This window comes from Bellilinea caldifistulae (genome assembly GCF_001306055.1).
In the GTDB taxonomy this organism is placed as follows: domain Bacteria; phylum Chloroflexota; class Anaerolineae; order Anaerolineales; family Anaerolineaceae; genus Bellilinea; species Bellilinea caldifistulae.
In genome coordinates this window covers 1-43,584 of sequence record NZ_LGHJ01000022.1, presented here as the reverse complement: position 1 = coordinate 43,584, position 43,584 = coordinate 1, and the positions used below count along the sequence as shown (strand labels likewise).

Below are 43,584 nucleotides of genomic sequence, written 5' to 3'. Positions count from 1 at the left end.
GAGACCTATGCGGCGGATAAAGGCTATGATGACGGCAACAATCACTTCTATTTAGAACTGCACGGCTTACACTCGGCAATTCGCTTGAAAAAGACGCGCACGCAGAAGAAAGACGCCAACAAAGACAGCTGGCTGGCCTTGGAGCAGACCCAACCGTACCGTCAAGGCTTGAAACAGCGCTACAAAATCGAACGCAAATTTGGGGAAGCCAAACAGTGGCATGGGTTGGGACGCTGCCGGTATTTGGGAAAAATGGGCTTTGCGGTGCAAGCCTTTTTGACGGCGATAGCGCTCAACTTGAAACGAATGGTCAAGCTCCTGTTTGGCGTCGGGTTCAAAACCCCGGCTGGGGCCGCCATCCAAGGGTGAACTCCCATGCGGAGGGTGAAGTGTCGCTGGTGGTCAAAAATCCAGAAAAAATGGAAGTGAAGAGGTCAAATCAAGATACACAGCCCCTTTATTTTAGGGTGGATACCCCATCGGGTGCGGCTTTTCCACCCCTCAAACAGCCTGCTCGGCGTATTACGCTTGATTTTTCAACTCTCTCCGCTTAATGTATCGCGGTAATTATCCAGCGTTAACCGAGCCGAAAAGCCCACCCACCGTTTTTCTTCCACAATCACCAACCGGGAACGTTTATTTCCAATCCAGGTGATTTTACGGCCATCCGGTGTTACGATCCCCTGACGCAGCGTACTAAAATCGGCGGTTACCCCTGCAACCTCAAACGGCTGATCCACATCTATCGATTCAGGGACGCGAATTTCTTCGACTTTCACCCAGCCACGATGCGGAAAGACCGTCCACCAGCCGCTGCTATATATGTCCTCGCTGTTTCGAAAAGAGGTAATGAACACCCCAATAGTAGGGATCAACCAAACAAGACAGATCAAAACCAGCACACCATTTACAAAAACGCTACCCAGCCGTTTTTGACCCTTCTGACTGGTCTTTGTGCCGCTCATCAGAATGCCCTCCTTTTGCGGAACTGGCGGAGATTGTAGATCATCACCGGAATGACCGCAATTAAAAGCACAATAGCAATTGCCGAAGCTCTGCCAGAGTGATTATAAGTAAATTGCTGAAGGTAAAATTCATTTGCAATCACATTAGTGCCGTAATTCCCCCCTGTCATGACCCGAACAATATCAAACAGCTTCAAACTGAAAATGACGATGGTCGTAGTAACGGTCAAAAGTGTACTTTGAATTGTGGGTACCATGATTTGGAAGAACACCTGAAATTCGTTGGCGCCATCCACCCGGGCAGCCTCCAGTAATTCCGAAGGTATGCCCTTAATGGCAGAGGATAAAATCACCATGGCGTAACCGGTTTGCAGCCAAACCATAATCACGATCAGGAAGAGATTGTTTATTGGGGGTAGCAACAACCATGGCTGAGCCTTACCACCTAACCCAATCACAATCGCATTCAGCAGCCCAATCTCCTGAATACCAACTCCTTCCCCTCGATAGGCATAGACAAATTTCCAAATCACACCAGCACCGACGAATGAAATCGCCATCGGCATAAATATGATGGCTTTATAGACCTTTTCAAACGGGGTACGGTCAGCGAGTACGGCTATCAAAAGCCCCAAACCAACACTGAAACCGGTTCCCAGTACCATCCACAGCAAATTATTCCGGAAAGCCTCCAACATGACCCTGTCTGTAAAGGCGAAAATATAATTTTCAATCCCCACAAAATTTCTCCCCAAACCATCCTGAAAGCTTAAAATGAGCGTACGAATAGTGGGCAGAAATAGGTACCAGAATAAAATTGCAATGGCCGGGCCAATGAAAATAAAGGGTTGAAGCCGGCGAACCCACTCGCCGGATAGTTTTTCCACCAGCCAGTTGGATACCCCATACAGGAGCGCTACCCCTCCAACTCCCCAGACAATCGCAACCACAACAATGATGAATTGAGGGGCATTGCTGTCTCTAAGAAAGATAAAACCACGCCACAGCACCAGAAAGGTGACTAATGGGACAAAAATAGAAGCCAGTAATCTCCCCACCCCTGTGGTCAACCAATTGAGGATTTGGTCTCCCGCACTTAATCTTGGCTGGTTTTGCATTTTGCGCTCCTTTCTCTAAAAAGGAAGTCCCTTAAGATTATATAATTTTTCTGGGGAGAAGAGGGGCAGGTTATCCCCTTACAAAAGACCTGCCCCTCCAACTTACACAGGGTGTTTACCCTTCTGAGATGGATGCGTTGATGGACTTATTTCGGCCAGGAAGCGTCAATGTCTCTCAATGCAGTATCCAGATCAATAGCACCGGATACATAAGAGGTCATACTCTTCCAGAAGGAACCTGCACCCACTGCACCGGGCATCAGATCCGAGCCGTCAAACCGGACCGAGGTTGCGTTCAAGATAATCTCAGCAACGCCGCGGTCAACTTCATTGGAGTACCAGTCGAGGCTGGAGTCGAGATGAGGTGAAATCGCGCCACCGGCACGCACCCAACCTTCCACCGAAGCGCCCGTCGTGAAGTACTCCATAACCGCACGTACTTCTGGACGATCATTGAACATGGCATAGATATCGCCTGCCACCAACACGGGCTTTCCGTAAGCAGGATCAATTGGCGGGAAGTAGAAGAAGTCATAATCCACACCCGCGGTCAAACCTTCGGGGAAGAAGGTGGTGATGAAATTACCCTGTTTGTGCAGCCAGCACTTGGGCGGATTGTCAAACATGGGCTTCGGAGCATCTCCAAAGAAGGTGGTCGCAATTGCCTGCCGGCCGCCGTACACATATCCATCCGTGAACCAGATTTCGGTCACCTTTTCAATCGCCCGGCGCACTTCGGGTGAGTCGAATTTCAATTCACCTTTCACCCACTTGTCATAGTTTTCAAGCGAGGTGGTGCGCAACATGGTTTCCTCGATCCAGTCGGTCATCGGCCAACCGGTAGCAGCGCCGGATTCGATACCCACACACCAAGGGGCATCGCCGTCATTTTTGATTTCTTCACTCAATGCCAGCAATTCATCCCAGGTGGTCGGGATTTTGTAACCGGCTTCATCAAAGGCTTTCTTGGGGTACCACACCAATGACTTACCGTTTACACGCCCCCACACGCCGGCCATGATCTTGCCATTCGGGCTGTCCATCATAGCCATATCCAACCAGGATTGATTGTAATTCTTCTTCAGCTTTTCCATGTCCAGGAAGGTGCTCACGTCAATGGCTTTACCTTTAGCCGCAAAGGTCGCCAGTAAACCCGGTTGGGGGAAGTCTACGATATCGGGGGGATTACCGCCATCAATACGAATGGAAATGGAGGCTTCAAATTCCTTCGAACCTTCGTATTGAATGTCAATGCCGGTTTGGTCCTCAAAATTCTTGATGGATTGTTCGAATTTGACCGCATCATTGTCGGTGAAAGGTCCGGCCATGGTAACCACCGTACCTTTGAATTCACCCGCAAAAGCGCGATCAAGGTAAGAACCACCAGAAGCAGCCGGCGGTTGAGTCGGTGCAGCAGTCGGTTGAGCACAGGCAGCCAGCACCAGCGCAGCAACCATCAAAATTGCCAAAACTTGCCAGAAACGGTTTTTCATTTTCTCCTCCAAAAACTCAAAATTTGGACAGAACAGCATGCCAATTTGGCCATCGTTACAAACTTTCCTTATCTGTCGTCTGGATTCATCACCTCCTCTCAAAGATTTGACCGTTCCACATCAAGTTGTCCCACGTTCGATCAAAGACAACGGTAAACGAATGTGTTGAATCGGACGGTTTGAATCAAGCATGCGCGAAAAGAGCAGCTCAGCCGCTACCCGTCCGGATTCATCCAGCGGTTGGCGCACGGTAGAGAGTTCCATGTAATCCGCAATATCCAAATCATCAAAACCCAAAATGGATACATCCTCAGGAATCCGTAACCCCAATTGCCTCACGGCTTTGATCACTCCAATTGCTTGAAGATCGGTTGCCGAGAAGATTGCAAGGGGCATTTTTGCTGTTTTCAATCTTTCCAAAGCAACAAAGCGGGTTGCATCCACATGGTATGGAGTTTCCCAAATGTGGGCGTCTGAAAAGGCGACATTTGATTCGGATAATACCTGCTGAAAACCTTTCAACCGTGAACTAATCGGGTTAATCCCATATTTCGGAAAATTCGTTTCGCCCACAAATGCAAAATTCGAATGTCCCTTCCCTAAAAGGTAGCGGGCGGCCATTTTTCCGCCCTCTTCATCATCAATTTCTACACTACTGAAAACATTCAACGGATACTCAATCAAAACCGTTTCCAGTTTATGTTGGATGATTCGCCCGGCCGTCTTTTCATCCACCCGCACCGAGATAAGAATCAACCCGTCCAGATTATGAGTCAATGGGATGGTATCCAGGTAGTGCTGTAAGCGATCCAGGGTATCAACAGTAAAAATCACCAACTCATAATTGGATTCCGTCAGGACCGATGCCACTCCCCGTAACCGTTGAACGAAAGAAGGCGCAGTAAAAAAGGGGGTGATGACCCCTACTCTTCCGGAAGAGCGCAATGCCCTTGCCCGCGCTTCCGCTTTTGGAATAAAACCCAATTCGTCTATGGTTGCCAGCACATGCAAGCGGGTAGATTCGTTCACCCTTTCCGGGTTGTTCAACACGCGTGAAACCGTAGAAATGCTCACCCCCGCCGAGCGGGCAACATCATAAATCGTGGGGGGATTTTTTCGTGAAAGCATTTCTACAAGGAAATAACGTCATACTGAAAGTACTTTTATGAAAGCACTTTCAGTATAGCAAAAATCAATTCCCCTTGTCAATACAAGGGGAAAATTTTTAAGATATCTTAAGTTTTATTCGTTAACCGGCTCTACCAGAATCCCCTCTGCGACACTTTTTTCGAAAGCCAGTTCCATTTGCTCTACCTGGATGATGGTCACTGGTTGTTGTGTAATAACCCGGATGCAACGGCCGGGCAGCAGACCGTAGGCATGTAAATGCCGGCGAAAGGGAGGGTGCAGTCTTTCCATTTCGCGAATTTTTACTTCACGCCCCGGCGCTACCTGACACAGCGCCAGGCAATGGTCATTGGCTTCGTAACCGCGCGCACAACGTTGTCTTTTCCTATGATGAAACACGGTTACCTCCCCAAAACAGTCTTTTTGCAAACCCAACCGCCCGGGATTGATGAATATTGATATTCGTCGTTCCACATCGCGGACAGCAGGTCATCGTGCAGCCCCGATGAAGCGGACATGTTCCGCAAGCCGGGTTTTCCGACGGGTCATATTCCAAACCACACATAGAGCACTTAATCAAGTCGGACGAACGAACCACAGGATTGCCTTGAATTTTTTGTGTCATTTTATGAACCCCAGCCCAATCCACTCAACAATCGCATTAAAAAACCGCCCACCAACACCGAGAACGGCAAAATAAACGCTACCATGCCCAAACCGATTTTCCAACCCCGTTCTTTGATCATCATAAAGACCGAAGCAATACAGGGGATGAAAAGAGTAATGGTTGTAATCGAAACCAGAGCCTGCAAATCACTCAGATGACCCTGTGATTGCATCACAAAAAAGCCAGTAGCAGCAAAATCACGTCGCAGAAAACCCATCATCAGAGCAGAAGCCGCTTCGGGGGGTAAGCCAAGCCAACCGGTGACAATCGGCTTGAGGGTTTCAATCAGGGCCGGCAACAGGTGAAGCGTATCCAGCACGAATAAAATTACCGTACCCAACAAGAATAATGGCACAGCCTCCTTGATGTACCATTCCAGTCTGGCCAGGGTCTTGAAAATCACATTGGTAAAAACCGGCATCCTTAAAGGAGGCAATTCCACAATCAAGGGCGTTCTTTCTCCGGGTAACACTTTCGAAGCCAACCATCCAACCAGCATCAAGACCAGAAAAATCACCCCACCCCAAATTAAAGTTGCACTGAAAGAGATTGCCGCGAGCATTCCCATTACAACTCCCAATTGGGCCGAACAGGGTACGGCCAGCGCTAAAAGCAAGGTGACCAGAATCCGATCTCTTGGGCGATTCAAAATTCGAGTGGTCATGGTTGCCATGGTCACACAACCCAGCCCCAACACCATTGGCAAAACCGCCTGACCGTTTAACCCAATTGCCGAAAACAAACGGTTACTCAAAACCGCCACCCGCGGTAAATACCCCGAATCTTCCAAAATTCCAAACGCGATGAAGAATGTCAGCACGATTGGCAACAGGAGAGCCAGCGCGTAGGTCATTCCCATGGTCCAAAAACCATATTCACCGACCAGAAAATTACGCACCATTTCCCACGGGATAAATTTTTCACTCAGGCCAATCAGCCATGGGTTGATGATCTCGCCAAACAACCGCTCTTCCAGCAGGCCTACCAGTGTACCTGCCCCAAAGACACCTACAAACCAGTACATGGCATATAAAACCATCAACAAGATGGGTACACCCCAAACAGGGTGAATGGTCAGATGGCTCAAATGAATCCTGCTTGAGGTTGAGCTTTTTGTTTCTTGCAACGATTCTTGAACCAGATGCGCGATAAAATCCTCCCGGCTTTTTTGGATGACCAGATCCACCCCTTCGGGATATTTCTCCATCAGACCGCTGCGTATTTCAATCATTTTTTCCCGAATGCTATTGGCTGTATTTTCTTCCACCCATATTTCACAAACCGGATCTTGCACCAACCATAAAAGAGATAGTGAACGGATGGAGATGGGCGATTCAAACGCCATCTGCTCAATGGCTTGCAGGGCTTGCTCAATATCCGGGGGATATTGAATTTTCAGGGTTACAGGGCGGGCAGATTGAATTGCCCGTTCAACTTCCTCAATTCCGTTTCCTCGGGTCGCAACGGTCTGGATGATGGGTATTCCAAAAGCCCGCTCCATCACCTCCGTACGAATCTCTAGCCCCCGCATTCGCGCTTCATCCATCATATTTAAAGCCAGCACCAATGGAAGTCCCATTTCTGCCAGTTGTATGGTGAGATGCAGGGTACGACGTAAGTTTTTAGCATCGCCCACCTGAATCACCGTGCGAAGATCGTTATTGAACAAGACCCGTTCGGTTACCTGTTCGTCCTCGCTGCGAGAAGGGAAACTGACAACTCCCGGCGTGTCAATCAGGGTTACCCCTTCCATTTTTCGCAATCTGCCCTGTGAAACTTCCACTGTTGTACCGGGATAATTTGAAACCATCACATATTGACCAGTAAGTCGGTGGAACAAAACCGATTTACCAACATTTGGATTTCCAACCAAAGCGATATAATGACCATTGAGATAGGGATGGGTTTGTTGGACTACGTGACAGGCCGCCATATACACCTCAAAACCGGATTAAGTCGTTTTTGAACATTCTGAACATAAACCGTAAAAAACCAGCGTGGCATTTTCAACTTTCCCGCCAAAACAATCCACAAACTGGGCTTTCACCACTTCGATGAGCGGTGTATCAAATTCGGTAATTTGGTTGCATTTCCTGCACCGAAAATGAAAGTGGTCTTCTCCTTCCTCGACAACCGGGTCGAATCGTTCCAGGCGCGGATCATCATCAAAACGGCGAGTGTTAACCAGCCCATGCTGCTCAAGCCAACGTAAAGTCCGGTAAACGGTAGAAAGGTTCAACCCCGGATTTTTTTCCCGAACCTTTTGGTAAATTTCCTCTGCTGTGGGATGATCCGCACATTCGATCAATGCCTGCAAAATCATTCGTCTTTGGGTGGTCATTCTGCCGCCCAACGCATGAATTTGCGACTCCGCAGCATTTACGAGGTCAAATTCCATTAAACAATCCTCTTTCTGTTTTATTGCAAATTATTTGCAATAACCATGTGTATTGTATCGAAACAGCATGGTTTGGATTAGTGTTATTAATCACTAACCCAAAGGTTGATTGTCATGAGTTCGAAAATCAATCAAACAATAGACTTTTTTCCAACTTTAACAGGTACAGCTTCTTCTCTATTCCGCCCCCATAACCAATCAAGCCGCCATTTGTTCCGATGACCCGATGGCAAGGCACAATAATTGGGATGGGGTTTTGTCCATTGGCTCTACCCACCGCTCGAATTGATTTCACATCCCCCACCCGTTCGGCTAATTGTTTGTAGGATATGGTTACTCCGTATGGAATTTTCAGCAGTTCCCGCCAAACCTTCAATTGAAACGGCCTGCCTTCCAGGTGAATCGGCAAATCAAACGATCTCAATTCCCCTGCGAAGTAGGCTGCCAGTTGTTGCCGGGTTTCTTTGAAGATGGGTAAATCCTGATTGCTTTCAAAGGGCAAATCAAACGGATAAAAGGACAGTCCCCGCAGGAAATCGCCATCTGACGACAACAAGATTGCCCCAATTGGGCTTTCGATGGCATAAAAATACATTAAGACCGCTCCAAACGACAGGATACCCGTTAAGTATACATTCAATTTACTGGAACGGCATAAATAAACAGCCGTCCCCAACTCGGATCACCGTCTTTCGAAATACAGGTTTGAAGGGTAAGATGAGCGTCTCCCATGTAAAACTTTGCAAACAACTGGCCGGTATCAATGATCTCCGCAGTTGAGAGATCCTGATATTTGGAGCCCCCCACAGATTTGAGCACTTGATAGGAATGGACTTCAACAACTTCAAATTCCGTCACCTCTCCCACGCCATTTACCAGAAAAAGCCGCGCTCCCGGCTGAATCTCAAAAAAGAACTTACCCGCCAGGTGATTGTGCGCCAATAGACCCACAACCTCCGGTGTAGTTAGCATAAATTGCGTAATGGTGTCTGGATCGTTCGAGATATATTCATAATTCCCTTGTGGCTGCTGAACGACCGGTTTTGCCAGCAGTTTTTCAACATATAAACCCGCAATTTGATTTGCACCATTCTTCACCGTATCTGCAAATTGAGTCAAAGTTGGAAAGCCAACCTCTTGCTCGGAGTTTGAATTATTCGTACCTCCGTTTGTCAAAAGAGGCAGGAACACCTGAAAACCGCCAGAATCAGCAGATACTGTTTGGGGATGAGATAAACCCGCTGCCCCCATCCACAACAACCCCGTCAACAGCAGAATATAAACAACCGAGCGCCTCATGTCCAACCCTTTCTGACAAAGGCGCCCGGTAAAAACCGACTACAGCCAATTTAAATAAATACAGCAGGATTCCCCTGCCTGTAATTGGATGCATGGAATCGCGTTTTCGGCGGCCTGGCAGTCATAGGCATACAGCCCTTAGACCCATAGCTTTGCGTCGCCGGCTTTCGCCGGGTTTGCCTTTGTCGTTACGGATTTAAATACGGTTCAAAATGGTTACCTGAATTGATAAGCCTGAAACCGCTGTTACCCTAATCCAGGTGCTCTATTTTATATATAGGTCGAATTGATTAAATCTTTATAGGAAAAACCTTTCAAACACTTTACAATTCAATTCTGTTCGGTTTATTCCTCAACTGCCCGCAGCGTAAACCAGAAACGACTTCCCTCACCGGGACGACCGCGGCTGTCGACCCCAACTTTCCCCCCCATTTTTTCAACAATTCGGGCTACAATGGATAGCCCCAAACCATGACCTTCGGCGCGCCCTTGACCAACCCGGCTAAAATCTTGAAACAGTCGCCCCTGATTCTCCGGGCTGATCCCATCCCCATTATCCTGAATCCAGAACCGGACAAAACCGTCTTCCTCCTTGTAAGCCCCTAACTGTACCAGCGGCGGTGTTCCTCCATATTTGATTGCGTTAGTAATGTAATTTGCCCACACTTCTTCAACCCAGGGGGCATGTCCCAACGCCACTGGCCATTGGTTGGGGATACTGATTTGTGCTCCGTGATCCTCGATCACGAAATTCAAACGATTCAAAACTTCTTCGATTACTTTCTTCATATCCAAAGGGACCAGTACAATTTCCTGACTGCGTAAACTCGCCAGCGTCAGCAGTTCTTGAATGATCTCGGCTTGTTTCTGCACAATTCGCTGCAACTGTCCATTGAGTTGTAAAATTTCTTCCGGGGCATTAATCGCTTTGAGTTTCAATTCCAGAATGTGAGTCAAAATCGCCTGATTTTGCAGAGGGGCTTTTAAGTCATGGGCGACCATCCGGGCAAACGCATTCAAGTCACCGATCAATTGCTCGCGAATGGCAATTTCTTTCTGCAATTGTTCATTGGCGGCTTGCAATGCGCGCTGAGCCTGAATACGTTCCTGAATTTCTTGCTCAAGAGCAATATTTTTTAATTGTTCTCTTTCAGCCTCTCGTCGAGCTTCTTCAACCTGATAGACAACTTCCAGGTTCTTTAACTTGGTTTCTGATTCGTCGTTGAAGACCTGTTCTTTGATTTCGTGGAAGCGCTCATAGTGAGCCAGCGCCCGTTGGAACTGGACGGCTTGACGGTACACTGAAGAAAGCAGCTGGTGACATTGTACCTGCTGTCCTCGCGATTGAATCTTCTCGCTGACTTGCAACGCTTCGTGCAGCGGTTCCAGCGCCTGACCGGGAAGCTCTTGTTCGGCGTAGACCTGCCCAATTCGAATTAGGGATACTACGCTTTCAAAAGGCGAGGATATTTTCCGGCTGAGATTGAGCGCATCCTCAAAACACTCCAGCGCCTTCGGATAATCTTTCATAATCTGATATGCCCGCCCTAAAGAATTGAGCGTTCTGGCTTCTCCCCATTTCTCCTGAATGTCTACAAATAAATTGAGACTCTTAATCCCGGCACTCAGTGCCATCCCGGCATTTCCAAGACCACTGTAAACCAGGCAGGACTTTTCTAAAGCCTCTGCCTGTATGTACAGATCCTGACTGATCTCGGCATCTTTTGAAGCACGAAGAATATAAGGGAGAGCACGAGTGAACTCTTCTCTTTGAATGTATACGCTGCCTAAATTAATCAACAACTGACCTTCAACGGCGCGATCACCAATTTCCTGAGCCAGTTCCAGACCGCTTAATGTGTACTGGAGCGCATTTACAAAACTGGATAAATGTAGATATACCTGTCCCAGTACTGCATAAATCCAGGCCAGTTGTTTTTTGTGATCAACTTTTTCGTAGATAGATTGTGCCTGTTGCAGAATGGAAATTGCCTGGTCAAAATGCCCCATCTGCCAGTACAGTTTTCCCAGTTCGTGCTGACAATCAGCAATTTGTTTGAGCTCATCATCCGTTGCCGCCGGGAATTTTTCCAGCCGCCGATGAGTGGTTTCCAGAATTTCCAGGGCTTGTGAAGGATTTTGATAGCGCAATGTTAAAGCCCGCTGCAACGCAGAGGAAATCATCTCCTCTACATTACCCGGCTCACGAAGCAGAATATCCCGGTCAACAGAGTCGGACATGATCGAATGCACAGCAAGAAATTTGCTTTCTTACAATGTTAGCACAGAATATTTTTAATTATTGGTGCTTTGGATAACCAATATAATCCTGAATCCCACCTCTAAAGTGCAGGATTCAATCCATTTCCAGCCTTAATATTCTTACTCTATTTTTCGGCCAATACAATGATTTTATCCTTTTCGGTGAAAACCACTTCTTCACGCTTATCGGGATTAATCTTCACTCCAAAAGATCTTTTCACATCTTCGGAAAGCGAAGACAACCGATAACCAATTGCGGTTTCTCCCTTTCGTGAAGCCGCTTCCAGAATTGTATAAAAGTTGACAGCAACCCCGGTCTTAACATATTGACATGCCGGTTTCAGATAGATTTCCGAGCCCTGAGGATTGAACAGGTCTTCATAAACGGCATTTCTGCGCCGATCTGCTACAATTTGAGCCATCATCAAGCTAATTAACCGATCGCTCACGATAAAATCATCCGCTTTTGCCACCTCGGCAAGTCGGCTGTTTCGGCTGTCTAAAATTTCGGTCGCAATGGAGGGTTTGGCCTGTGTGGCTTCGATGATGTGACGCACATGTAGCAACGTAAACAAGGTGTTGGAATCAATCTGCTGAATGCTCAAAGTTTGATCATCGTTACTCAGTAAAATGATATGATTGTATTTATGCAGTTTCAGCATCTCCAGTTCATTCCGGTCAAGAATTGATTTTCTTTCAAAACTGATTTTCAGATTTTTCAATTCGGAAGAAATTTCTTCAAGTTCCGGACGTAAATCGAATTTATCGGTAACGATACAGACCTTCGATTTTGGTTGAAAATAATTATTTAACTCGCGTAATAATTCATTTCCTCTTTCGCTCCACCCTAAAATGATCACATTTTCGCTGTTTTTTGGAGGGGTGTGATTCGAGATTATCCACTCATCGCGCGTTGCGGCACGTTCACCCCGGATCAAACCATGCTCATCCGAGGCAATGACAATCAATTGATCTGCAGGGCGGATAATTGATTCCATTGCGGGGTTCAGAGTGACATTCTCGCCTTTTTGTAAACCTATTACCACCCCTTTTTGATAGGTGCTTAATGCCTCCCGGTATGTCCTTCCAATCAAAATGGCATCTTCGACAAAATAAATCTCATCGCCAGTAAAATCCAGCAATTCCGAGTAAACCACCGACAGACCAGGTTGATTGCAACTCTGCGCCAGCAGCCGGGCGATTACCTGACCGGAAAATATCCACTCAACTTCTTCCCCTCCAACAATCTTACCCAATGCCCGGTTCTGTTTTTCTTTCAGAGAAGCAATAATTTTATACGGTCGGCCTTTTCGATCGTGACCTTTGGTAATTGCAAGTACCGACTTGATTACTTCTGCGTCGGGGTTTTCGCCCTCTGGTGTAAGGATCAGAATACCACTCGCCTCGTTAAGATTGGTCAATTCGAGATCACTCATTTCGATTGGACTACCGCTCCGGCAAACTACCTTTTCAATAGCCTCCGATCCAATTCGATTGCGAAGTTGATCTTCCATTTCAACTTTATCCTGATTACCCAACAGGACAATTTTCCGGTTTTTCTTCCCCTCCTGAGCAATAAATAATTGTGGAATTATCGTAAAAACCTGTTCAGACCAACCCAGAACCACGGTATGATCACTTTCAATCACGGCAGATTTTCCTCGCCGTAAATTTTCAATTTTCTGGCTTATGGCATTGGAGATGATGCCAATTAAGTTTGATACAATGAAAATACTTGCCAGAGTTAATCCTAATGTTATAAACCGGAATGTCCAAACTGATTCTCTCCCCGCCACTGAACCCTCACCTAAATTGGCGAGAAAAGTGAACCACAGTCCTTCAATGAAATCGAATGGCGGCTCACCCCCTGGCGATAATCGGCTTACCACCAGAATCAGCGTAGCGATCAGCGATAGTACGACTGTGAACAAGGCTAGGGCTGCGATCAGCACCCCCGGGCCAAGAGAAAATAAATAATCAAAATAATACTGAAATTTTTTACCCCAACTGTTTTTCATTAAGAATCTCCAAATTATAATGATTTTCATTTATATTACTATATTTGTAAAATTTATCAATAAGTAAGATCAGGCAAGTTATAATTTTCTTATACAATAGTTTGACAGGAACTTAATCGGACTTAAAATTGAAATGAAATTTAGAAAAAAAAAAAAAAAAAAAAAAATGAACCAAAATAATCAATTTCATCTCAAACCCGAATCGGTATGGGACTATCCCCGTCCGCCATTAGTAGAACCAACCGACCTTCATTTGCTAATCTACTTTGACGGGATCAAACTGGCAGAAACCAGACGAGCGTTCCGAGTTCTGGAAACAAGTCATCCGCCGGTTTATTACTTCCCTCCAGAAGACGTATTAATGGAGTGCCTGATTCCCTCAACACGTCGCTCTTTTTGCGAATGGAAAGGACAGGCAGCATATTACAGCATCAAAACCCCCGGAAAAATTGCCAGCAACGCAGCCTGGTACTATCCCAATCCAACCCCGCCTTATTCCTCCATAGCCCGCCATATTGCTTTTTATCCGCAATGGATGGATCAATGTTTTGTTGAAGGAGAACTGGTAAAACCGCAGCCCGGAAATTTTTATGGCGGTTGGATTACTTCGAACCTGATTGGCCCTTTCAAAGGTGAGGCAGGCAGCGAACTTTGGTAGATACGCTCATCCACACTCTGTGGCAAAGTTATCTCTACTTTCTCAACCGCCAAACCGAATTTTGGGGTGCAGTAGTAGATCACCTCATTTTGGCTGGGATTGCCATTGGGCTTGCCATCTTAGTTTGCGTTCCCTTAGGAATCTGGACCTCTAAATCGCGTTTTGCCTCTCTTACCCTGATGAATCTGGTAAATGGTTTACGGGTAATCCCCAGTCTGGCGGTGTTGTTTCTGATCATCCCCTATCTGGGATTGACCTCTACCTCGGCCATTGTCGCTTTGACGATTCTGGCAATGCCGCCGGTACTGATCAACACCGATGCCGCCTTCCGCACCCTTGAACCAGCCATTATCGAAGCAGCCCGCGGCATGGGAATGTCGGCTTTCCAGAGATTGATTAAGGTTGAATTTCCCCTTGCAATTCCTGTGATTCTGACCGGCGTTCGCATTTCGGCAGTAGATGTGATTGCCAGCGCAACTCTGGCAGCCTTCGTAGGTAGCGGTGGATTAGGGATCTACATCACCCGCGGATTTGCACTGTATGATTACAGCATACTTTTCGTAGGGGCTATCCCGGTAGCTCTGATCACATTAGCAGTCGAAGGGTTGCTTGCCCTGCTTCAAAAAACGCTCCAACCCATAAAAACCTGAAAGGAAAATAAAACGAGGTGTCACATGAAACAACCGAACTTCTTAAAAACCCTGTTAGGTGCTTTCCTGATACTGGCAGTACTGGTATCCTGCTCGCCAGGCGCAAACACCCCCTCACAAACCATAATCCGCGTTGCATCGAAAGATTTCACCGAACAATTTATTCTGGGTGAAATGTACGCCCAACTTCTGGAATACAACGGCTTTAAGGTCGAACGGAAGTTGAACCTCGGCGGCACCCCCATCGCTCAAAAAGCTCTCGAATCCAACGAGATTGATTTATATCCAGAGTACACCGGCACAGGATTACTGACCGTTCTAAAACTGCCCGTCAACACCGACCCTGTCGCAGTGTATAACACTGTCAAAAACGAATATGCCAGCCGCTTCAATCTGGTGTGGTTGGATCCCGCCCCAATGAACAACACGCAGGCCGTCGCCATGAAACGCACCCGTGCCCAAGATTTGGGAATTGAAACCGTATCCGATCTGGTTGCCCAGGCTTCAAACCTTGTCATGGTTGGACCGCCCGAATTTCAAGAACGCGAGGACGGTTTGCCTGGCATGCGTAAAGTGTATGGTGATTTTAATTTCAAAGAATACAAATCAGTTGATCCCGGACTTCGCTATCAGGCAATCAATGAAGGACAGGCGGATGTGACGGTTGCCTTCGGAACCGACGGTGAAATTGCTGCCTTCGATCTGGTCATCCTGAAAGACGATAAGGGCCTTTGGCCCCCTTATCAGGTTGCGCCGGTCATACGCAAAGAGGTGTTGGACTCCAATCCCAAAATTGCCGAAATTTTAAATGGCTTGGCGCCCTTGTTGACGGATGAAGTGATGCAGCAATTAAACTTTGAGGTTTCTGGTAAACAGCGCGAGCCGGCAGATGTTGCCAAAGAATTTTTACAACAGCAAGGATTGATTAAATAAACAAAAATGGCAGCCATTCAATTTGTCAATGTCAGCAAACAATACCCCGGCACAACAGCACCTGCCGTTGACAATATCACACTGGAAATCCCGGAAGGATCCATCGTAGTTTTGTTGGGTCCTTCCGGCTGCGGAAAAACCACCTTGCTGAAGATGGTCAACCGGCTACACGAACCCACCAGCGGAAAAATTCTGCTGGATGGAGTGGATATACAATCCATACCGGTTAACCAGTTGCGCCGTAATATTGGCTATGTGATTCAACAGGTCGGCCTTTTTCCCCATTTAAGCATTGCCAAAAATATCGCTGTTGTACCGGACCTGTTGGGCTGGGACAGGCAGCGCATTAATCAGCGGGTTAACGAACTGCTCGACCTGGTTCATCTTCCATTGGATTTCCGCAACCGTTATCCGGCACAACTTTCCGGTGGACAGCAGCAAAGGGTAGGGTTGGCACGCGCTCTTGCCGCTGACCCCGAAGTAATGCTGATGGATGAGCCTTTTGGCGCTATTGACGCCATCACACGCGAAAGTTTACAAGATCAACTGCTTGAGCTGCAACGCCGGTTGAAAAAAACGATTTTATTTGTAACTCACGATGTTGAAGAAGCATTGAAATTGGCCGATGAAATCATCGTGCTGGACAAAGGCCGCCTGGTACAGAAAGATACACCCTGTAACCTGCTGGCTAACCCCGCCGGTGATTTCGTCCGGCAATTACTTAATACCGATGACCGCATCCGTCAGTTGTCGCTGGTGCGGGTTGAAACCGTCATGAAACCCCTGGATTCGACCATACATTCCAACCGGCTACCCCGGGTACCGCTCGGCACGGACCTGAAACGAGTTCTCTCTTTGATGCTTTCACCCGCCTCAGATACAGTATTGGTATGCCAGGAAGGGAATCCAATTGGCTACATCACTTTTGAAGAATTAAGAAAAGTCGGTTGCCTTTCCGCATAGGATATGAACTACCTGCTAAACAATTTTGAATACATCCTGCAACTGACATTCCGTCACTTTCAGCTGGCAATTCTACCGGTAGGAATTGCTTTTCTGATTGCTCTGCCTTTGGGATGGTTGATTAATCGCTATCAGCGCCTGGCAAGTATTGTTATTCCACTCAACAACATCCTCTATACCATTCCCAGCATCGCCATGATGATTTTTTTGATCCCGTTTTTGGGGTTGAATGCTCGCTCCGTAATGGCTGCACTGGTGATTTACAGCCAGATTATTCTTTTGAGAAATATCCTTGCCGGTTTTAAAACCATTGACCCCGCCATCATAGAGGCTGCCCGTGGCATGGGCATGAATCGCCTTCAAATAGCGGTCAAAATTCAAATTCCAATTGCTCTGCCGGTCATTTTAGCCGGTGTGCGGCTGGCAAGCGTCATTTCCGTTGCCATTGCCACAATTGGTGCAAAATTTGGCGCGGGCGGTCTTGGTGTTTTATTGTTCGAGGGAATTGCTCAGGCCGGCAGAATGGATAAAATCTGGGTCGGCGCAATTTTTGTTGGCTTGCTGGCGCTTTTTTTCAATCGTGGGATATTCGCAATCGAAAAGATGATCAGCGGCCGATGGATGCAGGCCCGTTAGTCTTGAAGTAAGAAAATTTCACGAATTCATTGCTTGTTACAGCAAATAAATTACCCGATCCTGAGCGCTCAAGTGAGCATAAATGGCATCCAGTTGCTCGCGCGATTCAGCCACAAAGGACACCTTGACGGCCAGATACTTACCGCCGTTGCTGGGTCTCGCTTCAATGCCATCCTCCGTCAAATCAGGGACATGTTTGCGCACCTCTACCATGACGAATGTGGCAAAATCATCTTGATTGGCACCAATCACTCTTAAGCGAAAAATGGTTGGAAAATCCATGTGGGGGCGTTCGTATTCCATGTCGTGATTATAACGGCAGAAGAAACCTCATACAAGGACTGGCAACGATTCTTAATTGGCTTTAAAGTTAGAGGAGAAATTAATCAATCCTTATGCGCGAACTTTGCTTATTTCCTCTACACACGGTCTTATTCCCGGGCATGCCGCTGCCGCTTCATATCTTTGAAGCAAGGTATCGCCTGATGATTCAACGTTGCATCTCCGAAAAACAACCATTTGGGGTGGTTCTGATCAGACAGGGATTGGAGGCTTTAGGCCCTCTGGCTAAACCGTACACTGTTGGCTGCACAGCCAATATCATACAAGCCGAAAGGCTGGAAGATGGGCGCATGAACATCCTCTCCATTGGCGAAGAGCGTTTCAAAATCCATTCCCTGAATTACGATCTTCCCTACCTCACCGGTATGGTGGAAATTTTCCCAATGGAAGAACCCCATACACTTGCGGTTGCCCGGGGAGTTCGGGCTTTTCAGCCGTGGATCTTCCGCTACTTAAAGACACTTAACTCACTATCCGATGAAGAATTGCATGTAGAAATTAGTCATCTCGAGCTGCCTGAAGATCCGCTGGTCAAATTGTATATGGCTGCCTCACTGCTTCAAATTCCCCTGCATGAAAAACAGGATTTGCTCGAATCTGAGACAACCGCTCATCTGCTCTATAAACTTACCCGCCTTTACCGGCGGGAAATTTCGGTGATCAAACACCTGATGAAATCCACCCCCAATCAGGCTAACCTTTCAGCCTGGTTGAATTAAGAAATCACTCGGTTATCACCTGAAAATCACTACCGTTGTGCGAGTGACATCAACAGCCGGTAAGGTATAATGATTTTACAATGTCTATCTTCATTACCCAAAATTCCCTTCTCTGTGAGGTTGATCCATGAGTGAAAGAACCTTTGATATAGCAATCATCGGCGGTGGGATTGTTGGTATGGCAACTGCCCTGGCGCTTTCCAGACAAACTTCAGCCAAAATTGTGGTGCTGGAAGCGGAAAAGAAACTGGCTGCCCATCAAACCGGAAACAACAGCGGTGTCATTCACTCTGGAATTTACTACAAGCCCGGATCACTCAAAGCCCGGAACTGCGTTGAGGGAAGACAAGCCCTTTATCAATTCTGTCAGGAACACAACATCCGCCATGAAAACTGCGGTAAAGTGATTGTAGCCACCACGCCGGATGAGTTGCCCCGACTGGATGCCCTGCTCGAGCGCGGACAGGCAAACGGATTAACCGGCTTACGCCGCCTGTCCTCCGCTGAAATCAGAGAATATGAACCCCATGCGACTGGATTGGCCGGAATTTATGTACCTCAAACCGGAATTGTAGATTATGTGCAGGTTGTTGAAAAATACGCTGAAATATTCCGTTCCGAAGGCGGTCAAATTTTGACCAACAGCGCTTTCCAATCTCTAACCCTTAAAGGCGATGAGCTTATTCTCCATACCAGCAGCGGTGAAGTTAAGAGCCGTTATCTGATCAATTGTGGTGGTTTGTACTCAGATCGAATTGCCAAAAAGTGCGGAGTCAATCCCGGTTTGCAGATCATCCCCTTCCGTGGGGAATATTACGATATCATTCCCGAAAAACACTATCTGGTTAAGAATTTGATTTACCCTGTCCCTGATCCTCGTTTCCCCTTCCTCGGGGTACACTTCACCCGCCGGGTGACCGGGGGCATCGAAGCCGGCCCGAATGCAGTTCTGGCTTTTAAGCGGGAAGGGTATAAGATTAGCGATATTTCTATCCCCGATATGTTGACTTATGCCACCTTCATCGGATTTTGGCGGATGGGATTGAAATACTGGCGGATGGGTTTCGACGAATTTTACCGATCGCTTTCCAAACGCGCTTTTGTTTCTGCTTTGCAGAAATTAATCCCGGATCTTGGGATGGAAGATGTTCATCGTAGCGGAGCCGGTGTTCGTGCTCAGGCTCTTGAACCCAGTGGCGCTCTCGTGGATGACTTCCGAATTGTCGAAGCCGCCGGAATGATTCATGTGCTGAACGCTCCGTCACCAGCCGCGACTGCTTCGCTCAGCATTGGAAAAACCATTGCCTCAATGGCTATCCGAAATTTCGACCTAAACGAGAAGCGGGTTCCAATTCAAGCTGGCGGATGAAGAGAATCTACTCCTCGAAGGCGTATTAAGTGACCATTTTCGGAGTATTCATAAATTGGAAAGACGAAAATTCGATCCTCCAAATGTTGTTCTGCACACAACCTGAAGACTTCAAGGGCATTCTTTATTAAAATCCCCCGGTCGATCCCGAAACGATAGGTGAAGAAACCGGGGTTTTCCCGTTCCAGATAATCGAGAATAGCGCCTATTGCCTCATGCACCTCTTGAACCAAGATGGGCTCACCAATTTGTTGTAAACATCCCACCGGAAGGCCCAAGTTGCGTTTGAAGGTATCCAGCAGAACCGGATAGTGGAATAAAACACCCAATCCAAGCCTTGTTTGTTCATCCAGCATCAATTTTACTTCTGAATAATCGCCGTTCTTTCGAACGAAAACCTCTACATCAAAATTTTCCTGCACTTTTCGGGTTGATTTTTGTTCTTCAGGCGGCAACAACTCGACTATTCGTTCCATCACCAGGGAAGAAAACCGGTCGAGGTCATTCTTAGAGATGGATTTGTTATGCTCACCCGTTGTCATTTGGAGAGGATCGCCCACCCGCAGGGTCAAACGCGGCCTCTTGAAATGCATCATCTTGCTCAGCGCACCCTTCAACCCGCCAAAACCAATCGGGTATACTGGCGCTCCAGATAGATAGCTCAAGACTGCCACACCGCTCCTTCCGCTCTTCATATCAGCGCCCCAGATACCCCCTTGTGGAAAAATTCCAACAACGCCATTGGCCTTCAACACCTCCAGCGCAGCATAAATTGCCGTTCGATCGATATTACCCCGCTTGACCGGAATAAACTGATACAGATCAGCCAGCCATCTAAATCGCGGATCAATCGGCACATCACCTGTACCTAAAAATTCGACAATGGCCGGAGAATAGACTGCCATCAAGACCACTTCTACAATATTCTCGTGATTACCTGCCAGAATAGCTGGCCCTTTACGGGGCAACCGGTGAAGGCCGCTGGTCTTAATCTCTGCCAGTAAAGGAAGAATTAACCGCCCAAAAGCGGTCAGTGCTTTACGCCGGAAAATGTTTCTGGGGTACTGCATCGGTTTCATCACGCAAAAATGAGCAGAGCCAGTCGGACTGGCTCTGCTCTACTGTGGATAATTCTGTATACCAAAACTTCGTCTGGTACCCGCATGACCTCATTGGCTTTGATGACTTCATCCGGTACATCAAATACCAGTTCCGTTCCGGCCATCTGGCGGATGTAGTCTTTTACGACTTTATCCCAGTATTTCTTGGTCACATAATAAACACGGGCTCCGCCCAGCTCATGCTGATATTCCGGCCATGGATAACTCGGTTGTGCCATACCAATCCCCCAGCGCATCCAACCGTTGTAGCTTTCATAGGTTGCCCACCATTCTTTGTTGCCCAAAATTTCAAATCCATAGTAGGCTTTGGCATAATACATCACCGCTCCAATTCGGCCACCGCGGATCAGCGCCATGGTGTGCAGGCTGATGTTGATGTCCTCGTTTAAAAGCCGCCCATTGGCAAACCCCGCCCATAAACCGTCAATCAACCCAACCAGGGTATAGGGATCTTTGAGGCGTTTGCGGTACCAGCCCAGAATTTCGGCATAGACACGCGCCCCAACAATATCATAGAAGTCGTGATCTACTTCCATGACCTTTTTCATGTATTCCAGCATCATTGGAGCTTCTTCGAGCTTTGCTTCGCGGATATACATGACCCGCCCATCTTTCAGTGTCACCATGGCGCCCGGCCAGGGTTTCAAATCCATTGCCGGAGCTTGCAGAATGGGTTCGATCTCCTCAACATCGAAGGTGATCTTCTGTTCACTGACTTTTTCGGGGGTTGGTAATCTCATCGTATTCCTCCAGAATTTGATTTGAAGTGGAATTAAGATAAATTGGCTTTAGAAATCGCGTTGATGCTCTCAATATGGGCGGGGTTGTAAGCATCACCGAATTTCGTCTTGGGAAGTTCTGCTTTCTTCTTCATCAATTCTTCGTACTCATCATCGTTGACCATCGCCACACAACGTCCAATGCTGGCCTCCCCATCCACAAAGCGCCACGGGAAGAACCCCACCGTCACCCGCCGATTCAACAGCAGGTCAATGTCGCCGCCAATGCATTCAGCATGGATGATCCCGTACGGGAACATTTCAAGGTGCATTAACTGGTACTTGCTATCATCAAAAAATTCAGCCAGCCCCATGCCGTATTTCTTGCGAAATACTTTTTCCGCCTGACGTGCCTGACGCGGCATCCAGTCACGAATGATGGTGTTCATCGGATGATCAGCGCTGCCACAATCCACACCAATCCAGCGAAGTTTTTTGGCTTTTGCCCAGTCTGCAAATTCGCGATCGGGACCGGGGTGCATCACCATGTAACGCACCTCATTGGCGTGCGGTTGATCCCAGCCAAAATGATGATAACCGGTATGGATAATCAAGATGTCACCTTCTTTGACTTCCACCCGCTCTTCTACCATTTTGCTGGTATATACATCGTAGTCCCCGCATACATCCGAAAGATCAACAATGGCCGCCTCATGCACCAGAAAATCCATGTCCAGCGATGCCATGTCCTTACCGGGGGTGTGAAAATGGATTTCACCGTCAAGGTGAGTGCCAAGATGATTAGAATGGGTCAACACCTGGCCGTTGGCGCCGTTAGGGGCAAGCCGTTTGAAGTATTTGACCTGCAAAGGTTCATAGGTCGGCCAGGGAGGAGTGCCAATACCAAGAGGAATAGTTAAATCAATCAATTTCATAATCTTTTCTCCTTGTTTAGGTGATTTTAAGAAGCGGTTCGGTGATCGCAATGTCCTACCGGAAACAAAAATCTCCCTGATCTGAACTCTCAGAGAGATTATTTAGACTTGGATAAGGGCATAAAAATCCCATAAGCATTTACCTGCCAGTTATGTGCCCGGTACATTCTGCTGGAGCAGAACCAGATCATTGACATAATGTGTTTCGTTTTACCCTGTAACCCGAAATATGAGGTTAAAATTTAGTAGAAAAAACAGGAACAACTATCAAAATTATCATATAAAACCCTCTTGGTGTCAACTGACATTCCTCATAAAATTGTCTGACATCCTTATAAAGGCCAAAATGTGAAAATTTTTTCCGCTAATCAAATCGGGCTATGTGCCGCCGAAAGTCTCAAAAAGAATCGTTCCGGCGAAGTAATCGGAATAACTTCAAAGGGCGTGTTCCTCAAACTCGCCGATCAATCCATCCTCTTCCTGTCAAACAGCCGGTTTGGTAATCCCCTTACCATTAACATAAATTCGGATTTATCGGTTCTTCCAGTCCATCCCGGCGAACCGGTCAATCTTTCCGAAACGACAATCCATTTTGAGCATTCTTCTACCATTATTCAAACCAGCAAGGTCACCATTTATTCATCCAAAAGGTTATCCAGCCCCATTTCCACACTTCCTGATCTAAAGCAATCCGTAGCCGTCTTATTGACTCTACGCTCCCGTTTAGATCATTCTGTAGCCTTATTGGAAGAGGTGCTTGCCTTCATGGATAATTCCTCACCAGCTCATCCATCCGAATCCGAAACTCAATTAGCGCTGGAAAGACTGGTTCAAAATGCTATCGCTTCGCCCGCCAATTGTTTTCTTCCCATACGTTTTTTTGCCGGGAGAGGCCGTGGGCTTACGCCTTCGGGGGACGATTTACTGATGGGGTGGATTTATACCCTCTATCGTTGGGCAGGCAGTCCAAAACTGGATTTGAGTCAACTTCACCAGGTGCTGCTTCGCGCAATTGAAAGCCGTACAACATCCATTAGTCTGAATCTGGTTAAAGCAGCCGCTCAGGGAGAAATTGACGAACGCTTGCTGCACGCCTTTGCGATGATCACCGGTCTTCGACCTGTTGAGGACTATGCCATTCAAGATGTCTTGGAATGGGGAAGTTCATCGGGGATTGAAGTTTGTGCCGGCATGGGATTGGGAATTTTTACCCTGAACCGGTTGATTGTTTAATCTTCATGGTGAAGAAGCAAAGAATGAACTGAACCTCTCCCTTACATCTTGTTCGGTGAGGTTGAAGGCTTTAAAAAAATCATCAGGAGCGGCAATTTTCCCGCTATTATCCGCATAGTAGAGCGCCAATCCTTCAAAAAAAGACTCATTCCCAACAAAGTTTCTCAGTTCTTCGAGAAATGCTGCCCCGCGCAAATAAACCGCATCTCGATATGCCAGATACCCGTTATAATCATAAACCGGCAAATCAATCACCCCTTGAGGTTGGTAAAAATTTACTCGATAAAACCACCACCAATCAACCAACTCCGGTAAGTATCGTTCATAATACAATCGCTCAGCGTAAGTACAAAGAGATTCATCCAGCCATGGATGTTGCGCCTGATCATTGGCAACCTCAGCATACCACCATTGATGGGCGGTTTCATGAACCGTAATCAGGGTTAAGTAACCCTTATCCGTTCCATCATAAAGGTCATAAAATCCCTTGCTCAGGAAAAACAATCCATCAAATTCCATGCCATCCAAAAAATCAGCCTGTACCACGCTGATGGATGAACGTGATAATTCACCAAACAATTCAGAATAAAGCCGAAAAGCCTGAAGCGTGTGATTTAACACGACTTCTCCCTGCCGCCGATACAATGGGAAGAAGTAGTGGCTGATTTTCACCCCATCCACCTCTACCTCATTCACTTCAAAATCGGCGCTGATCGAAATTGCAAAGTTTCTGGCTTGGCTTAGGCGATATTCCCAATGATTTTGATGATTTTCAACAGGACTTGAACTGGCTGCAACAATCACCTGCCGCGGAGAATTGACCACATCAAAAATAACCTCAAAATCCGCCAGTGGGTAGACCGTATATTCTCCAAAGAAAGCCGGTGGGTGAATTACCCAGCCAGTATCTTCGTTATAGGGGGGCAGCCACAAATACCAATCCACCAGATTGGTTTGACGCAGTGTGTAACCATAAATTTGGGGTTTGCTCGTATCAGAAGGCGGGGGTATTTCGGGTAATTGCAGGCTATATTCCGCCACAATGGAAATAGAATCCTGGAAGGACAAAGGCGCGTCTAACGCAATTCTCAGCCAGTTTCGCTGCAATTCCCAATCCAATGCCTGACCGGTAATTTGATTTTCCAACCTGCTCAATACAAACCCGTTCGGGAAGCGATTCGGTTCAACAATCAGCAAAATTTCACTGAGCGGTTTAACGGAAAGATGCGTAAATTGAATCACCTGATTGACGGCAACTCTTTTCTGAGCAGCGTCGTAAATCGCCTGAATGGTGTAGGCTGGTAAAGCCTGTGGAGCGGGAGTGATTTCAGGCACATCTGACGTAGGGGTAAACCCCATGGCGGTCGGGGTAGATTCTGTAACGGGTATCGGTGTGGTTTCTTGTAAAATAGGAGTTGGTGTTGCCGGCAGTATCGTTGGACTGGCACAATTACCCATCGCCAGAGCAACAATCACGAACCAAACCCATCTCAACCGCGGACTACCCGACCTCATACAATTCTTTAGCACGTTTTGTCTGCTTTCCGCGTTCTTCTGTATCGAGGATCTTCTTGCGAATTCGAAAACTCTTGGGGGTCACTTCCAAAAGCTCATCCTCAGCAAGGTACTCAATGGCTTCGTCCAGGCTCATTGTGCGGGGAGTTGTCAGGCGCACCTCGATGTCCTTATTCGATGAACGCATGTTGGTCAGGTGTTTCTTTTTACATACATTCACAACCAGATCGCTTGACCGCAGGGTTTCGCCAACGACCATGCCTTCGTAAACTTCAACCCCAGGCCCATAGAACAAGATACCGCGCTCTTCAGCGTTTTTTAGACCGTAATTGGTCGTCATTCCCGCTTCCCAGGCCACAATCGAGCTGCTGTTACGGGTCGGAATTGGACCAGCATAGGGAGCGTAGCCATGAAACAAGGTATGTATCACCCCCATGCCGCGTGTAGCCGTCAGGAATTGATAGCGGAATCCCAACAGGCCACGTGTTGGAACGACGTAGACGAGGGTTACGGTATTATCCGGGTTATTGACCAGATTGATCATCTGGCCCTTTCTGGCACCCAACATTTCCACCACGGCTCCGACTGTATCCGCACTGGTTTCAATATGAACCTCTTCATAAGGTTCCAAAATTTCTCCATTCCCACCTTCTTTGAGAATGGCTTCGGGTCGCGAAACCTGAAATTCATATCCCTCACGACGCATGGTTTCAATCAGAATGGCCAGGTGCAATTCTCCTCGACCGGAAACCAGAAAGGTGTCCGCATTTTCGGTTTCTTCAACCCGGAGTGCAACATTATTGCGTAGCTCGGCAAATAACCTTTCGCGTAATTTGCGGGAGGTACTCCATTTTCCTTCTTTTCCAGCAAAAGGAGAGGTATTGACCCCAAAAGTCATCCTCACGGTCGGTTCTTCCACCCGTATTGGCGGTAGAGCCACTGGCTGCTCTGGATCGGCCAGTGTCTCGCCAATTTCCACACCTTCCAGACCGGCGATCACGCCAATATCACCCGCCAGAACTTCGTCCACCTCAACTTTTTCCAGCCCCTGAAAGACGAACAGATATCTGGCTCTCTCCGGCAATACTTCCCCCTGCAGTGTAATCCGTGCGATGGGTTGACCGTTGATGACCTTACCTGCATTCACCCGCCCAATGGCGGTAACGCCGCGATATTCATCGTAGCCGAGGTTGGTCACCAGCATCTGAAAAGGAGCGTCCAGATCAACCTCAGGGCAGGGGATATGTCGGAGAATTGCATCAAATAAAGGTTGCAAATCCGGGGATAATTCCGGTGTCAGTCCGGCTTGCTGGGAAATTGCATTGGTATAAATTACCGGAAAGTTGGCCTGGCTTTCGCTGGCTCCCAACTCAATGAATAAATCAAAGGTATCGTTCAAAACCCGGTCGGGTTCGGCATCGCGGCGGTCCATTTTATTGATGACAACAATTGCCTGATGTCCCATCTCCAGGGCTTTTTTGAGAACAAATCGGGTCTGAGGCATCGGTCCCTCCGCAGCATCTACCAGTAATAACACCCCATCCACCATGTTCATCACCCGTTCCACCTCGCCGCCAAAATCAGCATGGCCGGGTGTATCAACAATATTGATTTTGACCATCTCGCCCGTTTGTGGGTCTGGGATGAGAACGGCGGTATTTTTTGCCAAAATCGTAATGCCCCGTTCCCTTTCCAGTTCATTCGAGTCCATAACACGTTCTTGAACCTGTTGATTTTCTCGAAAGACCCTTGCCTGACGAAGTAAGCCATCCACCAGGGTTGTCTTGCCGTGATCAACGTGGGCAATAATTGCCACATTGCGAATATTCTTTCTTTGTACTTTCATTTACTTACAACCTTTCAAACCCATAAAATTATCCGACCTTCAATCTTATCAAACATTAGAAGGATTGAACAGGCGTAAATTTTTTACGCCTAATTTTGAACTATCCCCTTTTACCAATGAAAAAACATCCCTGGAGAATAAAGATATCGAAGTTAATGATGAATACCTTTTCTAAGCAGAAGAAGATACAAACCAAAAATGATCAAGCCAATGGAACCCGTGTTAGCAATAAAAGATGGGGCATTACCTGGATCACCGCCAATGTACAATCCCCAACCGACAACCGCCATCACGCCCCCAGGGATTAATGGCCACCAGATGAACTTGGTGGTCACTACGCGGGAGAAAAGAATGATTAACCCCCAACCCAGCGCAAAGATCGCAATCATCATCCCCGTTTTAGATAAGGCATTAACAGCCATGTCTGTACCCCATGCAAAATAAATTCCCGGTCCAATGGCAACGAGCAAACTGCCCGGTATAATCAAACCAAAAATACGCCAGAACACACCCCACGTCAACAAGACAAGACCAACCCCGCCTACAACGAAAAGTACAAAATCAACCACACGTAAGGGTGTGATTAAAAAACACAATCCAACGAAGAACAAAATCCCGCCGGGAATCATGGGCCACCAAACCCGTTTCGAAGTCACCCATCCCGAACCAGCGGTGATTAATGCCCAACCAGCCGAAAAAGCCAGAATCAACCAGCCAACCCGTTGTTCAAGGCTGAGCGACAGTGAGGAACTGAAAAACAGAAATCCTCCAACCCCTGCTCCAAAAATCAAACCACCCGCAATTAATAAGCCCAATTTTTTTGTCCGGTTAGCCTCTACCAGAAATACGGCGCCGCTTATGGGTAAAATGACCAGAACCAACCAGCCGGTTTTCAAGAATTGTTCTAAAAAGATGGCTAAACCTACTGAGATGAACCCTATCCCAAGAATGTAAGGAAATTCCCTTCGAGGATTTGTCCGAATTGGCGGCATCTCACTCACAATTTCCTCCTGGAATTTTTCCAATCATACCTCTCACCATCTGAATGCACATCCAGCACAAGTCATATTTGTGGTCACATTCCAAATCGGTCAAATCAACCCCAACTCACGGGCTCTTAAGACCGCCTGCATTCGATCGCGTGCATCCAGTTTTGCAAGGATGTTCGTCAAGTGATTTTTGACCGTTCCTTCCGCTATTACCAGTGTGTCAGCAATCTCCTTATTACTGGCACCCTGAGCAACCAGCCTCAGCACTTCCAATTCCCGTGAGGATAATTTAACCCCAATTTCATCGAGAGAAGTTCTTGCCGGCCTTGATAAGCGGGAAAACTCAGCCATGACTTTGGCAGTAATGGATGGCAGTAAAAAATATTCTCCACGCGCCGCCGAGCGAATCGCCTCATACAATTTTTCAGACGAGACATCTTTCAGCAAATAACCCACCGCACCCGCACGCAATCCTTCAAAAACATCTTCGTCGTCGTCAAAGGTTGTCAGCACAATAACCTTGCACTGCGGTAAACTGTCTTTGATACGCCTTGTGGCAGTCACTCCATCCATGACCGGCATTCTTAAATCCATCAAAATCACATTTGGGCTCAGATTGACTGCCATGCGCAAGGCTTCTTCACCTTGAGATGCCTCCCCCACCACCTCAAAATCAGGCTGCAAATCCAGCAATGTCCTTAGCCCTTCTCGAAAAAGGGCCTGATCGTCCACCAGAAGTATTTTTATCTTTGGATTCATGCTGGCACCTTGATTCTAAAACCAAATCCCTTTGAAGGGTTTTCTAAAAGCTGAAAATATCCACCCACAATTTGAACACGTTCCCTTAACCCCATCAAACCAAAACCTTCTTTCAATTCATCAACTCCCACACCGTCATCCTGAAGAGTCAAAACGACCCACTCCGGGGAAGAATAATCCAGACATACGGATAAATTCCGGGCTTTGGAATGCTTACAGGCGTTGGAAATCCCCTCCTGAACTGCCCGGTAAAGAGTCCAATAAGTTGTAGCGTTCAATTCGCGCCCCACCCCAATCACCTGAAGTTCAGGTTCAATGCCAAAGGATTTTGCGCTTTCGAGCAATTGCGGGATGATCTTCTCAAGGGGAATATCCTGATAGGGTTGACTGCGCAGGGTTCCAACCGATTGACGAACATCCGAAAGGGCTTCCTGCGTGAGAGAGATCGCTTTTTGTAGATGCTCAGCCGATTTTTGCGGATCATTTATCATCAGTGCATTGGCTGCTTTGATCTGCATGTGAATACTGGTGAGGTAGTGCCCCAGCCCATCGTGAATTTCGCGCGCCAGCCGATTGCGTTCTTTGATAATGGCCAGATCTTCGATCTGCGCCGCATAATCGCGCAGTTGCTGGTTTGCCTGTGTCAACTCCCCCACCAGGCGTTCCACTTCACGACGGGAAGCCTCTTCGTTCAAAGCCATTTGAGTAAATACGACAATGAACACTAACCCGGCAAAAAAGATCGGTAATCCTTCCCAAACTGCTTGTAAATTATCCGCAAATGCGTAAACCGCCCCAACATAAGCCAGCAAGATAGAAAATTGGGCAAAATAACTGATTCTCTGTGGAAGTAATATTACCGCATGACCGGCAAGCGGCAACAAAACCATGGCATTAAAACCCGCACCTCGCCCCAAATACACAATCCAGGCTCCCAGTAAAATCTGAACGATAAAATAGCCAATGCTCAACAACAAATTTTGCGATTTCGCACAAAATGCGAAACCATAAATTCCAATTGTCAAATAGGTGGTGCCCAACACAATCATCAGGATGATTTCAAGCGGTGTTGCAGCCTTCATTGAACTGAAGGTCGCAAAAAAGGACGCCAACACAACCACTGCAAAGGCTAAATCGGCATCACTGCTGGTGCGAATTTGCGAATCGGATGATTTATTCATCATCAAAATTATAATCCCGCCGCGAAAAGGATTTATCGAAAAAAACTTGAAGTCCAAAAATGTTGAGATTATAATCCCACATTATCCAATTCATTCGCCAAGAGAGGGCAGCCATGACCATTGATCATTTCAGCCGCGCAATCCTGAAAGTAATTGATAAAGAATATTTTTTCTTCCCTTTGCTGAATGTTCCCGGCGCAACCATTGAAAATTTAAACCGCCTTCCCTTTTCAATTCGAATTTTGTTAGAAGGGGTTCTCCGCAAGCAGCAAACCGGTGAAGCCACTTCCGCGGACTTACAAAATTTACTAAATTGGCAGCCCAGACAAGAAAACCGGCCCACCATCCCCATTTTTCCCGGCCGGGTGGTGCTTCAGGACTTTACCGGTGTTCCGGTCATTAACGATTTGGCGGCAATGCGCTCCGCCCTTGCGAGAATGAAAGATGATCCTCGGAAAGTTAACCCGGTTGTCCAGGTTGACCTGGTCATTGATCATTCAATTCAGGTTGATTACTACGCCAATCCTGATGCTTACCGGCTGAATGCCGAGCTGGAATTTCAGCGCAACCGCGAAAGGTATGAATTTCTTCATTGGGCGCAAAAAGCCTTTAAGAATCTTCGTATAGTCCCGCCAGCCTCCGGTATCGTTCATCAGGTCAATCTGGAATATCTGGCCACCGTCGTCCTGACCCGCGAAGAAGAAGGTTCCACCATCGTCTTCCCGGATACACTGGTGGGTACCGACTCTCACACGACCATGATCAACGGATTGGGCGTGGTTGGCTGGGGAGTCGGCGGCATTGAAGCCGTCGCCGCCATGCTGGGCGAGCCAATTGAAATTGTCGCACCAGATGTGATTGGCGTCCGCCTCAGTGGCAAGTTGCGCGAGGGTGTAACCCCAACCGACCTGACCCTCTTTATCATCCAATCCTTAAGAAAATTAGGGGTTGTGGATAAATTTGTGGAATTTTTCGGCCCGGGCCTGGATCATCTCGCCCTTGCTGACCGGGCAATGATTGCCAATATGGCTCCGGAAAGCGGTGCGACCATCCTTTATTTCCCTGTGGATCATCACACCCTGGACTACCTGAGATTAACCAACCGGCCTGAATCGTTGGTGGAACTGGTTGAAGCCTACTATCAGGCCCAAATGCTCTTCCGCACATCCTCAACTCCTGACCCGGAATATACCTATGTGCTGGAAGTAGACCTCTCGGCGATTGAGCCATCCGTGGCGGGTCCACGCCGCCCGCAGGACCGTATCCCTTTGTCTGAAGTCCGCAGCGTTTTTCAGCGTTCGCTCACCGCACCCAAGACTGAAAATGGGTTTGGTATTCCGCCCGAAGAACTTGGGAGAAGTGCAGTTATCCCAAGCAACGGAAAAACCAGTGAGTTGAAACATGGGTCAGTGGTCATAGCCGCAATTACTTCCTGCACCAACACTTCCAATCCATTCGTGATGATGAGTGCCGGTTTGCTTGCCAAAAAGGCAGTTGAAAAGGGGCTGAAAGTCAAACCCTACGTCAAAACCTCCCTGGCGCCCGGTTCACGCGTGGTTACAGATTATCTTAAAGACGCCGGTTTAATGGATGACCTGGAAGCCTTGGGATTCTATCTGGTCGGTTATGGCTGCACCACCTGCATCGGAAACGCCGGTCCCCTACCCGAACCCATCGTGCAAGCCATTAAAGAGAACAATCTGGTAGTGGGTGCGGTCTTATCCGGCAATCGCAATTTTGAAGGTCGCATCAGTCCTCACACCCGCGCCAACTTTTTAGCTTCTCCCCCCCTGGTCGTGGCATATGCATTAGCCGGAAGCGTAGATATTGATTTGCTGAACGAACCACTCGGCACAGGCAAAGACGGCCAGCCAGTTTTCCTGAAAGACATCTGGCCTTCCTCTCAGGAAGTGGAAGAACACATTCACCGCCATATCCGCCCTGAAATGTTTACCGATGCCTATGCCGCCATCTTCCAGATGAGCGAGCTATGGAACCAGATTCAAAGCGGTGAAGATTTGCTCTACCAGTGGGACGAAAACTCGACCTATTTGCAGGAACCACCTTTCTTCAACATTCAACCTTCCGGAGGCGAGGACATCCTCAACGCACGAGTGCTGGCTCTGCTTGGTGATTCAATCACCACCGATCACATCTCGCCGGCAGGGAGTATCGCCGTCAACAGTCCGGCTGGACAGTATCTGATCAGCAAAGGCGTGCCACCCTCCGAGTTTAACTCCTATGGTTCCAGGCGCGGCAATGACCGGGTGATGACACGCGGAACTTTCGCCAACATACGCCTGAAAAATCAGCTGGTACCCGGTGTCGAAGGTGGGTTTACCCGCCACTTTCCCAGCGGTGAACAAATGACCATTTACGATGCAGCCATGCGTTACCAATCTGAAGGCGTCCCGCTAATCATTCTGGCTGGAAAAGAATATGGCACGGGTTCCAGCCGGGATTGGGCTGCTAAAGGGGTATTATTATTAGGAGTTAAAGCCGTCATTGCCGAGTCCTTTGAGCGCATCCACCGTTCCAATCTGGCAGGCATGGGCGTGCTCCCGCTCCAATTTAAAAACGGTCAAAATGCCCAGGCCCTCGGTCTGAAAGGGGATGAAATCTTCGCCATCAAAGGTATTGGGCCGGAATTGTATCCCGGAAAAGAGGTCATTGTGGAAGCCCGCTCAGGCGCGAAAATTGTCACCTTTCCGGCAATTGTCCGGCTGGATACGCCCAAAGAAATTCAGTACTATCTGAACGGCGGAATCATGAATACCATCCTTTCCCAATTGCATCGGCGAACTCTGGAAAACTTGCAAAATTGATTATTGACAAATTAGTCAAACTTGCGTATCATCATGCACAACAAATGGGTTTCCTGAAATGATCTCTATCTCTTCCGAACTCCGCTTCCGTCGTCCGCTAACCGATCCCTTCTTCCACGGGATGGTTGGCGCTTTTGGGGTTATTCAGTAAGAGATCACACCGAATCATCATTCTGTAATCCAATGCCCTCCAAACCGTGGAGGGCATTTTTTATTCCAAAAATAAATCCAAAGGTAAAGGAGAATAAAACATGAAAAAGAATGGAAAATCAAAAATCAAAAAAGTGGTGCTGGCTTATTCGGGGGGGTTGGACACCTCAGTAATTGTTCCATGGCTGATTGAAAACTATGGTTGTGAGGTGGTCTGCTACACTGCGGATATCGGTCAGGGGGAAGAACTTTCCGGTTTACCTGCCAAAGCCAAAGCCAGCGGGGCAAGCAAAATCTACATCGAGGATCTCAAAGAAGAATTTGCCCGCGACTATTTGATGCCGCTTTTGAAATCTGGTGCAATTTACGAGCGAAAATACCTGCTGGGGACATCCATCGCACGCCCGTTGATCGCCTATCATCTGGTGAAAACTGCCCACAAAGAAGGAGCTGATGCCATCGCTCATGGCTGCACCGGCAAGGGTAATGATCAAGTGCGTTTCGAGCTGACCGCCATGGCGCTTGACCCCCGCCTGAAAGTGATTGCGCCGTGGCGAGAATGGAACATTCGCTCTCGCGAAGACGCACTGGCTTATGCGCAATCCCACAACATCCCGGTTTCATCCACCCTCAAATCCATTTACAGCCGAGATAAAAATCTATGGCACTTATCCCATGAGGGTGGGTTGCTCGAAGACCCCTGGAACGAGCCGGAAGAAAGCATGTACCAGATGAGCAACTCTCCGCTGAATGCACCCGATCAACCTGAAACAATCACTCTCGATTTTGAAAAAGGAATCCCAAGCCGGTTGAATGGTAACAAGATGCCCATTCACGAACTGATTGTTGCCCTGAATGAAATTGGCGGGAAACACGCTATCGGCAGGGTGGATCTGGTAGAAAACCGGTTGGTGGGCATGAAATCGCATGGCGTATATGAGACCCCCGGCGGCACAATCCTTTTAGCAGCCCATCAGGAACTGGAAGGGCTGTGTCTTGATCGGGACACACTCCACTTCAAAGAAATCATAGCCCACCGCTATGCAGAATTAGTCTATAACGGACAGTGGTTTACCCCCTTGCGTGAAGCCCTGGATGAATTTATCAACAAGACGCAGGAAACAGTAACCGGAACGGTAAAACTCAAATTGTACAAGGGCAATATCATCGTTGCCGGGCGCACGAGTCCGGAAAGTTTATACCGGGAAGACTTTGCAACCTTTGGGCAAGATGATGTATATAATCAAAAAGATGCGCAGGGATTTATCACGCTATTTGGGCTGCCCATGAAGGTTCAGGCACTGCGCAAAATTCACAAAAAGCAACCCGCTCAGTACGACCAGCCCGATTACACCAAATTCAAACGAGATTAATTCAGGAGTTGATCGTGACCAAATTGTGGGGAGGACGCTTCTCTTCTCAAACCGACTCGCTTGCCGCCCGGTTGAACGCATCCATTGCGTTCGACTGGCGGCTGGCCCCCTTTGATGTGAGAGCATCCGCTGTGTGGGCCGAAGAACTGGCTGAAATCGACATTTTGTCCGCTGAAGAACTCCAACAAATTCAAAGCGGGTTGCAGCAAATTACAACCGAGATTCAAAACCATACTTTTCAGATTCAACCCGACGATGAGGATGTCCACACCGCCATCGAACGCCGGCTGTTTGAACTGATTGGTGAGCCGGCAGGTAAGCTTCACACCGGACGAAGCCGCAATGACCAGGTCATGACCGACTTTTACCTCTGGCTGCGCGAATCTGGCAGTTTTCTCGATACAGCCATTCAAGATGTGCAAAAAGCCCTGATTGATCGAGCCGAGTTGGATTTGGGATTGATCGTCTCTGGCTACACGCATTTACAGCGTGCCCAGCCAATCCTTCTCTCCCACTGGTGGCTTTCTCATTTTTATCCACTCCAACGCGACCGGCAGTATCTGGACTTTCTGCTGCAACAAGCCAACTTCTGCCCGCTGGGGTCTTCTGCCTTAGCCGGATGTCCTTATCCGATCAACCGTTTTCGTCTGGCTAAAAAATTGGGTTTTAATGCGCCTTTTCCCAACAGCATTGATGCCGTTTCCAGCCGGGATGCGGCTGCTTCTTTTCTGTTCTTTGCATCCCTCCTCACCGTTCATCTTTCACGCCTCGCCGAAGCACTCATTTTATTCTCCACAACCGAATTTGGTTTTGTGGAATTGCCCGATGCCTATACTACCGGTTCATCCATCATGCCTCAAAAGAAAAACCCCGACATGCTGGAACTGACCCGCGCCAAAGCCGGCGTAACCATCGGACAATTGACCGGATTTTTGAGTGTGCTTAAGAACTTGCCATCCGCTTATGATAAAGACCTGCAGGAAGACAAACCGGCAGTCTTCAGTGCTTTTGATCACCTCAGCCTGATCTTACCGGTCATCTCCGGCATACTTCAAAATCTGAAGGTGATCCCCCAGAATCTCTCTGCCAGTCTTGACCCTGCTCTGCTGGCAACCGAAATCGCCGACTTTCTGGTCATGCAGGGCATTCCCTTCCGAAAAGCACACCGCCTTGTAGGCGAACTAATCAGGGATTGTGCCAATCAGGGAATTACCCTCTTGCAGGCTTCCGCAGAACAACTTGGAAAAATCCACGAAAGCCTTCCAGATCAATTTGCCGAATTGCTTGATCCTCGTCACGCCGTTGAACGGCGCGCTCAATTTGGAGGAACTTCTTCCACCTCGGTTAAAAACCAGATTATCCAGGCGCGTAAAATCCTTCAAAAATTGCGCTGACAAACATCCTTGACTCCTGCTCTTAAGGCTGTTAGGATGAATAATCAAAATGTACGGAGGTAAGCCATGAATCCTGACAATGAAAATGATATTCGAAACACTGACGATACCATTCCGACCCCATCCACGCCTGTACTTCCGATTGTATTAAATTTGGACGAGGAAACAATCGAAATTCTGCTGGACGACCAGATTGCTACCGGCGGATAATTCATCGAATTTTCCTATTTATTCATGACGGGCGCGGAGTGGATCCAACAGATTGCTCTGCGCTTTTTGATTAATCAGATTAATCAACAAAATTCCAGATCCACCCCTTTATGATGTCTTCCAGACCAACTCGAATTTCCTGTTTTATTCAATTTATCCTGATTTTTCTGTCAGGTTGTTCAAACCCCGCCCCGGCGCTATCATCGCCTGCATCATCTTTGGAGGCCAACTACTCCAGCCCGTCCCCAACCCTTTTCACCGATACGCCCATTCCCTCATCCACGATATCCCCTACCGAATCCACCCTGCCATCACAAACTCTGACTCCCCTTAACAATCTTGAACCAGCAGGCTGCCAGAAACCCGACGAGGATTACACCATTCTGACCTTCAATGGAGTTTTACTGAACCAGCGCACCTACTCCATGCTCCGCACTGCTGCCCAGCTGTATCAGGGTGAAATTGATATTCTTGGGGATGCCATCACCCAGGGGTCTTACACTCAACAGGTGGATGCCAGTTTTGGAACCCATGCGGGTGGCGGTGCTGTTGATCTCTCTGTCATGAGGGAAGGAACTTATACAATCCTTTGGGATGAGATTCCGCTGTTGATTCACGCCTTGCGTGTTGCCGGATTTGCCGCCTGGTTGAGAGATTTGGATGAACTTTATCCCGGTTCTCCAATTCATATTCACGCCATTGCCATCGGAGACCAGCAGTTGTCCAGAGCAGCCCAGGAACAATTAACTGGTGATTATGGATATTTCAGGGGTTATTCCGGTTTACCGCCGGGCTTCGGTGGACCCAGTCTGGATCGTCACGGGGGACCAATTCTATGCCGATGGATGATCGAAGCGGGTTATAGCGATTTGCGGCTCACTCCCACGCCCGATCCAATCGGCGATCAACTGGATTGTCACAAATGTCAGATCAAGTAAGCCCTGAAGTATCAGCCTGAGCTGCCCGAACTGCCAATTCGATATATAACGCTGCAGCCCAACCATAAATTGGGGCGTGGGTAATTTTTTGGCCATTGGAAAAACGGTGTCTAAGTAATTCCAGCAATTGCCGGCAGAGGTGATTGCCGATATGCGTCAGGTTACACCGCTCCAAACCTTCCAGTAGCAGATACAATACACCCATCCATTCGGGACTGCGCCATAATTTCTGATTTTCCAAGTCATCATTTTCAATGAGGATTGTCGGCAGGGGAAAGTTTTTCCAAACTCCATCCTCATCAGATAAGTGATCAACCATTTTTTTCGTAACATCTGCTTCGCAATCCCCGCACAACAACCCAATTAAACTCAGCGGAGTTGGCACGCAGACCGGCCTTCCTTGTTGCTGCATCCAGAAAAGGCCGCCTTTTCCGGCTTCATCCTCACTCCGCACCTGTGACAGCACCCGCTCAGCCTGGCATCTCCAAAATTCTGCATCCGCAGGTTCGTTCACAGCGTCGGAGATTTTTGCCATGCAGTCCAGTTGAAGATAAAGAAAAACGCTCATCTCAGGTGAAATGTTGCCCGGCATCTCTTCCAAAATTACCGGATCATCCATATCCTCCGCAAAAAGGGAATGACTTGTGGAGGAAGTAAGGCTCAGGCCATGATCATATAAATCGAGCCACCACTTCAACCAACGAGACAAACCATCATAAATTTCATTGAGGAATTCAACATCTCCATCTCGCTCAAAGAGTTTCCAAATCGTCCAACCCAGAAGTGGCGGGCGCGACCAATCAACCTCGGTGGCTTGTTCCCGTTTGAGGATCACACCGCTCTCATAAACACCGTCAGGTATCATTCCACTGGGAGATTGATGATCAAAAAATATCCGTAATTGATCCTGGGCTAGCTTTCGATCAATGTGACGGTACGCCATGGCATAAAAACAGGCGTCCCATTGCCAGATTGTCGTCGAGTGCTTTTTTGAAGAAACCAGGACTTCCCGGCTTAAGTAAAATCGGGTTGAAACCAACCCGGAGCGTAACAAACACCAGGCAGTTTTATAATGATTATCCGGTGCACCAATCTTCGGGATTCGGGAAAACCAATCCTGCCAGAATTGAGCCGAGCGGTTGAGGACAATCTTTGGATCATTGACGTATCGAGCTGCACCCAGCCGGGTCGAAACATGCAATAACACACCGCCGCAGTTACCGCCGTCCACAATCAATTTAAATTTCCAGCCAAAGCCGGGTAATTTTTCTATTTGATGCTGGAGTATCTTCCGATTGGTTGAGTAAACCAGCCGGGTGCGATCTTCCCCCTGGGCAACAGCAATTCCACCTCGCCGGTCGGTTGATAACTCATTCAGGTTGATTTTTCCGCTTAGCCCACAAGGTTCAGCAGGCGGCGCAATCAGGATATTTTCCCCATCCTCAAACGTCAGATAATACTTGCCGATTCTGGTTTCAAAAATCAGACAATGCGGATAAGTTTCAATGGTGTATTCCAGGGCATTTCCATCCCCATCTAAAAAGCTCATCTCTTCGATCAAAGCGGGTAAATTTTGCCCGATTCTCGAAGCAATATCTTGCGAGCGCAACCGGTCGGTCAATCGCAAGCTGATACCCCTTTCTTCGGCTACGACACTCAACCTCGACCCGCGAGATGTAAATGGAACAATGGAAATATCAAGAATATTATGAAAGTCACTCAAAGCGGGAAAATCCATGTCAAATCCTTGCGTAATCATTACACTGATTTTAACACCTTTCGTCCTCAGATCAGATTTGAAGAGGATGGATCGCTCCAGCTTCACAATGATTCAGGCAGAACTGGCAGCCTATACACAACGTTGGTCTGGCGAGAAAAGGATAGATATGCTGACTTTCATCCATTAAATTCATTTCAATGCACTTCATTGGGCAAACCCTCCGACATTCACCGCAGCCATTACATCTTAAGTAATCCCAGCCGGGTTTGAACCATTTGCTCATGGCGATTCTGGCAGCAGGTTTCCCCAAGTTATCCACAACAGCTCCAAAACCACATACTCGACCACACGCCCCGCACGAATTACAATTTTGCAAAATAATGTGGCGTTTTTTCTTCCGGCCTTGAATTGCCCCAACCGGACACCACATTCTGCATACCCCGCAACCAACACATTGCTCCGTAATTTGGTACAATCTTTCCTCCACACACCATCATACAACAAATCACGAAAAAAATTCGCTTATTCCGGGTAAAACAGTGAACTCTCAGACAGCATTTTTTGTCGGGAACATACCGGTTTTTGGTAATCTCATCCTTTCTCCGATGGATGGTCTTTCGGAGCGTCCTTTCCGTTCGCTGGTACGAAAATCAGGTTCAGCCATGTCCTACACAGAGTTCATTAATGCCATAGATGTGCTATCCGGGATTCAGCGCGTCCACAAGAAAATTTCCTACTACGAGTCTGAACGACCGGTAGTTTTTCAGATTTTCGATGATGATCCCGATCGCATTCTCGATGCTGCCCGTCAATTGATCCCCTTTCAACCCGATATTATTGATCTCAATATGGGATGCTCCGCTCATCATGTTGCCGGCCGTGGAGCAGGTGCAGGTTTATTGCCCCAACCTCACAAAGTAGCGGCGATCATTCAAAATCTGGTGAAGAACTTACCCGTACCGGTAACTGCAAAAATCAGGCTTGGCTGGGATGACCACAACCGCAACTATCTGGAGATTGCCAGGATTGTTGAAGATTGCGGGGCTCAATTGATCGCCGTTCATGGCCGCACGAAGGCTCAGGGGTATACTGGTCGGGCAGATTGGGATGCCATTGCAGAAATCAAATCCGTGCTACGCATTCCGGTAATCGCCAATGGAGATGTGCAAACCGTTACAGATATTCAGCGAATACAAGCTCATACCCGTTGTGACGGCGTGATGATTGGACGGGCGGCTTTATTCAACCCATGGATTTTCAGTTATAAAGACCGCGAGGAAGTTTCTCACCGAGAGGTCAAAATCTGGATAGACGCTCATCTTGAGGAAATGATCCAGTTTCATGGGATCGAACTGGGATTGATTTTATTCCGTAAATATCTCAAGCGCCTGCTTTCCCCCTACCAGATCAGCGATGAATTCTTGCTACCCCTGCTGACCGAAACAGATTTCGATCGTTTCAAGAACCAAATTGACCATTTATTCAAAAATGTTCTCGAACAAAAACCTTAAAATTTCAAAATTCGTGACAAATATAATTTGGAAGTAGGATTGTTTTTTGCTATACTGAATTCTAATGAAGGTTGTATGACATCTCTCCACCTCTAACCCGCCCTCAGGAAAGGGTTATCCCCTCGATGCCATCCAAAACTGAATACTCTCGACTTTTCAATCGTACCATTGAGGCGCTCCTCCCCCTTCTGGCCGTGCCGGTTGCTCTCCTCATCGGAGCAGCAATGATTTACGCCTTAGGGGTTAACCCCCTGCAAGCGTATGGAACACTCTTTCAAGGCGCTTTTGGCAATGTCTCCGGACTTACTCAATCCCTTGTCAAAGCAACTCCCCTGCTTCTGGTTGGGTTGGGGGTTACCATCGCCTTTCGCGGGGGGGTGATCAACATCGGGGGCGAAGGGCAGTTGATTGTCGGCGCGCTGGCAGCAACTGCCTTTTCGATTGGATTTTCAGACTTGCCGCGCATCATCCTCTTGCCACTCACCCTGCTGATGGCAGCATTGAGCGGGGCGGTTTGGGGTGGCGTTCCCGGCATTCTCAAGGCTCGGTTGGGGGTCAATGAGATCTTGAGCACAGTGATGATGAACGCAATTGCGTTGCAACTTTCTAATTATTTGTTACGCGGCCCGATGATTGACCCGGCTGAAATTGAACGCGGTACTCAAATCGCCCAATCCGATTTGCTGCCCCAGGCAGCCTGGCTGTCCCGCTTGATGCCGCGCACATTACTGCACAGCGGCGCCATCCTGGCCTTGATCATGGCGGTGCTGGTATACATCTTTCTCTGGCGCACGACGATTGGTTACCGCATCCGGGCAGTTGGTTTGAACCCGGATGCGGCTCGTTATGCCGGTATTCCGGTTCAGTTTTATCAAGCGCTTTCTCTGATCCTCGGCGGTGCATTTGCCGGTTTAGCCGGAGGAGTGGAGGTCACCGGTGTTCATCACCGCATGATAGAAGGACTTTCCGGTGGGTATGGTTTTTCCGGTATTGTGGCGGCCCTCTTTGGCAAATTGCATCCTTTGGGTGCCGTACCTGCATCGGTTCTTTTCGGCGGGCTGCTTGTCGGTGCAGATCGCATGCAACGGGTTACCCAGGTACCCTCAGCGCTTATCACCGTGATTTTAGGATTGGTCGTCCTTTTTGTAGTCAGCAGCGAAATCTGGGCTCGCCGCCGCGCCCGCAGGAGGGAAACTCGTGGCTGAACTGTTCACCCTGCCCGTCTTATTAGGCATCTTATATTCCGGTATCCGATTAGCCACACCGTATCTGTACGCCGCCATCGGCGAAACTTTTGCCCAAAGATCTGGAGTCCTCAATCTTGGGGTGGATGGAATCATGCTGATGGGGGCATATACTGGCTTTTACATTGCGATGAAAACCGGCAACCTTTTTTGGGGTTTATTAGGCGCAGCGGTGGCCGGTTTCTTAATGGGTTTATTGATGTCCGTGGTCAGTGTTACTTTACAGGCTGAACAGGGAATCAGTGGAATCGGCCTGAATTTGTTTGGTTTGGGTCTTTCCACACTGCTATTCAAAGTCACCCTTGGGGGGGTTGAGTCAATTCGCGGTTTTCAACCCATCCGCATTCCGTTATTGGGCCAAATCCCATATCTTGGGGATATCTTTTTCAATCATAATTTACTGGTTTATGGTGCATTTCTGCTGGTTCCTTTAGCTAACTTCGTATTGAATAAAACCACCTTTGGCTTGAAAGTTCGCGCTGTCGGTCAAAACCCTCAGGCAGCCGACACACTGGGTGTCAATGTCACTCTCATACGCTACACCACCGTCTGCCTTGGAGGCATCCTTGCGGGCATCGCTGGGGCATCTCTATCCCTTGCCTTGATCAACTTGTTTCAGGAGAACATGACCAGCGGTATGGGTTTCATCGCCGTTGCACTGGTTTATTTTGGCGGGTGGCGGCCATGGGGGGTAATGGGCGGAGCATTATTGTTCAGCTTTGTAAATGCTTTACAGTTATGGGTTCAGGTAAAGGGGATCAACATCCCATCTGATATTGCTGTTATGATGCCGTACATTCTCACAATCATTGCATTAACGTTTTCAGGTAGACGCGCCCGCCAGCCGCAGGCGCTTACCAAACCCTTCGAGCGCGGTGAAAATTAACCCAATGAAATTTTCTGAATTAAAAGAGGAGGTGATCTCGCAAAAGTTACCCTTATTCACACAAAGGCTGTTGCCGCGTATATTTTTCACCCATTTCCCTATTTTTTTGGAGGAGTACAAAATGAAAAAATTTGTTGTGCGGATTGCTCTGCTGGTTGCCCTTGTGTCCTTGTTGTTGAGCGCCTGCGCTCAGCCAGCGGCGCCCACTCAGCCAGCCCAGGAGGAAAAGCCGTTCCGCGTGGCCGTGGTCATGCCCAGCACGATCACCGACCTTGCCTTCAGCCAATCCTTCTTCGAAGCCCTCAAGAAAGTTCAGGAAGAGGAAGGCGGACCATCCAAATTTGAAATTGCCTACTCGGAAGGCATGTTCAATGTTCCCGATGCCGCTGCGGCCATTCGAGACTACGCTGCCCAGGGATACGACCTTGTGATTGCCCATGGTTCCCAATATGGCACATCCCTGTCCCAAATTGCACCGGATTTCCCGGAAACAGCCTTTGCGTGGGGTACCTCACTGGATACTTTCCAGGCTCAGGGCATTAATAATGTCTATGCCTACCAGGCCGAATCTCAGGAAGGCGGTTATGTCCTCGGTACAATTGCAGCGCTCATGAGTAAAACCGGTGTTTTGGGTGTTTGCGGACCGGTGAACGCTGGTGATGCCAAGTTGTTTGTGGATGGTTTCGTTGCCGGGGCTAAAAACGCAAAGCCGGACATTCAGGTCAATGTGACATTCACCGGCTCATTCTCGGATGTATCCCTGATGGCTTCTGCTGCTGAAACTCACATTGCTGCCGGCGCCGATATGCTGACCGGATCTTCCCAATCGGTGGTTGGCGCCATCGGTGTTGCCAAGGATAAAGGCGCTTACTGGTTCGGAACCCAGTGGGAACAAACACCGGTCGGTCCAGAAACCGTTGTTGCCACTCAGGTCTTTGATTGGACGATTGTCATTCGCGACATGGTTAAATCTGTCCGGGCGGGTGTGTTGGGCGGCAAAGCCTACACCCTGACATTCAAAAACGGTGGACTGAAACTGGTTTATAACGATAAAGTCCCCGTTCCGGATGACATCAAAGCCAAAGCTCAGGAAACCATTGATGGCATCATGAACGGGACAATTGATCCGCTCAGCGGACCTAAACAATAAAAATTTGATTGAAACGGGGTGGCTTGAGATAACCCAAGCCACCCCACTCATCGGAAGTGAATTATGAGCGATTTACTCCCCACCGGTCACAAACGAATAAAAGAAATGCGCATGGAGGGCATCGTCAAACGTTTCCCCGGGAGATTGTTGAAAAACAAACAACTGGGATTGACGAAAAGGGGAAAACCTTAATACAATCGAACCAAACCACTTTGGAGATCAGCGGGATGGAAAAGCAGCGTTTCGAAGAAACCGGCAAAGGATCAT

At 47.9% G+C, this 43,584-nt stretch carries 42 protein-coding genes and 1 riboswitch; of the genes, 20 read left to right on the top strand and 22 right to left on the bottom strand.

Annotated elements, in window-relative coordinates; all coding sequences use genetic code 11:
* A partial coding sequence (locus AC812_RS15460; RefSeq protein ID WP_062158777.1) for a transposase occupies positions 1-369 on the top strand: 369 nt, incomplete at its 5' end.
* A gap of 20 nt (positions 370-389) precedes the next feature.
* Positions 390-554, top strand: a complete 165-nt coding sequence (locus AC812_RS17890; RefSeq protein ID WP_169787326.1) for a hypothetical protein — start codon at positions 390-392, stop codon at positions 552-554.
* On the opposite strand, the gene AC812_RS15455 is transcribed toward AC812_RS17890, so the two are convergent.
* The 11 genes from AC812_RS15455 to AC812_RS15405 all read right to left on the bottom strand — a co-directional run bounded on the left by AC812_RS15455 (position 537) and on the right by AC812_RS15405 (position 13,348).
* Positions 537-965: a hypothetical protein gene (locus tag AC812_RS15455; protein WP_061917020.1), complete on the bottom strand. Its 429-nt coding sequence runs from the start codon at positions 963-965 to the stop codon at positions 537-539. The two genes, AC812_RS17890 and AC812_RS15455, sit on opposite strands and share 18 nt — an antisense overlap.
* Positions 965-2,083 (bottom strand): carbohydrate ABC transporter permease, encoded by a 1,119-nt coding sequence (locus AC812_RS15450; protein WP_061917023.1) that lies wholly within the window; start codon positions 2,081-2,083, stop codon positions 965-967. Before AC812_RS15450 ends, AC812_RS15455 begins: the two co-directional genes overlap by 1 nt.
* Before the next feature lie 146 nt (positions 2,084-2,229).
* Positions 2,230-3,576 (bottom strand): ABC transporter substrate-binding protein, encoded by a 1,347-nt coding sequence (locus AC812_RS15445; RefSeq protein WP_114676107.1) that lies wholly within the window; start codon positions 3,574-3,576, stop codon positions 2,230-2,232.
* Between the two features lie 120 nt (positions 3,577-3,696).
* Entirely contained in the window at positions 3,697-4,704 is a 1,008-nt protein-coding gene (locus AC812_RS15440; RefSeq protein WP_061917025.1) for a LacI family DNA-binding transcriptional regulator, read from the bottom strand.
* A 114-nt stretch (positions 4,705-4,818) separates the two neighbouring features.
* Complete coding sequence (locus AC812_RS15435) at positions 4,819-5,103, bottom strand: FeoA family protein (protein WP_061917029.1); 285 nt, start codon at positions 5,101-5,103, stop codon at positions 4,819-4,821.
* A 227-nt stretch (positions 5,104-5,330) separates the two neighbouring features.
* Positions 5,331-7,304 (bottom strand): ferrous iron transport protein B, encoded by a 1,974-nt coding sequence (gene feoB / locus AC812_RS15430; protein ID WP_061917032.1) that lies wholly within the window; start codon positions 7,302-7,304, stop codon positions 5,331-5,333.
* Between the two features lie 18 nt (positions 7,305-7,322).
* Positions 7,323-7,769 (bottom strand): Fur family transcriptional regulator, encoded by a 447-nt coding sequence (locus tag AC812_RS15425; protein ID WP_061917034.1) that lies wholly within the window; start codon positions 7,767-7,769, stop codon positions 7,323-7,325.
* A 127-nt stretch (positions 7,770-7,896) separates the two neighbouring features.
* Positions 7,897-8,364, bottom strand: coding sequence for a methylated-DNA--[protein]-cysteine S-methyltransferase (locus tag AC812_RS15420; protein WP_061917037.1), 468 nt, complete (start codon positions 8,362-8,364; stop codon positions 7,897-7,899).
* Between the two features lie 41 nt (positions 8,365-8,405).
* Positions 8,406-9,020: a sortase, YLP family gene (locus AC812_RS15415; protein ID WP_145962565.1), complete on the bottom strand. Its 615-nt coding sequence runs from the start codon at positions 9,018-9,020 to the stop codon at positions 8,406-8,408.
* 153 nt (positions 9,021-9,173) lie between these two features.
* Positions 9,174-9,259: riboswitch (cyclic di-GMP riboswitch) on the bottom strand.
* A gap of 154 nt (positions 9,260-9,413) precedes the next feature.
* Entirely contained in the window at positions 9,414-11,309 is a 1,896-nt protein-coding gene (locus AC812_RS15410) for a tetratricopeptide repeat-containing sensor histidine kinase (RefSeq protein ID WP_062158965.1), read from the bottom strand.
* A gap of 146 nt (positions 11,310-11,455) precedes the next feature.
* Entirely contained in the window at positions 11,456-13,348 is a 1,893-nt protein-coding gene (locus AC812_RS15405; RefSeq protein WP_061917048.1) for a CASTOR/POLLUX-related putative ion channel, read from the bottom strand.
* 166 nt (positions 13,349-13,514) lie between these two features.
* On the opposite strand from AC812_RS15405, the gene AC812_RS15400 reads away from it, so the two are divergent.
* Genes AC812_RS15400 through AC812_RS15380 form a run of 5 tightly spaced genes read left to right on the top strand, consistent with a single transcriptional unit; the run spans position 13,515 to position 17,188 of the window.
* On the top strand, positions 13,515-14,006 hold the full coding sequence (locus AC812_RS15400) for a DUF427 domain-containing protein (protein WP_061917051.1): 492 nt from the start codon (positions 13,515-13,517) through the stop codon (positions 14,004-14,006).
* Positions 14,000-14,656, top strand: coding sequence for an ABC transporter permease (locus AC812_RS15395; protein WP_201797713.1), 657 nt, complete (start codon positions 14,000-14,002; stop codon positions 14,654-14,656). Before AC812_RS15400 ends, AC812_RS15395 begins: the two co-directional genes overlap by 7 nt.
* Before the next feature lie 24 nt (positions 14,657-14,680).
* Positions 14,681-15,589, top strand: a complete 909-nt coding sequence (locus tag AC812_RS15390; RefSeq protein WP_061917054.1) for a glycine betaine ABC transporter substrate-binding protein — start codon at positions 14,681-14,683, stop codon at positions 15,587-15,589.
* Between the two features lie 6 nt (positions 15,590-15,595).
* Entirely contained in the window at positions 15,596-16,552 is a 957-nt protein-coding gene (locus AC812_RS15385) for an ABC transporter ATP-binding protein (RefSeq protein WP_061917057.1), read from the top strand.
* A gap of 3 nt (positions 16,553-16,555) precedes the next feature.
* Positions 16,556-17,188 (top strand): ABC transporter permease, encoded by a 633-nt coding sequence (locus tag AC812_RS15380; RefSeq protein ID WP_061917060.1) that lies wholly within the window; start codon positions 16,556-16,558, stop codon positions 17,186-17,188.
* Positions 17,189-17,224: 36 nt separating this feature from the next.
* On the opposite strand, the gene AC812_RS15375 is transcribed toward AC812_RS15380, so the two are convergent.
* Positions 17,225-17,491 carry a YbeD family protein gene (locus AC812_RS15375; protein ID WP_061917064.1) on the bottom strand — a complete coding sequence of 89 codons (267 nt, stop codon included), beginning with the start codon at positions 17,489-17,491 and terminating at the stop codon, positions 17,225-17,227.
* A gap of 92 nt (positions 17,492-17,583) precedes the next feature.
* Here AC812_RS15375 and AC812_RS15370 point away from each other — a divergent pair, with 92 nt between their 5' ends.
* Positions 17,584-18,249 carry an LON peptidase substrate-binding domain-containing protein gene (locus AC812_RS15370; protein WP_061917067.1) on the top strand — a complete coding sequence of 222 codons (666 nt, stop codon included), beginning with the start codon at positions 17,584-17,586 and terminating at the stop codon, positions 18,247-18,249.
* A 127-nt stretch (positions 18,250-18,376) separates the two neighbouring features.
* Positions 18,377-19,618, top strand: coding sequence for an L-2-hydroxyglutarate oxidase (gene lhgO, locus AC812_RS15365; protein ID WP_061917070.1), 1,242 nt, complete (start codon positions 18,377-18,379; stop codon positions 19,616-19,618).
* On the opposite strand, the gene AC812_RS15360 is transcribed toward lhgO, so the two are convergent.
* Genes AC812_RS15360 through AC812_RS15350 form a run of 3 tightly spaced genes read right to left on the bottom strand, consistent with a single transcriptional unit; the run spans position 19,603 to position 22,393 of the window.
* Positions 19,603-20,688, bottom strand: a complete 1,086-nt coding sequence (locus AC812_RS15360) for a lysophospholipid acyltransferase family protein (protein ID WP_169787324.1) — start codon at positions 20,686-20,688, stop codon at positions 19,603-19,605. The genes lhgO and AC812_RS15360 overlap by 16 nt on opposite strands.
* 8 nt (positions 20,689-20,696) lie before the next feature.
* The gene (locus AC812_RS15355; protein WP_061917076.1) at positions 20,697-21,479 is read right to left on the bottom strand and encodes a hypothetical protein; all 783 of its coding nucleotides are present in this window, start codon (positions 21,477-21,479) and stop codon (positions 20,697-20,699) included.
* Positions 21,480-21,511: 32 nt separating this feature from the next.
* The gene (locus AC812_RS15350) at positions 21,512-22,393 is read right to left on the bottom strand and encodes a cyclase family protein (RefSeq protein ID WP_061917079.1); all 882 of its coding nucleotides are present in this window, start codon (positions 22,391-22,393) and stop codon (positions 21,512-21,514) included.
* 348 nt (positions 22,394-22,741) lie between these two features.
* On the opposite strand from AC812_RS15350, the gene AC812_RS15345 reads away from it, so the two are divergent.
* Positions 22,742-23,626: an oxamate carbamoyltransferase subunit AllH family protein gene (locus AC812_RS15345; protein ID WP_062158962.1), complete on the top strand. Its 885-nt coding sequence runs from the start codon at positions 22,742-22,744 to the stop codon at positions 23,624-23,626.
* A gap of 3 nt (positions 23,627-23,629) precedes the next feature.
* Here the strand turns inward: AC812_RS15345 and AC812_RS15340 are convergent, their stop codons facing one another.
* From AC812_RS15340 to AC812_RS15320, 5 genes are all read right to left on the bottom strand, one after another.
* On the bottom strand, positions 23,630-25,102 hold the full coding sequence (locus AC812_RS15340; protein ID WP_169787323.1) for a M1 family metallopeptidase: 1,473 nt from the start codon (positions 25,100-25,102) through the stop codon (positions 23,630-23,632).
* Positions 25,103-25,127: 25 nt separating this feature from the next.
* Positions 25,128-26,987 carry a translational GTPase TypA gene (gene typA, locus AC812_RS15335; protein WP_061917088.1) on the bottom strand — a complete coding sequence of 620 codons (1,860 nt, stop codon included), beginning with the start codon at positions 26,985-26,987 and terminating at the stop codon, positions 25,128-25,130.
* 152 nt (positions 26,988-27,139) lie between these two features.
* On the bottom strand, positions 27,140-27,979 hold the full coding sequence (locus AC812_RS15330) for a hypothetical protein (protein ID WP_145962566.1): 840 nt from the start codon (positions 27,977-27,979) through the stop codon (positions 27,140-27,142).
* Between the two features lie 99 nt (positions 27,980-28,078).
* Positions 28,079-28,735, bottom strand: coding sequence for a response regulator (locus AC812_RS15325; protein ID WP_061917094.1), 657 nt, complete (start codon positions 28,733-28,735; stop codon positions 28,079-28,081).
* The gene (locus tag AC812_RS15320) at positions 28,732-29,919 is read right to left on the bottom strand and encodes a sensor histidine kinase (RefSeq protein WP_061917097.1); all 1,188 of its coding nucleotides are present in this window, start codon (positions 29,917-29,919) and stop codon (positions 28,732-28,734) included. Before AC812_RS15320 ends, AC812_RS15325 begins: the two co-directional genes overlap by 4 nt.
* A gap of 110 nt (positions 29,920-30,029) precedes the next feature.
* On the opposite strand from AC812_RS15320, the gene acnA reads away from it, so the two are divergent.
* The 5 genes from acnA (at position 30,030) to AC812_RS15300 (ending at position 36,806) form a co-directional block, all read left to right on the top strand.
* Positions 30,030-32,741 (top strand): aconitate hydratase AcnA, encoded by a 2,712-nt coding sequence (acnA, locus tag AC812_RS15315; protein WP_061917099.1) that lies wholly within the window; start codon positions 30,030-30,032, stop codon positions 32,739-32,741.
* A gap of 251 nt (positions 32,742-32,992) precedes the next feature.
* A complete protein-coding gene (locus AC812_RS15310) occupies positions 32,993-34,264 on the top strand; it encodes an argininosuccinate synthase (protein ID WP_061917102.1) in 1,272 nt (423 codons plus the stop codon).
* Positions 34,265-34,278: 14 nt separating this feature from the next.
* Positions 34,279-35,658 carry an argininosuccinate lyase gene (gene argH / locus AC812_RS15305; protein ID WP_236839261.1) on the top strand — a complete coding sequence of 460 codons (1,380 nt, stop codon included), beginning with the start codon at positions 34,279-34,281 and terminating at the stop codon, positions 35,656-35,658.
* 66 nt (positions 35,659-35,724) lie between these two features.
* Positions 35,725-35,868 (top strand): hypothetical protein, encoded by a 144-nt coding sequence (locus AC812_RS17720; RefSeq protein ID WP_157235489.1) that lies wholly within the window; start codon positions 35,725-35,727, stop codon positions 35,866-35,868.
* A 218-nt stretch (positions 35,869-36,086) separates the two neighbouring features.
* Entirely contained in the window at positions 36,087-36,806 is a 720-nt protein-coding gene (locus tag AC812_RS15300; protein ID WP_145962567.1) for a hypothetical protein, read from the top strand.
* On the opposite strand, the gene AC812_RS15295 is transcribed toward AC812_RS15300, so the two are convergent.
* On the bottom strand, positions 36,799-38,544 hold the full coding sequence (locus AC812_RS15295) for an MGH1-like glycoside hydrolase domain-containing protein (protein ID WP_061917110.1): 1,746 nt from the start codon (positions 38,542-38,544) through the stop codon (positions 36,799-36,801). The genes AC812_RS15300 and AC812_RS15295 overlap by 8 nt on opposite strands.
* A gap of 52 nt (positions 38,545-38,596) precedes the next feature.
* On the bottom strand, positions 38,597-39,013 hold the full coding sequence (locus tag AC812_RS18480) for a 4Fe-4S binding protein (RefSeq protein ID WP_114676109.1): 417 nt from the start codon (positions 39,011-39,013) through the stop codon (positions 38,597-38,599).
* A gap of 52 nt (positions 39,014-39,065) precedes the next feature.
* On the opposite strand from AC812_RS18480, the gene AC812_RS15290 reads away from it, so the two are divergent.
* The 5 genes from AC812_RS15290 to AC812_RS18050 all read left to right on the top strand — a co-directional run.
* Entirely contained in the window at positions 39,066-40,037 is a 972-nt protein-coding gene (locus AC812_RS15290; protein WP_061917112.1) for a tRNA dihydrouridine synthase, read from the top strand.
* 125 nt (positions 40,038-40,162) lie between these two features.
* A complete protein-coding gene (locus tag AC812_RS15285) occupies positions 40,163-41,242 on the top strand; it encodes an ABC transporter permease (RefSeq protein WP_061917115.1) in 1,080 nt (359 codons plus the stop codon).
* The gene (locus AC812_RS15280) at positions 41,235-42,167 is read left to right on the top strand and encodes an ABC transporter permease (protein ID WP_061917118.1); all 933 of its coding nucleotides are present in this window, start codon (positions 41,235-41,237) and stop codon (positions 42,165-42,167) included. The genes AC812_RS15285 and AC812_RS15280 overlap by 8 nt, the downstream gene beginning before the upstream one ends.
* Positions 42,168-42,288: 121 nt before the next feature.
* Positions 42,289-43,317 (top strand): BMP family protein, encoded by a 1,029-nt coding sequence (locus tag AC812_RS15275; RefSeq protein WP_061917127.1) that lies wholly within the window; start codon positions 42,289-42,291, stop codon positions 43,315-43,317.
* 56 nt (positions 43,318-43,373) lie between these two features.
* The coding region (locus AC812_RS18050) for a hypothetical protein (protein ID WP_211261496.1) at positions 43,374-43,584 on the top strand (211 nt) is incomplete at its 3' end.

What these genes read in the sequence shown, in the direction of transcription:
- AC812_RS15455 (WP_061917020.1), bottom strand. Translation starts at nt 965, where the DNA reads ATGAGCGGCACAAAGACCAGTCAGAAGGGTCAAAAACGGCTGGGTAGC.
- AC812_RS15450 (WP_061917023.1), bottom strand. Translation starts at nt 2,083, where the DNA reads ATGCAAAACCAGCCAAGATTAAGTGCGGGAGACCAAATCCTCAATTGG.
- AC812_RS15445 (WP_114676107.1), bottom strand. Translation starts at nt 3,576, where the DNA reads ATGAAAAACCGTTTCTGGCAAGTTTTGGCAATTTTGATGGTTGCTGCG.
- AC812_RS15440 (WP_061917025.1), bottom strand. Translation starts at nt 4,704, where the DNA reads ATGCTTTCACGAAAAAATCCCCCCACGATTTATGATGTTGCCCGCTCG.
- feoB (WP_061917032.1), bottom strand. Translation starts at nt 7,304, where the DNA reads ATGGCGGCCTGTCACGTAGTCCAACAAACCCATCCCTATCTCAATGGT.
- AC812_RS15425 (WP_061917034.1), bottom strand. Translation starts at nt 7,769, where the DNA reads ATGGAATTTGACCTCGTAAATGCTGCGGAGTCGCAAATTCATGCGTTG.
- AC812_RS15420 (WP_061917037.1), bottom strand. Translation starts at nt 8,364, where the DNA reads ATGTATTTTTATGCCATCGAAAGCCCAATTGGGGCAATCTTGTTGTCG.
- AC812_RS15415 (WP_145962565.1), bottom strand. Translation starts at nt 9,020, where the DNA reads ATGGGGGCAGCGGGTTTATCTCATCCCCAAACAGTATCTGCTGATTCT.
- AC812_RS15410 (WP_062158965.1), bottom strand. Translation starts at nt 11,309, where the DNA reads ATGTCCGACTCTGTTGACCGGGATATTCTGCTTCGTGAGCCGGGTAAT.
- AC812_RS15405 (WP_061917048.1), bottom strand. Translation starts at nt 13,348, where the DNA reads ATGAAAAACAGTTGGGGTAAAAAATTTCAGTATTATTTTGATTATTTA.
- AC812_RS15400 (WP_061917051.1), top strand. Translation starts at nt 13,515, where the DNA reads ATGAACCAAAATAATCAATTTCATCTCAAACCCGAATCGGTATGGGAC.
- AC812_RS15390 (WP_061917054.1), top strand. Translation starts at nt 14,681, where the DNA reads ATGAAACAACCGAACTTCTTAAAAACCCTGTTAGGTGCTTTCCTGATA.
- AC812_RS15385 (WP_061917057.1), top strand. Translation starts at nt 15,596, where the DNA reads ATGGCAGCCATTCAATTTGTCAATGTCAGCAAACAATACCCCGGCACA.
- AC812_RS15380 (WP_061917060.1), top strand. Translation starts at nt 16,556, where the DNA reads ATGAACTACCTGCTAAACAATTTTGAATACATCCTGCAACTGACATTC.
- AC812_RS15375 (WP_061917064.1), bottom strand. Translation starts at nt 17,491, where the DNA reads ATGGAATACGAACGCCCCCACATGGATTTTCCAACCATTTTTCGCTTA.
- AC812_RS15370 (WP_061917067.1), top strand. Translation starts at nt 17,584, where the DNA reads ATGCGCGAACTTTGCTTATTTCCTCTACACACGGTCTTATTCCCGGGC.
- lhgO (WP_061917070.1), top strand. Translation starts at nt 18,377, where the DNA reads ATGAGTGAAAGAACCTTTGATATAGCAATCATCGGCGGTGGGATTGTT.
- AC812_RS15360 (WP_169787324.1), bottom strand. Translation starts at nt 20,688, where the DNA reads ATGCAGTACCCCAGAAACATTTTCCGGCGTAAAGCACTGACCGCTTTT.
- AC812_RS15355 (WP_061917076.1), bottom strand. Translation starts at nt 21,479, where the DNA reads ATGAGATTACCAACCCCCGAAAAAGTCAGTGAACAGAAGATCACCTTC.
- AC812_RS15350 (WP_061917079.1), bottom strand. Translation starts at nt 22,393, where the DNA reads ATGAAATTGATTGATTTAACTATTCCTCTTGGTATTGGCACTCCTCCC.
- typA (WP_061917088.1), bottom strand. Translation starts at nt 26,987, where the DNA reads ATGAAAGTACAAAGAAAGAATATTCGCAATGTGGCAATTATTGCCCAC.
- AC812_RS15330 (WP_145962566.1), bottom strand. Translation starts at nt 27,979, where the DNA reads ATGCCGCCAATTCGGACAAATCCTCGAAGGGAATTTCCTTACATTCTT.
- AC812_RS15325 (WP_061917094.1), bottom strand. Translation starts at nt 28,735, where the DNA reads ATGAATCCAAAGATAAAAATACTTCTGGTGGACGATCAGGCCCTTTTT.
- AC812_RS15320 (WP_061917097.1), bottom strand. Translation starts at nt 29,919, where the DNA reads ATGATGAATAAATCATCCGATTCGCAAATTCGCACCAGCAGTGATGCC.
- acnA (WP_061917099.1), top strand. Translation starts at nt 30,030, where the DNA reads ATGACCATTGATCATTTCAGCCGCGCAATCCTGAAAGTAATTGATAAA.
- AC812_RS15310 (WP_061917102.1), top strand. Translation starts at nt 32,993, where the DNA reads ATGAAAAAGAATGGAAAATCAAAAATCAAAAAAGTGGTGCTGGCTTAT.
- AC812_RS17720 (WP_157235489.1), top strand. Translation starts at nt 35,725, where the DNA reads ATGAATCCTGACAATGAAAATGATATTCGAAACACTGACGATACCATT.
- AC812_RS15295 (WP_061917110.1), bottom strand. Translation starts at nt 38,544, where the DNA reads ATGGATTTTCCCGCTTTGAGTGACTTTCATAATATTCTTGATATTTCC.
- AC812_RS15285 (WP_061917115.1), top strand. Translation starts at nt 40,163, where the DNA reads ATGCCATCCAAAACTGAATACTCTCGACTTTTCAATCGTACCATTGAG.
- AC812_RS15275 (WP_061917127.1), top strand. Translation starts at nt 42,289, where the DNA reads ATGAAAAAATTTGTTGTGCGGATTGCTCTGCTGGTTGCCCTTGTGTCC.